Below are 56,005 nucleotides of genomic sequence, written 5' to 3'. Positions count from 1 at the left end.
CATGGAATGTGCTTCTCGCGTGCACGTTCGGTGCACTGTTCTACCCGCTCACGCTGGCAACACGATCACTGTGGCCGTCGATTGTCGGGCATCTGGTGTGGAATCTGGATGCGTGGGGGATCGTGAACTGGCTCCAATGATCGGTCGGTGAGGTCAGAGGGCACCGCTACGGTTCCAGATATGGATCCGTCAACGATTCCGAACCTCCCCGCCACCACTTCGGCTAGAGGACAGCTCTCGCCCTGGGGCAGAGGGGGCGACGAAGCGAAGGCCCGTGTCGTCGAAGCGGTCAGTCAATCGCAGGCCTCGACGACAACCCGCGCGTATCGCTCGGATTGGCATCGGTTCGCTCGTTGGTGCGCAGCGAACGAACTCGATGCCTTGCCGGCGGCCGCGGAGACGGTGGCGTCGTACCTGGCAGAAGCCGCCTCCGAACCCCGGGAGGGCATGGGTCCGTACTCGCCGACGACTCTGCGCAGGTGGGTGGCGTCGATCAATTTCTTCCACAGGGCCGCGGAGTTGCCGCCGCCGGGCACGAGTCAGTTGGTGGCGTCCACGCTGGCCGGTTTGCAACGCAAAGCTGCGCGCGATCCGAACCGACGTAGCCGACAGCGAGAAGCGTTGCTGCTCGACGACATCGAACACATCCTGGTGACTGCTCGTGAGGGGTGCAGTAGTTGGGTTGACCGGGTTCGTGAACGCCGTGACTCTGCGCTGTTGCTTCTTGGCTTTGCTGGTGCGTTCCGGCGATCGGAGCTCGCGAACCTGGTCCTCGCCGATGGCCGGATGCACCGTGAGGACGGACTGCATCTGCGCGTGCGGGTGTCGAAGTCGGACCAGAGCGGTGTCGGACAGACCAAGGTGGCGCCGTTCGGGCGGGGTCATCATCACCGGTGCCCGGTCTGCGCGTACCGGCGATGGCATCAGGTGGTGTGTGCGTTCGATTCGGGAGGCCGGCCCGCGGTGATCGCGGAGCTGGCGCGGACCGAACCGTTCACTCATCATGTGTGCCGCGATCGCGGTGTCTCCCCGGTTGATGGGTTGGCGCCGTTGTTCCGGAAGATCGACCGGCACGGGAACATCAGCGAATCCGGGTTGTCAGGGGCGGCGATTCACAGCGTGATTCGGATGCGGGCCAGTGCATCCGGGTTCAGCGATGAGGAGGTGATGATGTTGGGTGGGCATTCGCCTCGCGCAGGGTTCGTCACACAATCGCTGTCGAATGGCGCAAGTACACATTCGATCATGCGTCAGACCGGGCACAAGTCCCCGGCCACGGTTGAAATCTATGCGCGCGAACGCAATCCGGCACAAAACAACGCAGTCATGGATCTCGGGTTCTGACCACTGGACGCCAGGGCGACCTACGCCCGCCAATTCCCCTCGCGTGGTGCATCTACGAGGGGAATTGGTTGTGCCCACACCGGCATATGTGAATCAGATTTGAATCAGGTCCATGATCATGTGGATGCCGAACGGAGCGCTGAGTAACAGCGCTATCCCGATGAGAGCGGCGACGATAAGTTGTTTGCTCTGGTGGATCTTGAATTTGTTGTAGGCCGCCAAGGACTCTGCATCTCGTCGCGTGTATTCGTCGAGGAGCACTGCATCGGCAGTGTTTGAGGGTCCGCCGTCTCGGAAGATCCGGACCAAGTTGTAGCGGTCCGCCCCGGTGAACCCGAGTGCCACGATGTTTGCGTCCTGGCCGTGCGTTGCGTGATTTGGGACATTCATTGCGCTATTGCCTTTCTGGTCGTGCATCTTCCGAAACGGAGGTTCCGGCGTGGCTGCCTCCTCACGATGCGGGGCCCTGGAGGAGGGCGCGGCACGTGTCCCTCGTAGGAATTGACTCGGCCTTCGAACGATTGACGTCGCACATACATTGTCGAGCACGCTCGGCGCACTCGATCATCGTGAGACCGGAGACTCCCTGGTTAATTGACGAGACGAGGGCTCCCCGGGCTCCAGACATGAGACGAGCGTTCGGCTGGATACCTACTGATTGAGAGCGGAGCTGTGTAGCCGCTCGAAGAGGAGCGCCTGATTGGATGCGGCCAATGCCAGTGTCGCGTAAGCATTCGCGAGCTGGACATGTTGGGTCGCAACGCCATCTGGGTCACCACTCTTGATCGCCGTGTCTGCGTCGTCAATTTGTTCCGTGGCTAGCACCGCGAATTCCTTCGCGCCTTTGCCAACGAGGGTTGCCTGGCCCGCAGCGAGATCTAGGATTTCGTTTCGCACGCGGTTTTTCGCTTCTTCGTCCATCGAATATCTCCTCGGTTCTGGTGGGCTGCTGAGTCCGTCACGTGAACCATAGCGATTTCGGCGGCCGCTGTGGCACATCGTGTTACCACAGCGTGAAGGGCAGTCCGGCCTGTTCTGCGAGATAGATTCGACGGTCGATTTCGGTGCTGTCTTCGTTTCGTTCGAGGCCTGCTCGGACAGCGTCAGCGATGGCCCGGGTGCGGCCGGCCGGTCCGCGTACGTCTGCGAGAGGGCTGGCGATGTTGCGGCGGCGCAGTTCGTATTCGCCGCGGTTTGTGCGACGGGTGCCCAGTCGCAGATGAGTCGGATTTGTACAGCCAGCGAAGTCACACTGATGGCACAGCACGGCGTCGTCGGCATTGGACCAGCCCAACCGTGGAATTACCCCGTATTCGAGCTGAAATGCGAACAGGTGGGCCGGGACTGTTCCCCGACGCGAGGGGCCTGGCAGGCTTGCTGCGCGGAAGGATCCATAGCCTGTTGATGACACCCCGGAAGTCCATGGCCAGCATTGGTCGTCCAGCCGCCGGTATCTTTTGGACTCGAAGCGAGCCACGATCGCGGGGTTCTCGAACCAGGATCGCCATATCCGTTCCGGGATCCGGACTGGTTGAGGTTCGCCGATCAAAGTCAGTTGGAATGCATGAGGTTCCGGCGCGGGTTCAGGCATCGAGGGAAGTGGCTGTGGTGCGTCGTTTCCGAATGTCATCAGCGGTGCACCTCCCGCGGTTTTGGACTGCTACCGGTACCAGCGTAGGCGGCTGGACAGTAATCGCAGACAACCGGGAGCGTTCGCGTACTCGGAACGTGAAGTGACATTGCGAGCGTCGGCGCCGTTCGGGTACGAGCTGGTGTGACGGTGTGCCGCAGCCAATAGGCACGTAGGGAAGAGTTGTATGTGAAATCACCGGCAGAACTCGGTCGGTTCGTACCAACATCATCGGAGGCTCCATGTCCACTTCCCCTGCCCTGACACAGATCCCGCAACTCTCGCCGGAAGCACCCCCGGGCGTCGCTGAACTCGTGGGCAAGTTCGACGGGTTCTGGTGGTTCGCCCTCGTCGTCGGGATCGCTGCCTTTGCGATCGGCTTCGCGTCCTATCAGGGGCGGATACGCATGACGGTGAGTCAGGAGTTCCCGTTGCTCTTCGGCGGTGCAATTGCCGCTGTCGTCGCAGGCGCGGCACTGATTTGGGGCGCGTAGCAGCGACACAGCCGACCCACAAAAAGCCTAAGCGGTGCCCCGAATAGCTATTCGAGGCACCGCTTTCGTACTGGTCGCTGCACGTTGTTGTCGTGTCCGTCGACTTCGCCGAGGCAGGCTCGGATATGGGAAATGGTTGGACAGCCAGCCCCAGGGCCGGCAGGGATGGGCTGGTGTCCACCACGCGGAACTATCAGTCACTGGCGGGTTCTGTCGCACACAGAAATGCCGCAGCCGGAACGCATCACCCGGGGGGAGGGCTGACGTTCCGGCTGCGGGGGAGACCTGCACCCGCTCGGGGGGTTGCGGGTGCAGGTGGCTTTCAGGCCGCGATCTCACGGCGGTAGCGGTCTACGGCGGCGTGCCAGTCAGTGCCCGCGTCGGCGATCCAACCGGCCACGACAGCACCGTCGAAGGTGCGGGCGACTTCCTGGGTCGACACCTCGAGGAATCCCTCAACCAGGACACGAGGACCGGAAGTGGTGGAACCGTCGGCGAACACGACGAGCATGGCGCCCTCGCCCGCTGCGTTGTGCAACGCGGTCGAGATCATGTTGTCGTCGGTGAATGTCGTCAGTGGCGTTCATCGTGTGCTCCTCGGCTCGGCGTTTGCTGTTGGGACAACTCTCTCTGGCGGGGTTCCGGTGTGCGGCACCGTCGAACAGCGCAGCCGTCGGGCTCACCTCCGCGTAGGCCACGGCATTTCCACCGGTGAACGGGGCATTCGACGAACGATTCGTAGGTCCGCGTCGACGGACAGGGTTCAGAGCTTCGGCAAGGAAGCGCCGCGCACGATTTGCGGCGGGACCGTGGCGGATACCGTAGGGCCATGCACGATCACGATGAACTCGAACGCGTGGGCATGCTGCTGCCTGCACGCCATCGAGCGCGGTGGTCACTGTTCACGGATTGGTGCATCGGTGTCGGCGCCACCCCTATACCGGCAGACCGTGAGACGCTGATCGGATTCGTGCGCGCCAATCCGGCGGCGTTGTCGACACAACGGGAACGACTGGCGGCTGTGCGGGCAGCTCATATGCACGCTCAGGTCCCAGTGCCTGCCAAGGCCGATGCGAGGGCCGTGAGAGGCGGTGGCGGTCACGAGTGGCCGTCGAGCGAGGCCGCACAGGTGGTAGCAGCGCTGCCGTCAGCAGGATGGCCGTCGGGATTGTTCGGCCGCCGGGATGCGCTGCTGTTGGTGTTGTCGAAGGCCGCTGGAATGTCCTACGGGCAGATCGAACGGCTGCAACGAAGCCAGGTGCGGGTAGTCAACTCGACGTTGCAGGTTCAGGTTGGCCAGGTGTGGATTCAGGTGCCGGCCAACGATGATCCGCGCATGTGCCCGGCTGCGGTGTTTCTGCGCTGGGCGCGGTTGTTGGCGTATGTGGACAGGTGGCCTTCGACGGCGGCGGTCGCGGCCGCGCTCGCGAAAGCTCAGCCGATGACCGCGCAGTCGCAAGAGTCGTACGCAGCTTTGCCTCAGGTGGTCCGAGACGGCCCGCTAGTGGTGCCAATCGATCGCTGGGGCGGCCTGGGGATGGGGCGGTGGCGGCAGAGTGCGCGCGCTCGGTGGGGGTTGAGCGCGACGGCGATTGGGGAGATCGTGGCCGCGCACCTATCTGGCAATGGTGGCCGGCACGTGGGGTCGGGCTGGGATGGTTTGCCCCGGATGCCCGAGCTAGAGGACGAGCCGGACAGCCCACCGGTGTCGACGCTCAGTGATGTGGATCCGGCAGTGGGTTGGCACGCGCGGGCGCGGGCGCAAGAACAGTTGGCGAATGTGCGGGAGACGCTGAACGACGTGGAGCGGGAGGCTGAGGCGTTGGCGGCGAGGATCGCAGCGATCCTCGCCGATGACAACGAATAGCGTTCACGCCCTTCGTCGATCAGATCCGCGCTTCGGAGATCAACGTGTTCGAAGTCGATGGGCTCTGGTGAAGCTGTAGGCAGAGGCCGTGAGGGCGAGGACTCCCGCGACGAACATGGTCCGGGTGCCAATGACGAAGTCCAGGGCCGCGACAGCAAGGGCTGCGACCCCGAAGACGTTGTGGCGGATCACTCCCGCCCTGGTTCGGTGTTCCGTTTCCGGATTCGCGGGCCGCTTGTTCGCTGGATCGGTCACAGTTGGCCGTCACGGATTTGCGATGTCGTCAACTGTTTTTGGCTGCGAATGACTGCCAGAGCTGCGCGCAGACTGCGGGCTGCGGCGTCGAGGTGGGTGGTGATGTCCTGGTTGGAGGCTTCGCCTGCGAGGAATGTTTCGACTTCGTCCGACGCGGTTGGACCTGAGTACAGGTCTCGGAGGGCTTCGCGAGCATCGCTGATTCCGGCGAGGGAATCGTCGAGGGCGGCGAGCATGGCTCGCAGTTTCTTTTCGACGGTATCAACATCCGCGCCGAGGTTCCGGTTCGGAATGCCCGAGACGGAGTGCAGTGCGGCGCTCATGATGCATCCTCCAGCCGATTGGCGGTGGACGCTGTTCGATCGACTGGTGGAGTGTCGGTATTCCAACCGTGCACTATTCGTTTACGCAGGTCCGCTTGGGTTTTCACTGATGAATCCATATCGCCGCTTCTCATCGGTGGTCCGGGCACAGGAGGGTGGGCGTCAAATTCCACCCACTGGCAGTCAGCCATTGTTGAACAGGAACCGGGAGGCCTTCGACTGTCGCGGCGTGTGCGAAGGTGTCGGCAAGAATTGGACCGTCACCGCATACGGCGCACGCGACGTCGAAAGCGGGTGGCTCGGGTTCGCAATGGCGACAGTGCGAACGGATGACGACCGCATTCGGATCGTCGACATCCGGGTGGAGCCATGCAACGGCCAGGTCGCCGCGTTGATGAGTGGCTTCCGCTCGTGTACTCGGCTCGTAACCACACGTCGGGCAGGTGCGTGGCACTCGCATGGGCACAACAGAATTCACAGGAACGTCCCCGCGAGGATGCGCTGTGGGGGTCGAAGCTGACTTGTTCTTGTTGAGATGGCCGTACACAGTTGTGCGGGGCACGTTCAACATCGCCGCAATCTGCGCGACCGTATTCTCTCCGGCGTCGTACAGCCGTTGAGCAAGTGCGATTTGATCGTCGGTGAGCTTCGAGGGGCGCCCGCCCTTTCTGCCGCGCGCCCGCGCAGCAGCCAAGCCGTCCCGAGTGTTCGCCGTTATCTATACGACGGCAGGAAGGATTCTCCTCTTCAGCTGGGGAATCAGGATATTCGGCGACATCGCTCTGGTGAGTTACATGGGTGACGAGCGGTGGATGCCAGCATGAGGCGATCGGCGGTGTCGCCGATCATGGGCGAGGTTTCGAAAAATGAGGGCCGAGCCCGACACCCTGACATGAATGAAATCCGAGTCGGCGGGTGTCCCTCCGATGCGAGCGAAAGAGGTGTCGAAAACACCGTCGAAAATCAATGTCGACTAACCACCGTCGGGGTATTGTCGACGGATGCTGCTCGGATATGCCCGGGTCTCGACCGCAGATCAGAACCCTGCCCACCAGATCGACGCGCTGCGCCGGGCGGGGGTTACCACTGAAAACATTCACGTCGATCACGTCAGCGGCGCGAAGGCCTCCCGCCCTCAGTTGGATGTGGTGCTCGCCCTGTTGGACGACGGCGACATCCTGGTCATCACGCACCTGGATCGGCTCAGTCGTTCGGTGCTGCACCTGATCACGCTCGGCGCCGACCTGCGCAAGCGCGGGGTAGGTTTGAAGGTTCTCGAGCAGGGCATCGACACCGCCACCGCCGAGGGCCGGGCGATGTTCGAAATGCTGTCGGTTTTGGCCGAACTCCAGCGTGAGCTCGCCGTGAACAATGTCCGGGAAGGTGTGGCGGCGGCCAGGACTCGCGGCCGCAAGGGCGGACGCCCACCGAAACTCACCGACGATCAGGTCCAGCTCGCGCAGCAACTCTACGACGGCGGTGAACACACCGTTGTCCAGATCGCCGACATGTTGGGCGTGCCTCGCACTACCGTCTACGGGCATCTGAACAAAGCCGCAGCAGCAAAAACTACTGGAACAGTCTCTCTCGCAACAACTCCCGAGCCCGCGGCTCCGGAGTCCGGTTCGGTATCCGGCACTGTCCCCCGGCCGAGCCGGACACGCAGGACAACCCGCGCCTGCCCCACTTGCAGGCACGAACCGACCACCCGAGCCGAGGCGGCGCATCAGCGCGACGATCTCGCGGTGAGCTGGCTTCGTCCCGACAAAGACCGGCGTGGCGAGCTGGTAGCCCAACATCATTGTCGCCAGTGCGAACCCGACCTGCCGGTCTTCGACGTTGCCTGCGCCCTGTGCGGAGATGGCCCCATCCTCACCGGAGAGCTCGCCACCGCGGCAAGAACAGTGTTACCCGTACCGGTGCAACGGTGGCTCGCCGACGCCGGCTGGTGCACCTCGCCAACACTTCTGTGCCCCGACCATTCTCTCCAAAGCCGATAGCCACGCGGCCGGTGTAGGTGTTTCGCCGATCATGGGTGCGAGCGGCTGGCTTCTTTCATGTACCGGCGGAGCAGGATGTTCGCGGTCTCGAGGTCGTCGCGTTGCTGGTCGGTCAGCTCGACCAACCGAGTATTGGTTTCGCGTAGCTGCGCGTTGTCGACACGCAGGTTGGCGACGAGGGCCTCGAGGTCGGCGATGCGAGCGGCCAGCTGGGAGTGGTCGATCTGTTCGATTTCGTTGCCGAGGGTGCGTTGCAGCCGCTCACGGAGCTTGCGTTCGGAGGTGCGGAGCGCGGCGATCTCGTGCCGGGCGAGTTCGAGGTCGGTGCGCAGGCTGTCCCCGGACGTGAGGGGGCCTGGCGGGTGTCGGGGTGGGCTCTGTTGGGCCATCGCGTCCCGGATTGCGGTCGTCAGCTCCGGCTGGTTGTAGAGCAGCCACGTCGACACGCCGGCCTCGCGGGCGACCCGCGCGTAGGTGATCCGGGTACCGGATCGCACCAGCTGGTCGAGTGCGCGGAGGGCGTGGGCGTGTTTGTCGCGGCTGGCTTGTCGGCGGGCCGTGAGGAGCCTGTCGGTGCGGGTGTCAGTCATCGACAGCGCCTCTGCGGTGGGCGACGCTCAGCGGCAGAAAGTGCCGTTGGTGTTCGCGGGCTTGGCGGATGGTGCCGATTGCGGCATCGAGGGCGGCGCGTTCGTCGGGGTCGAGTCGGTGCAGGTGGGTGGTCATTTTGGTCAGGATGCCCTCGAACATGGCGAGGTTGTAGCGCAGGTTGTCCACCACTTGCGGTGCGGCGCACAATTCGGCCTCTTTCACGTCGGCCTTGATCTTGCGGATTTCCTGCTCGATTTCGGGGATGTAGGAGGGGTCGGGCCGGTAGTGGTCGCAGCCACCGCATTGAAACCTGATCGGGCAGGATTTGCCGCCGGAGTTGACGTTCGACGGTTCGACGCATCCGCCGAGAAGCGTGGAGACGGTTCGCCGTTCATATTCGATGAGCTCGGGTGTGGGACGCAGCGCACCTCGCCGGTCCATCACCATGTTGCCGACGCGTTCGATCGCCTCGCGCTTGCGGTGGTGTCCGATGCGGTAGTAGCCCTGGGTGACGGCGAGGTCGCGGTGGTCCATCAAAGCGGCGAGCACATCGACGGGAGTGCCCGCGTCGGCATGATTTTGTGCGTAGGTGTGGCGCAGCGAGTAGGCGACCAGATCCCGCCGATCGATGAGGCCACCGGGGTGGGGAACCGTCCGGATCAAGGGCGCCAGTTCGTCGATCGAGTCCACCCACTGGCGGAAGATGACGCCGAACGCGGACGCCTTGAAGTGCTTGTCCGAGCACGGGTCCGACAGATCCAGTTGCGGAAACAGGTGGGCGGTGCGGCGATCGGGCCGCAGGGTCGTCACCCGCGCCAACCAGGCGCTGACCGCCGCCGCGGCAGCGGTGGTGATGTGCAGTCGGCGCCCGAGTCGGTTGGCCTTGGCGTTGGTGTAGATCAGCACCGGGCCGCCACCGGGATCGGTGTCGAGACAGTCACGGCGCAGGGCGGTGATTTCTCCCGGTCGCCGGCCGGTGTCGCGCAGCAGCTGATAGATCGTCTGCCGCATCACTGCGTAGTCGTCGTTCGACCATCCCTCGACGCGGTGTCCGGCAGTGAACGTGGGCCGCAACAACGTCATGTTCCGGTCGAGGACCTCGACGATCTCGGTGGGCAGGGCCCGCCCCGGTTCGTCGTCGTCGCGGTGAGGAGGGACCGGTCGTTGTTTCAGGTGCGCGGCGGTGAGCGCGAATGCCCCGGGAATCTCGTCCATGTGTCCGGCGGACCGGCAATACCCGAGGACAGCCTTGATGTTCCCCAGTCTGTCGTCGGCGTAGCTGCCCGCGAAAGGCGCACCGGTGGCGGCGGTCTTGCGGCGGCAATGGTCGATGATGGCGGCGATGTCGCCGCGCCCCGCAGCACGACGATCGGTGAAGGCGGGGCCGAACTCGAGGGCCTCGGACGCCCACGTCAGTGCCCGCAGCGACGGCCTCAGGTGCTCGTATCGGGGCAGGGTTTCCTTGGCCCATGTCTTGCCGAGCATGCGTAGCCAGCCGCAGCCGACGGCGGACCAGTCGATGACGAGGTTGCGGCTGCGGGTGCCCGCGGCGCTGGGGAACCGGTCGAGGACCTCGGGGCCCCACCGGTCCGGCTCGGTGAGATCGATTCCCTCGAATGCGCCCCGCTGCTGCCGCAGCAGCGGCAACGTCATCCGCAGGAAGCTCACGACGTGCGCGTCCGAGGCGGTGGCCTCGAACAGGGTGCGCGCGCCGTGGGCGGCTTTGACGAGATTACGCATCCGCAAGAGGGAGATTCCGAATCCCCGGCGGTCGCGTTCTTGCAGGATCCACAGCAGCTCCGCTCGCACCAGATCCGTGCACCCGGCCAGGGTGAATTCGTGCGAGCGGATCAGCGGCAGCGCCTGGGCCGCGAACTCGTGCGCGTCGATCGGCGGCTCGCCGCGGTCCTGACGGCCCCGATACTGGCTGCGGTGGGATTGGCATAGTGGTGTCGAGGGGTGGAAAACCTGGTGACTGCAGCCCCCGACCGCGCAGGTTGCCAGCGCACCGAGTGGTTGCGCGTCGGCCATGAACTCGGTGATGCCGATGCCGCGGGTCTTCGCCGCGTGCGCGAACCGGCTCTGGTGTGTGAAACACAAACCGGCGGTGGAGTATCGGGGACGTGCGCAACGGACGTCGGCGGCGGCGACCGTACAAGGTTCGACGATGGTGTCGTGAAAGCGGCGCGTGAGGGTTTTGCTGTGCGGCTTGGCTTCGGTGAGGCAGAACGAGCATATGGTGTTGCGAACCCCGGTCGGGTGCACACAATTCGGATGGGCGCACAAATACACAAAGGTTTTCTGATTGTGTGGATCGCCGGTGAAGATCAGCGTCTGCGGGTCCCATTCGTTCGGGCGCCACCGCTCATCGAGCCGTTCCGTCAGAAACGTGTGCCACCGGTCGCCGTCGCCCGGCGTGATCGCATGGCCGGCGGCGGCCACCGCGCTCATCGGATGGTCTTCGCGTGCGCGTTCCGCCGGTGTGCGACGGCGTCCACGGCGGCCCGCATCTGCTCGTCGGACGGGTGCAGGTATTTCGCCGTCGACACCGGACTCTGATGTCCCATCAACTTTTGCACCACGTCGATCGGGGTGCCCGCGCGGGCCCATGACGTACCCGCCGTGTGCCGCAACATGTGCAGCCGCGCCTCCACCCCCGCACGGCGAGCCACTCGGGTCAGGCAGTTTCGGGTGTTCTGATATCTCATGGCGGTATCGGGCGCCGACGTCGAGTACAGGTTGATGAACACGAAATCGCATCCACTGTCGGGTACAAGCCGATCACGTTCGTACTGGTAGTCGCGGTAGGCCGTGGTCGTCTGCGGGCCGACCGGGACACTGCGCGGGTAGTGACTCTTCGCGAGCGCGTGGTTCTCGTTGGCCCGGCGTCGCACATGCAGATGGGCGCCGGGCAGGGCGCAGCCCAAGGCCTTCGAGTCCGGAAGGAAATGCAGGTCTTCCCGGCGTAACCCCAGGGTCTCGCCGACACGCAATCCGGTCTCGACCATCAACTGGATCAGTAGGAAGTCCCTGACGTTCGCCGTCGCTACGAGGAGCGCGGTCACCTCGTCGTCGCTGAGGGATTCCGGTGGCCGCGTCACTTCCTTGGCCTTGATGACCTTCGCGGTGATGTATCGATGCGCGCCGTTTTCGCGCTGCGGCATCGTCTCCGGAGCAAAGCGCAGATGTTTGGCCTCGACGAACTTGTCGACGACCGCGTCGTCGATCACGCCCATCCGGGCGCAGTACCTGAGAAACTCGACGATCGCCGTGATGTGTGCGTTCACCGTCTTGCCGGCACGCACCCGACCGGAGGGTCCCGGTTCCGCTTCCAGTGACCGCTTGTACAAAATCAGTTGCGGCAGAGATATTTTGGTCCACTCCACTACCTGGAAATGGCACCAATTCAGGAACCGGGCAAGCCGGGGAATGTAGGCCCGCAACGTGTTGACGCTCGCGCCGCCGCCGTCGAGATACAACGCGAACTGGGTGACCTCATCGACCGGATCGAGCCGATCATCGAGCACCAGCCACGTCACCTTGCCGGCGACAGGCCCGATCGCCTTCTCGGCAACAAACGGACCATTCACACTTCGAAGCTAATCCCCGTCACTCACTGGGTGTGGGATATCCGCGAGGGACGTCAGCAGGCGTGTCGTAACCCCATGTCCCTCACAGGAAACCGACGCGTATAGATAATCGCCACAATCAGCTCACGCTGAAGTTCCGCGAGTACCGACAGCATCCCGAACATCGCCCGACCTTCGGCGGTGGCGGTATCGATTCCCTGCTCGAGGACTTTCAACCCGATCCCCCGCCCACGCAGATCGGCACCGAGCGTGATCAGATGCAGAACCGACCGGCCCAGCCTGTCGAGGCGGGTGATCACCAGCGTGTCACCGTCGCGCATTCGCTGCAGAACAGCATCCAACTGTGGCCGTGACGCCTTCGCGCCGCCGGTGTGATCGACATGAATGTTCTCGACCTCGACGCCCGCCCGCGCCAACGCGTCGACTTGGTGAGCGGGATTCTGATCTGCACTGGAGACTCGTGCGTAACCGAACAACATCTGTCGAAAATACCCGACGTCAGGGTTATTCGACATAGTTTTACGACACGAGTTTCAGACAGGGATGAGCTGGGCGTACGTCGACTGTGGAGTTTGCCGCTCTTTGGCGGTTTTCTTTGATCGCTCCGTGTCGTTAGTTGCCGATGACGAGGATGCTGGCCGCAGCCTCAATGACGTCGTCCGTGATGGTGTCGAGCTGGTTGATCTTCAATACCCGGTTGATCTGAGGGAAAAGTCGCTCGAGAAGGCGGAAATTGCCGCGGGTGATGCGCTCGATGGCGGCAATCGCTTGCGCGTCGGTGAAGTCTTCCGGGTCGAGAGTCTTGCCGAGTCGTTTCCAGTGGCGATCGAGGACGAAGAGGAGTTCGTCGCGTCCGAGAGCGCGGTAATGGTGTGAGAATCCGAGGCGGCTGTAGAGCTGCGGGTAGTGGCGGAATCGCTCGTCGATGCCCGGCATGCCGATCAAGATCATCGCGAGGTGGGTGCGATCGTGCTGGTCGCGGAGCAGCTCGAGGGCGGTGGGGGTGAGCCGTTCCGCTTCGTCAACGATGAGGAGTTCCACAAGGCGGGTGACATCGTTCTGCCTGACCCTTTCCGACTCCGGCATGAGGGAGCGGAGGTGCTCGTCGGCGCAAATCCCAACTTTCACCTGCCAATGATCGATGTCGTGCATAAGGTCTTTAGGGCGGCAGAGCACTTCCGGTGTGTAGAAGACGGTGCGGGATCGGTTCGCGAGGGCGTAATGCTTCGCATCGTGATCACCCCTGGGACCCCATTCGTTGATGTAGGGCTCGAGCGCTTCCCAGTTCGCGTACCGACGGGCGGAGTTCGTCTTCCCGACGCCGGCAGCGCCGTGACAGATGCCGATGGTCTTTTCTTTCCGCACGGCGTTGGCGAACTCGGTGAAGCGTCGGTGTTCTTTGGTGACGATGAATGCCTGGTTCATCACTCGTCCTCTTCGTAGGTGCGCAGCTTCGGCCGCCGCTTTGTCGGTTCAGGGGCGCGAGGTTCCTCGCGGGTGGCAACGGTCGGGATGCGATCGTTGATCGCGCGGCGCAGTTGCTTGCGGCGGGCGCGACGAGCGGTTTCGATGTCGCGGAGACTGAGACGCAGGTTGGGGTGGGCCTCGTCGATTGCGGTGCAGATAAAATTGTCCCGGTCGTACACGCGGATCTCGGAGATGTCGCGGGGGTCGTACCGGATCGTGATGGTGTGCCCCACAAACGGAGCGAGCGTTGGGGCCAGGTAGCGCTGGCCTTGGAAGTGGATGCCGTCACGTTGCACCACTCGGTTCTTCGGAACAGTAAGGAGCAGTCCGTCGAGTTCTTGAAGACTGTCGGGCATTCGCGGCAGCCAACCGTCAGCGACCCAGGCGTCACGCGGTGAGATCCCCAACTCGCGATGGGTCCGGTCGTTATAGGTGCCGATGAATTCGCCGATCGCACGGTCGAGCCCGGCAAGGTCGAGGACGGGAGTTGGTGCCCGGCTACCCGGCCCGAGGTGGCCGGGGAGCGCGCTCACGAGTTCCGTGTTGACGGTGCCGAAGAACCGCTCGATCTTGCCGCGACCCTGTGGCCTGCCGACGGTCGAGTGGATGATCCTGATGTGCAGAGCTATAGCTGTTCGTTCGAGGTGGTGGCTGATGAAGTCGGAGCCGTGGTCGACGTGCAGGATGTCGGGGATGCCGCACATTGCCCATGTCGGGTCGGTTTTCCGCCAGATCGCCTGCCGGAGGGCGAGGGCGGTGTTAATAGCTGACGGGGCTCCGCTGAACACCATGTATCCGCAGATCGCACGGGAGTAGTCGTCCATCACGGTCGTCAGCCACGGTCGGTCAGGTTTTCCGTCAGCGCCGACGATGAGGATGTCGAGTTCAGTGTGGTCGGACTGCCACGTCTGGTTGGGGTGTTCCGCGCGGCGCCGGAAGACGAGCTCGTGCTTGTCTCGGTACGAGACTGGCCCCTCCAGCGCCAAAGTGACAAGTGCCGGATCGAGGGCCTGGACGATTTGCCTCACTGTCGCATAGCTCGGCGGCGGCAGCTCACGCGCCTGAGCATCGGTGATGGCGAGACGATGCAGCGTGGCGAGACTCGGGCGCGGCCGACTGAGCGCCAGTCGTTCGATGAACGCGACCGTCTCTGCTGAGGTTCGTCGGGCACCTTTGTCTATACGCGCATGAGCGTCAAGTGATGCGATGCCGCCTGCGCGGTAGAGCTGGTGCCAGCGCTGCAGAGTTCGAGCGGAGATCCCGGTTTCCCGGGCAAGGACCGCGAGCGGAATCTGGTCTTCGACATGCAGCCGAAGAACACGCCACCGCTCGGCCGCGTCCACAAGTCACCTACACAGTGGAGCTTTCGCGGGCCGCTAAGGCCTGCTGATGCCGGTACAAAGTGGCACGACTCCACCCGACGAGCTTTGCCGCATCCTCCGCGGTCCGGCCCTTCGCCCGGGCCTCGGTTACGAGCTTGAGTTTGTCGGCTACGACCGCGGGATCGGACAAGGGCCTACCAAACTTGGTGCCGCTATTTCGGGCGGCGGTGATTCCTGCGTTCACACGCTCGGTGATCAGCTCGCGTTCGTACTCGGCCAAGGTGGCGAGCATGTTCAGCATCAGCCGGCCCGACGTTGTCGACGGGTCGATCCCGTCCGAGATGCTCTTCACTTGGATGTCCTGCTCTCGGAGCAGCTTCACCGTGTTGAGTACATCGATGAGGGACCGGCCGAGGCGATCGACCCTCCACACCACGACGGTGTCTCCGGGCTGGGCGTACTCGAGCAGCTTCTTTATCCCAGGACGTGAAATAGCGGTCCGACTGCCCGAGGTGACGTCAGCAAAAATGTCCCGCTCCTGCACGCCCGACTTGACCAGGGCGTCGACCTGCAACTTCGCGTCTTGGCTTCTTGTGCTGACCCGCGTATACCCGAGATATCTCACCCGGCCATTCTGCCTCAGAAACTGCTAGAAGTGGCGCGTGAAAGACATTTCACGGTAAGACATCTTTCCAAGACAAATGGCGCCCCGGAAATCCGCCACCTCCTACAGAGGCGCGCAAGAGGTAACTCGTGTCTCGAAAAGCTTTAGATTCCCGAGGCAGAGTGTCGGCCGGAAAAGTCGCCTTGCGCTTAGCGTGGCTGAAGGCGACCAATTTCGACGCTGAGTCAGGGTTCGCATCACGGAAGTTGTGCACCCTGACATTTAGGGCTTCCACACGTACGCCCATACGGTCAGACGCGCGGAGATCGCTACGATCACGGCGACGTCGGTAAGGGCCAGCCAGATATCGCTCGCGAACTTGCCGTCGTGATCATGCGACCGACCGCGCTGACTTTGACGAAACCGCTCAACCAACTGTGCAGCGTGTCGATCAGCACAAAGGTGTTTAGAAGGAACGTCAGCTGGAAGAGGATCAAGAATGAAATGCCCTGGGCGCTCGGTTCCGGGGTCTCGGTGTGTTGGGCGTGGCTGCGTTTTCGGAGCCCAGGACGGCTGCCTGGCCCCTCGGTACGGTGATCTTCACGGCCGGGTGACCAAAGATTTTGAATGTTCCTGCGCGACTACTGGCAACTCTGCGTTGGGATGATCAGAGGGGTGTCTCTGGAGTTTCTGGCTCTTCACGAACGAGGGTGTAGTTGGGGTCTGAAGCCTCCGGCTTCGAGTAGTGATCTGGCGACATAGTTCGTGAGGTTGCGGAAGCCGAGTGCGGAGCCGCGGAGGTGCTCGAGCCGCCCGTTGATGGCCTCGGTCGGGCCGTTGCTGGTGCCGGGGCGGTCGAAGAACGCGAGCACGTCCGCGGCGCGCTGTTTGAGGGTGCGGCCGAGTCGGCGGATCTCGACCAGCGCTGCGGGAACGCCGGTGGTGACGGAGTCGATCACGGCCTGCATCATGTGCTTGCCTTTGTTCCTGTCGGGCTCGCGGTATGCGGCGATCATGCGCTGATAGATGCCCCAGGTCGCTTCGACCTCGACGTGCTCTTCGACCGCGAACAGCGCCGCCAGTCGGCTCCTCTGCCGGTCGGTGAGCAGCTTGTCGCCGGTGTGGAGGGTGCGGCGGGCCTGGTAGAGCGGGTCGCCCTTCATCCCGCGTCTGCCGAACAGGTCCTGCTGGACGCGGCGGCGGCAGACATCCAGCGCGTCGCCGGCGAGACGGACGACATGGAACGGGTCCATCACGGGGACCGCGTCGGGCAGTTCTTCGGCGGTGGCGGTCTTGAACCCGGTGAACCCGTCCATCGCGACCACCTCGATCCGCTTCGACCACTCGGCTGGGCGCTCAGCGAGCCACTGCTTGAACACGGCCTTCGAGCGGCCCTCCACCATGTCCAGCAGCCTCGCCGGCCCGGTCTTGTTGCGGGCCGGGGTCAGGTCGATGATCACGGTGACGTACTTGTCGCCGAACCGGGTGTGGCGCCAGACATGCTCGTCGACCCCGAGCGTGGTGACACCATCGAACCGTGCCGGGTCGTCGATCAGTCGCCGCCTGCCTTCGCCGAGCACGGCATCGTTCGCGGCGCTCCAGGACACGCCGAGCCCGCCCGCGACCCGGGTCACGGTGAGGTGGTCGACGACGATGCCCTTCAGCGCCCACGCCAGGCCGCCACGGGAGATCTTCGCTCGCGGCGCCGCCGCCCGTGTCATGTCCTGCCGCCAGGTCCGCCGGCAGTGATCGCACCGGTAGCGACGCACCCGCACCAGCAGCGTGGTGGGCCGGTGTCCGAACGGTTCATGCGCGAGTCGACGGGTGACGCTGTCACGGGCGACGCCTTCAGCACCGCACTTGCGACACCACGGATCCGGCTCCGTCAGACGGCACTCGATCGTCGCCAGGTTCGGCTCGATCAGCTGGCCGACGGCCACGAGCCCGAGCTCGTCGAGACGGCAGAACGTGGTCAAGTCGGGGGTCGCAAAAGTAGGGTGGAGCACGTCGAGGTCTTTCGGGATGGTGAGCGTGAAGAACTTCCATCCTCCGGGAGACCTCGACCCCTACCCAGCCAGCGACGCGCTCAACCCACTACACCCTCGTTCGTGAAGAGCCGAGTTTCTTTCCATGAACAGCGAGTATCTGGAAAGTTCATCCGCCGTTTGATTGGGTGTCACTGACCGGTCACGCGCGATTCTTAGCGTGAGCACCATGAATAGACAGCCTGAGACAGTGTCGAGGCTCTGGCGCTCTGATGAGCAGCCGATCCTCGAGCAGATCCGTCGCGATTCGGCTGCGTTTTCGCCATCCGAGGCGCAGATCGCGCGAGTGGTGCGTGCTGACCCTCATTCGGTTATGACCTATTCGGTGACCGAACTGGCTCAGGTCTCTAGCACGTCCGTCGGCTCGGTAGTGCGGTTCTGCCAGCGCTTCGGCCTGCACGGATTTCAGGAATTCAAGCTGCTTCTCTCCCGCGAGACCGTCCTTCCCCAGCGCCCGGCCGCGACACACGACGACGATCCGGTTACCGCGACCGTGTTGGGGACCTTGCGCGAGAGTAGTGCTGCGCTTGAGGATGCTGCGGCGCATCTTGACCCGAGCACAGTCGTAGCTATTGTCACTGCGCTGGTGAAGGCACGTCGCGTGCGCTTCGCCGCGGTGGGCACTTCGGCCCCGCTCGCTTCAGACGCTGCCTACCGTTTCACGACACTTGGGCTCGACGCCGCGTTCACCCCTGACTTCATTGCCCAAGAGGTGATCGCCCGCGGCCTTGATGAGCGCGACGTCTGTTTCGTGATCAGCCACACGGGGTCAACGACGTCGACGCTGGACGTCGCCCGCACGGCCGTCAGGTCAAAGGCGGTCGTTGTCGGAATCACCAGCTTCCTCAGCTCACCGTTGGCTGAGTTCGCTGACCTCTTGCTCGTCGCGGGTAGCTCGGAGACACGCTATCGGGTCGAGGCCATGACTAGTCGAATCGTCCACCTGTCACTGATCGACGCCATTTACAGCGTCCTGGCTATGCAGCTCGAAGGCGCGCCCGAAGCGCGCGCCGCATCCGAGGCAGTCGTTAACTCTCACCGCATCTAACGGCCGAGAGACGCAGAGAGGGAAATTATGCAAGGCACCGTACTAAGTGATGCAGGCTCACCGATGCCAGGAGTCGTCGTCAGCGACGGCTTACGGGTCACTCGCACCGACGAGGATGGGCGATTTCGGATTGACCAGGTCCGCGGACCCGTGTTCATTACCCGGCCGGCTGGATGGCGGGTCGACCGATGGTACGTCGGCGCAAGCGCGATCGACCCGGTATTCACCCTCAGCCCAGCTCCGGTGCAGCTGCCCGTCCGTTTTGCACATCTCACAGACACCCACCTCGGCACGGGAGCCGGCTATCCCCAACCGGCCGAAATCGGGACCGGCGAACGCCTGTCGCAGGCCTTCCGCGAGATCGCCGCGGCTCATCCGGGACTCGAGGCCTTCGTCGTCACGGGAGACCTGACCGACCGTGGTCTGCCCGAAGAATTCGCAGCTTTCGTCGCTGCGACCGCAACGACCGAGTTGGCTGTCTACGCGATCCCGGGAAACCACGACCATCTCGTTCCGGATCCGACGGATCTGGTTAGCCGCAACGGCTATGCCATCCATTCCGGGGAGCCCAGGCATTACGAAGACTACCTGGGGCCCAGGTGGTATTCGTTTGATCTACCTGGCCTCCACGTCGTTGCCGTGGACTGGTTCACGCATGAACTCGGTCTAGACCACGAGACCCAGGACACCTGGCTACGCGCCGACCTTGAGATGCTCGCGACCGGGACTCCGTGGATCATGCTCTGTCACGACCAGCCGTGGCGCTCCATTCTCGACGGGCTGCCCAGTGCCCCGATCGCGACGTTCTCCGGCCACCGGCACACCTCCCGGGTCGTCGCGAGCGGCCCCACGCTGCACGTGAACACCCCTCCGGCCATGTTCGGCGGTGTAGACAACTCTCCGGCCACATATCGCATCGTTGTGTGGGACGGCGAGCGGATCACCACAGGGTCACACCAAACCTATCCTCCACAATCCGACACCCGTTCAGGTTGGGCCCGCACCACACAGGCACTCTGGAGCACATCGACCCCGGCGATTGGACAGCGCACACCTTTCATCGTTGCTGACGGTCGGGTGCTCGTACCGCTCGCGCTCGATGATGAGGCCCGCGGCGCGCTGGCCGCATACGACGCCTGCTCGGGAAAGCCCCTGTGGCAGGCCAGTCTTGACGCTCCGCTGCGTAGCGCGCCCGCGGGTGCCGGGACCGCGGCTATCATCAGCTCGACTGTGTCTGGAACGACGTGGGCGCACGACCCGAGCACGGGTGAGATGTTGTGGCAGCGGCCGACATCGGACCCGCTTCGGCGCTTTGGCTTCTACCCACCGACACTCGTCGACGGACTCGTTTTGGTTGGCGACCAGGCTGCACTCCGAGCCCTCGACCAGAGCACAGGCGAGATCGTGTGGGAGCGATCGGACATCGCCGCGTATCAGATCTGCATCACCCTCAGCGCCCCGGTAGTCGACCGATCGGGAGCGAACGGCAGCCTGACGACGGTGCTCTGGGCGGGGTTTCCCGAGCCGAGCACGCCCGTACGACTTGACCCGAAAACGGGCGAGACGATCGCGAACTCTAACGAGGTGGTGGCTGAAGGCTTGTTCGATGTCTTGACGAGCGGCGCCGGCCTGCCGATACGCACCCCCAGCGTTGACCCTGCAACGGGCGACCTGATCGCCACTGGACTGACGAATGTCTTCCGGCGTTCGGCGTCCGGTTCCGCAATACGCTGGTCGTACCCGACCTCAGTGCCGTGGAACCCTGTCGGGGTCAATCTCGGCAGCCACGGCGTGTTAGTCGTCGACGCCGGCGGCGCTGTCGCGATGCTCGACCCCGTCTCGGGCGAGCAGCTTTGGCGCACGGAAATTGCGGCCGACTCCGACGAGTGCTTCCTGACCTACCGGCGCAGTCCTCATCCGCTCTTCGCCCAGGCGACCACGGTGGGCGACCGGCTGCTGATCCCGGCGCTCGACGGTGACATCGTCACGCTAGACGCGCGCACGGGTGACGAGCTGGGCCGCTTCGCCACCGGAGTTCCGATCCTGGCTCCGCTGGTCGTGCACGACGGCACGGCCGTCGCGCTGCATCGTGACGGTCTTCTCGCGGCCTACCCGCTCGCCACGCTCGCGGGGGAACGCTTGTGAGGGGCATACGAATCGGCGGCTGGGCGCTTGCCCTGCCAGCGCTGATCCTGATCGGGCTCTTTCTGCTACTGCCCGGCGTTCTTGCGCTCGTGGGAAGCCTGTTCCAAATCGACCTCGGCGACCGAACTGTGTGGCGCTGGGCTGGGCTGCAGAACTACACGGCTCTCTTCTCCGACCCCGCGGTTGTCGAGTCGATCTGGAATACCGTGCTGTATTCAGCGATGACGATCATCCCGAGCCTGGTCCTCGGACTGGGCCTGGCCCTTCTGGTTGCCTCGTTTCGGCGGGCCAGGCCACTTCTTCAGGTGCTCCTATTCCTGCCCTTCGCCACCAACATGGTCGCGATGGCCGTGGTGTTCCGCTGGATTTTCGCTAACCGTGGCGGTTTTGTAAACGAGGCACTTGCGCTGGTCGGCCTAGCCCCGATCAACTTTCTTGGTGACTCCAGGTACGCGTTGATCACCGTGGCACTGGTTGGAATCTGGCGGCTGACGTCGTTTGTCATGATTTTCTATTTGGCAGGCTTGACGAGCATCCCGACGGCGCTCTACGAGGCATCCGCCGCCGATGGCCTCGGCCCGTGGTCGACGTTTCGTCGCGTAACACTGCCCCTGCTTCGACCGACGACCGTGTTTGCAACAGTCATGGCCGTTCTGCAGGCGGTGCAGGTGTTCGACACAGTCAACGTCCTCACCGGCGGGGGACCGCTCGGGGCTACGGAAACCATCCTGACCATGACCTGGCGACTCGGCTTTGTCTACTTCGACCTCGGTCAAGCGGCTGCAGTGTCAACACTGCTACTGGTCGTTCTCGTGCTCATTGGCGTGCTTCGCCGTCGAGCCTTCCTCGGAGACAAGGAACTCTAATGCGCACCACACACCGCACCCGACGTTTGATAGGCAGGAGCATTCAGATTGTGGCGGTCACCGTATTCGCCGCGATCTCGGTATTTCCCGTCGTCTGGATGTTTCGCATGTCGGTCTCTCCTGCCGACGAGGCCGTGCTCGATGGCTTGCAGCTGCTTCCCGAATCCCTAGACCTCGGCAACTTCACCCGCGCTTGGGACCAAGCGAACCTGGGCCAAGCCATGCTCAACGGCGCACTCGTCACCCTTGGCATCCTGGCCGCACAGCTCGTGACGGTCATACCCGCGGCATACGCCTTTGCCAAGCTGCGCTTCCGTGGCCGCGATGCTGCCTTCGCGATCGTGCTCGCGTGCCTCCTGATCCCCACCCAGGCCATCGCGCTTCCGCTCTATCTCGGAATCGGCTCGGTGGGGCTCGCAAACACCTTCGCCGCCCTCGTCCTGCCCTTCACAACGAGCGCCATCGGGATCTTCATGCTCAGGCAATACATGGTCACGATCCCCGACGCACTGCTCGAGGCCGCGAAGGCCGACGGCCTCGGCGTGTTCTCCACCCTGCTGCGTGTCGTCGTCCCGACGTCGATGCCATCGATCGCGGCCTTCTCGGTGCTGTCGATTTTTACGCACTGGAACGACTATCTGTGGCCCTTGTTGGTAGCGCGCGACAGCTCGCTCTACACACCTCCTCTCGCACTATCAGTGTTCCAACAGGCCGAGACAGGCACCTCCTACGGCGAACTTGCCGCGGCAGCCCTGCTCGTGACCCTGCCGATAGTGGTGCTGTTCATCGTGGCCCAACGCAAGTTCGTCAGCGGCATAGCCGGCGGCGAACTCCCGGGCTGACGTCCAACGCCTCGCAAATACCTCCCGTTATCCACCTCCTCACCACCTCTTCATTCCTCCGCACAGATTGTGAGTATCCCCATGCCCGTACCCAGAAGAGCTCTCGCCTTTGGCGCTGGCCTCATTGCCTCCACACTCGCCCTGACCGGCTGCTCGGCCGCCCAGGAGACCGCTCCGAGCGCGCAGGTCGACGTCAGCTCCTGCGATCCGAGCGGCGTCACCATTTCCGCCCAATACGCCAGCCAAGGTCAAGTCGCCGCCGAGCTTGGCAAGGAGACGCTGGAGAAGAAGTACTCAGGCCTAACCGTCAACCTCAAGGCTGCTCCCGAGGGCACCAGCTACGACGAACTCACGCAGCAGGTCGTCGCTGACATCGCCGCTGGATCCCGTCCCGACGTGATCATGCTTGGCCTGGACCAACTCAAATTCTGGGTGGAGAAATACAGCCCACAGGCGATTGACACTGATTCGCTCCGCGACAGTTACGACCGGGACTATCTCAGCGTCGGCACGGTCGACGGTACGACTTACCTCGCTCCTTTCCAGATCTCGGTGCCCGTGCTCTACACGAACACCACCCTCGCCGAGTCCGCTGGCATCGACGCACTGCCGACCACCCACTCTGAAGTCCTCGAGGACGCGCGTGCCATCCAGGAAAAGACGGACGTCTCCACCCCGATCCAGATCCCTCGTGACAACATCGCCGGGTGGTTTGTCCAGGCCTTCGTCGGCAGTGGTGGCGGCACGTTCGTAAACAAGGACGGCACCGCGGGCTTCGACAGCGAGGAAGGGCGGGCAGCGCTCAAGATTTATCAGACCATCGGCGACGAAAAGCTCGAAGACCAGGTGAGCTGGCAAGACTCGATCGCCCAGTTCACGCAGGGAAACGTGGCCTACTTCTTTGCCACGCCCGCCGTGGGCGCGAGCGTGGCTGCCAGCATCGGCGACTCGTTCGACTGGACTATCTCGGACATGCCGATCCCTGACGGCGGCACCGCGAAGCTCCCCGCGGGTGGTAACGGCTGGATGGTGCTCTCCGACGATGCCTGCCGGGCTGCGTTCAGCAACGAGCTGATCGGCGCCATGCTCGACCCTGAGGTCATCCTGACGAGCTCGCTGGCCAATAGCTACATCCCGGTCGACACCGAGGCCAAAGCCGAACTGCTCCAGCGCCCCGAGGCCGACGGCCCGCTCGGCTACGCCTGGCGATACGAGGGCACCCCGGTTGCCGGATCTGGCTGGGCTGGCGAAAACATTGGACGCACCAACCAGTACCTGCAGGACATGGTGCAGTCGATGGTCGACCAGGGCGAAGACGTCAACGACGTCGTTCCCAGCACCGCCGATCGCATCAGCGCACTCACGAAGTAAACAAACAAAGGAGCACGAACATGTCTGCTGAGGTTTCCCTTCGCCATCTAGTCAAACAATTCGGCGGCGTAACCGCGGTCAACGACGTCTCAATCGAGGTCGCCGCCGGTGAATCCCTCGTCATCCTCGGGCCCTCTGGATCGGGGAAGTCCACCCTGCTTCGCATTGTGGCTGGACTCGAGGCGCTTGACTCCGGCGACGTGCTAATCGGAGGGAAACCCCAGCAGAATCTCCCGCCCCACGAACGCGATGTAGCCATCGTCTTCCAGCACTTCGCGCTCTACCCCCACATGAGCGCGCTCGAGAACATCACCCTCGGCCTTCGGCACGGCCTGGGTCTGGATCGTGCCGCGGCGCGTCAGCGAGGTCTGGAGTTCGCGAAGCGGATGGATATCGAGGATCTACTCGACCGTAAACCCCGGCAAATGTCGGGGGGCCAGCGGCAGCGAGTCGCCCTCGCCCGAGCTCTCGCCCGGCAGGCTCGCTTGGTGCTACTCGACGAGCCCCTGTCCGGGCTCGATGCCCAGCTGCACATCGCGCTGCGCCAGGAAATCGCCGATCTGATGCGGACGACGGGGGCGACGTCGATCCACGTCACGCATGACCAGAGCGATGCCATGGCCTTGGCCGACCGGATTGCCGTGATCAACAAGGGATGCTTCGAGCAGATTGGCACGCCCGATGAAATCTATAACGAGCCGGCGACGGTGTTCGTTGCGGGCTTCATAGGGTCTCCTCCGATGAATCTTCTCCCTGGAACGGCAGTCGATGGCGGCTACCGCACTATCTTCGGTGACGTTGAGGAGCGCACCACCGCCCGAGAGGTGAGGGTCGGAGTGCGTCCGGAGCACGTGCGAATCGACAGCACGGGCCGGTACCATGCGACTGCCATTGTGCACACCACTATCTTCGAAGGTTCCACCCGGATCCTGGAGGTCACGGTCGGCGATGTCAGACTCGCAGTCCGTACCGACCAGAGCGTGCGCGTGCGTCGAGGCGACTCCGTGTCGCTGAGCTTCGGCGACGAGGACGCGCAGCTCTTCGACGCTGAGACCGGCCGCCGCATCGAGCGATCGCTATCGCGTGTCCGCTGAGTCCGGAGGCGGCCTGCTCTGGGACCTCGACGGGACCCTGATCGACAGCGAGCAACGATGGGCGGCCGTCTGCTGGGAGATCGCTGAGGAATCGGGTATTAAAGAGTGGAGGCCGTCACCGGTGGATATCTCCGGTCGTGCTATCCCGATGCTGGCAGGCATGCTGAGGGAACGCGGAGCGGCAGGCACGCTAGGCTCGCTCACCTCGGCACTTACTGAACGGATGCGAACCCTGAATCGCCAGGACGGAGTCCTGTGGCGGCCTGGGGCTCTAGAAATGCTCGAGACTGCGCACCAGAATGGCGTCCGGCAGGCTCTGGTGACGATGTCGCTCGAGATGAATGTCATCGACATCCTGGAACAGCTACCACGACCCTATTTCGCTCAAATCGTGACGGCGAACATGGTGACCAGGCACAAGCCAGCCCCCGATCCGTACGTGCTCGCCCTCAAACGGCTGGATCTGCCCACATCCGGCTCGGTCGCCATCGAGGATTCTCCCGCCGGGCTGCGCAGCGCCTGCGATGCGGGTTTGAACGTGATAGCTGTACCCTGCTCTGGCGCGATCGCGCCGAGTGACGACTACCAAATCTGGGAAACGCTTGCCGCGCGCGGCCTGCCCGACCTCGTGGCCGCGGGACTCGCCGTAGGCTGAGTAGCCACAGCGGAAGCAGATTCCAACATCGGCCCTGCTTTGCTCCACCAGTTCCCGTCGTGCTGAAGAGATGCCTGCTCGTAAATCGACCTTCGGTCGTTCATGTCGTTCGAATTCCAAAAGCAGTGTCAGCGTTCGTCTCGAACTAATTTATCAAGATAGATGATTCTCGGCGCTCGACGCGCTCGCCCGCGAATCATCACCGAAAGCCCAATACGCAATGCCCGAAGCCTCATGCACAGCGGACAGACAGCGGCCGAGGTCTTACGCAGCCTCGGAAGATTCAGAGCGACGTTCTATCGCCCGGCGCCTTGGCTGGGACTTCTGCCGGGTTCAGTCGCGGTTGATGACTCCCTGGTAGCCGATGACGCCAAATAGCGATCACAGAACGCCGCCAATTATTGTTCAAGTCCACATACGTCGACTCAGGACGGTGTCGAAAAACGATCTTGGTCTCAATAGGTCAACGCATCACCGAGGATAACGGATCAACCCCAGAAGATCGGATCCCCACCGCTTTCGATGTGATCGAGCAAATCCTGAACGTGAGGGCTCGGATCCAAGAACTGGTAGCGGTGAAATTTGAGGTTCCGGTCCCGCCAATACAGAGTCCACAGCCCGGTTTTCTTCGTGTAATACAGGCGGGCGATCGGGAATCGCGTCCATTCCGGGCCGAAGTCCTCACGCCACGGCGGCCGGCATTCGCAGATCGTGACATGGCGCGGCGCGATGTCGCATTCGACCCGAATCTCATGACGCAGACGATCGGGAACTCTACTGGCGCAGTACTTCACGATACGGGCGACATCGAGTTCGGGGAGTCCGGTGGCAGCCATGACCATCATCATGCCAACCGCCGTTATGGCCAGCTTTGCTATCCAACTGCGGAGGAACCGAGCACCTGGTCTTCTCGTTGTCGTGGACTGTCCCAGTCGAGCACCCGACGAGGCCGATCGTTGAGTCTCGCCGCGATCGAATTCAGGCCCTCCTGGCTGAAAGTGCGCAGGTCAGCGTTCTTGCGCAGGTACTGGCGCAGGAGCCCGTTCGTATTTTCGTTCGTCCCTCGTTGCCACGGATGATGCGGGGCGCAAAAGTAGACGGGCAGGTCGAGTGCTGCGGTGATGCGCTCGTGCGCGGCCATTTCCAGTCCCCGATCCCACGTCAACGACCGACGCAGATGCGCAGGCAACCGGCCCAGATAGGCAATCAAGGCGTCCGCAACCGTCTCGGCCCGGTACCCGTCCGGCAATGCCACCACATGGGTGACGCGTGATTGCCGATCCACCAAAGTCGCGACCGCCGACGGGCGGGTGCCGAACACGAGATCACCTTCCAGATGTCCGGGCTCGCTACGAGCATCCGCTGCTGGGCTGCGGTGATCGATGGGGACCCTGTTCCGTATCTGCCCGCGCCCGTGGGAGCGTTTCTTCCCACGAGGCCGGCGGATCCGCCGATCAGTACGCAGTTCGTGAAATTTTGTGTCGTCGAATACTTGTCGCGACGGTATATACAGGCAACGGTAAATCGTCTCGTGCGAAACCCACATCTGCGGATCGGACGGATACTCGCGCCGGAGCCAGGCGGAGATCTGCTGCGGTGACCACTGCTCACTCAGCTTCCCTGTGACAACCTCCCGCAGAAAATGCCTGGTAGAGAGAGTCGAGATTTGAGGGCGGCGTGCGCGGACATACGCTGCGGCATCCGCCGGGGTCGCCCGATAGTGTTCGCGGCCGCCGTTGCGGGCGATCTCCCGTGCGATCGTGGACGGGGATCTTCCGAGTTTGTCGGCGATCGTCCGAGCGCTGTCACCGGCGGCGATCCCACGGGAAATCTCTTCACGCTCCCCGGCCGTGAGATGCGATGCTCGCCGACGACGTGGGAGCGGCCGGATACCGCCGGATTTACGCAGGAACCGGCCGATCTGAGGGACACTCTCCCCGAGGACCCGCCCGGTCGCACTCAGCGAATCACCGCGACGCCACATCTCCCAGATCGTGTTCTCTTGATCCATAGTGAACCCGAGCGCCTTGTTGCCCATCCATGCCTCCACGATCACGCATCATGTCACCAGTAGTGATGCGTTGACGTGTTGAGACCAAGTCCGGCTTCGCGGCGGGTGAGACGGCCGCCGGCGCGGGCAAAGGCATCTTTGAAGAACGCGGCAATATAGTGCGGCTGGAGTTTGCGGGCGCGGGCCTCGTCCATCTCGCGGCGTAACCGTTCGAGCTCGTGCGGGTCGAGGCTCTCGCGGGCGAGGGCACGCTCGTCGAGGAGGTCGGAGAGTCCGCGGGCGACCTCGGCGTCGATGATCTGGTTGAGTTTGTCGAGCTGGGCGGGGTCGTCGCCGTAGCGGACGGCATCCATCAACAACCCGCGTAGCGGCTGGTCGGCGAACGCGTCTCCGAGGACATCGAAGAGTCGTCCACCGTAGGCGCGGCGCTGGGTTTCCATTTTCTCGAGGAGTCGGGTGAATACCTGGCCCTCGCGGGTGCCTGCGGCGACGAGGTTCCACAGTCGACAGGTGTGCTTTTGCCCGATGCGGTGAATGCGGCCGAAGCGTTGCTCGATACGGTTCGGGTTCCACGGCAGGTCGTAGTTGATCATCAGGTGCGCAGCCTGCAAGTTCAAGCCTTCACCGGCAGCGTCGGTGGCGACAAGAACCTGGGTGGTGGGGTTGTGGGTGAACTGCTCACGGATACCGCGGCGCTCCTCACGGCGGGTACCGCCATGGATGGTCACCACCGCGTCGGGCCGGCCGAGGATGTTGCGGATCTGCTCGGTCAGGTAGAAGAGGGTGTCCTTGTGTTCGGTGAACACGATCAGCTTCCGCGGTGCGCCTTGTGGGTCGCGCAACAGGTCTGCGTCCAAGAGCAGAGATCGCAGTTCCGCCCATTTCCGGTCCTCACCGGAGTCGCGAACCTGCTCTGCGAGTGCGACGAGTTTCTGAAGTTGGGCGATTTCGACGTCGAGTTCGGCAACAGTGCGGGCAGCAGTCGCCGCATCGACGACCTGTTCCTCGAGGTCCTCGAGTTCGTGGGAGTCGAGTTCGTCGGGGTCGGCGAGCCTGGCCCCGAGTGTGGTGTCATCGAGCAGCCGCGGTTGCGGGGTGAGCATGTCACGACGTTTGCTCTCGAGTCGGTCGCGGCGTCGCTGCAGTGATCGCACGATCGCATGAGTCGAGGACGCAAGGCGACGCTGGAGCACGGTGAGGGCGAATCCGACTGTGCGGGCCCGGGGGTTGTCGTTGCCGAGTTGGCCGGCCTTGTTCATTTCTTCCCGCACATACCGCGTCACTTCTTCGTAGAGGTGCTGTTCCCCGTCGGAGAGGGTGTAAGGAACGGTTTCGGCGATCCGCTCGGGGAACAACGGTTTGCCTTCGAAAGTGAGCAGTTCTTCCTTGACCACCCGCCGCATCAACCCGGAAGTGTCGGTTGTGTGCGCCCCTTCCCGGTATTCGCCCTCGAACCTGTCCGGGTCCACCAAGGCCATGAAAGCCTGAAAGCTGGCTTCGTTGCCCGAGTGTGGGGTGGCGGTCATCAGCAGGAGATGGCGGGTGATCTCACCGAGCTTTTGACCGAGTTGGTAGCGGCGGGTCGTGTCGAGCTGTCCGCCCCACCAACTCGCCGACATCCGGTGCGCCTCGTCGACGACGATAAGATCCCATTCGCTCGAGTCGAGCAACACGAGTAGGTCATCGTTGCGGGCGAGTTGATCCATCCGGGCAATCAGGATCGGGTGCCGGTCGAACGGATTGGTATCCACGCAGGAAGCGATCAACTCCCGAGACAGCAACTCGGCCGCGATTCCGAACTTCGTCGCAAGCTCGTCCTGCCATTGCTCGACCAGTGAGCCGGGTGCGACGATCAGCATTCGGGACAGGTCTCCGCGGAGCATCAGCTCTTTCGCATACAGCCCGGCCATCACGGTCTTTCCTGCGCCGGGATCATCGGCCAGGACAAACCGCAGAGGTGTTCGTGGCAGCAGTTCCCCGTAGACCGCTCGGATCTGATGCGGCAACGGATCCACAGCGCTCGATGCGACGGCGACCATCGGATCGTGCAGACCGGCCATCCGGATCCGCAGGGCCTCGGTGGCAACCCGGAAGTCGGCAGGGTCGGCGTCGAAACCCCACCGCGCTTGGGGGGTCGCGATCCGCAGGCGCTCCTCGTCGAGCCGGTACAGCACCTGCTGTCCGAGGCCGCCCGAGGCGTCTTTGAAGGTCACGGTCACTGCCTCGGTGCCGTACCGATCCACGGCCACGATCGTCACCGGCTCCGAAGCAACGCCGATCAACATCACACCTGACTGGAGGTCCTCCAGACGAGCCGGAACACCGTCAGAAGAACTATCTGCCACGCACCTCACCTTTCGTCAACGAGCAATCGGTTCATCGTGTCACCCTGAACCGACACGTCGACAACGAAATAGTCAATCCGGCTTGCGCGGTATTTGTGTCGGCGACGCCGGCGATGCCCGGTCCGCACCGCCCAACATGCGCCTTTGCTATTGACCAGGGGTGTCCACTCTGTACTTAATCAAGCTGCGAAGGACGACGGAATCGACTACTCGAGAACGATCTTTACCGACGGTTCCCAGGGAGTCCGCCACGTGAGACTCCGCGGAAGGCGCTCTGACGCTGCTTCGATATGTCACTGACGACCTCCTGGCCGAACTTCACCATTGCGTCGTTTCCCACGAACCCCTGGCTTGCCAACTCCGCGCGCAGCGCTTCGGCAATCGACCTCGGCAGATTCTTCATATACCGATCCACGATCCCGGGGATCCACTGCCGCATTTCACGGATTGATGCGCGAGTGGCTGCTTCGCCGAGTCCTGCAAGAACGACGTTGCGCAGCACAGCGACATTCGCGCTTGGCCCCTGAGAACTGGTCTTTCGGGCGTCCCGGGAAACGTTTGCCTCCCTGCCTGAATCGTTGTTCCTCGATGCACGTTTTTGAGATCTGCGACGTTCGAGGGCGAGCGCCTCTTCCATTTTCTTCGCCTCAGCCAGACGAGCGGGACGCGTCGCGTTCCACTCCCTCCGTGCGGACTTATAGCAGGACCGGCACAGTTCCAAGACCCAGTCGGAGACTCCCCCGCAACGGACACAAGTACGTAGAACTGCCATGACTAAATCCTAGGTTGCGGGTTGGAATCAGATTTCAAGGGCGCAGCTAGCCTGCGCTGGGCGATTACGTTCACCGTCCGGCGTGGCCCGGTCGGAAATCTATGGAAATGGCCGAAACACAGTTAGTCCAGTCTCACAATTAATGGGTCGTTCGAGCTGACATAAGGGCGGTTCTCGGACGCCTGCCGTCGACAAGCCGGCTGGTATTTTTTCGGGCTGGTCGTCGACCAAGGTGGAGAAGACCCCACAACCCAAGCAGGCTCCGGCGATGTCGTCGTCTGATCGCGTCGCAACATTCAAATTGCAGGAAGCCCAGGCGTTGCCGCCTCAGACACGCCAAAGGTCCCGGTCAGCAGTGCCTACTCAAGATTGGAGAACCTGAGGCAACGGATGCTGCTACCCGGTCAGTAACACCGACGCTTGCGCTGGCAGTCGACCCTCGTCTTTCCTGCGGAACATCTCAGCAGGCCGACCGTTACCCGGGTTCGACATCTCCCCCGTGCTCTCGAGCGCCTCGATGACATGGCGCCGGAACGCGTCCTTCTGTAACTCACGATCGAAGATCACCTCGTAGAGTTGACGCAGTTCCAGCACGGTGAACGAGTCCCCCAGCAGACCAGCGGGGTCGACCTGCGCCGCATACCGCGTTCGCAAGTCCTCAACCGCCAGCCGCACCATATCGGCATGGTCGAACGCCAACTCCTGATCCACCGTCCCACCCGACACGATCACCAGGATCGCGTCGGCAGGAAGGTCCGCGGCAGGCACGACGGCGGTGTGGGCCATCGATAGGACCCAGCCCCGGTCGTCGCGGGCGAGATCATCGAACATCGCCAGCTGGTGAAACTGTGTACCGACCAGGCCCGCTTTGGTGCGCAGCGCCCGTTCCGCTGCGTCGGTGAGTAGTTCGCCCTCGTGCAAGAAAGTTCCGGGCAACGCCAAACCCCGACGGCGATGCTCGACCACCAACACCTGTAGTGCGCCGCCGGAGTACGTCAACACTGCAACATCCACCGCCACCGAGGGGCGCGCGTAGTCCTCAAGAGTCTTGCCTTTCGTGTCTGTCCATTCATTCACTCTTGCATATTATCTCAAATCTGATCTATGCTTAGCGCAAAATTGATCAAAGGAGACGTAGTGGAGCTGAACACACAGCAGTCCGATCGCGCAGCAGGAGTTCTGCTTGCTACCGCCGCCGGTGACGCACTCGGTGCCGGCTACGAATTCGCCCACCTGAGCGCGGACACTGCCATCGGGATGACCGGCGGCGGGTCGTTGAATTGGGCACCGGGTGAATGGACCGATGACACGGCCATGGCAATAGCCATTGCCGAAGTCGCCGCCACCGGCACGGATATCGGTCACGGCGCCGGTCTGGATGGCGTTGCAGCACAGTTCGTTCGGTGGTTCGAATCGAACCCGGCGGGCATCGGCAAGCAGACCCGCGCAGTGCTCTCACAGCGTCCCGGCAGCGCCGACGCCATGACTGCCCGCGCCCAGGCAATTACCGGACGCAAAGGCGGAAACGGCTCACTGATGCGCACCGCACCCGTAGCGCTCGCCTACCTCGACAATCCAGAGCAATGCATCGACGCTGCCGCTCGAATCGCATCGCTCACCCACGACGACGAACGCGCCGTCCAGGCCTGCCAGCTGTGGACGTACGCGATCCGCCACGCTGTTCTGCACGGCACCTTCGACGGGGTCCGCGGCTACCTGTCCATCGCCCCGGCCGACGTCGCCGAGTTCTGGGGACCGCTGCTCGATCAGGCCGAACACGGCTCCCCCGAAGATTTCGCGAACAACGGCTGGGTGGTACACGCCCTGCAGACTGCCTGGTGGGCGATCACCACCACCGACGCCGGCGACGCCCGCCACCTCCAACTCGCACTCGAAGCCGCGGTCCGCGCCGGCGGCGACACCGACACCACCGCCGCGATCGCCGGTGGCCTGCTCGGTGCCCGGTGGGGCTCATCCGCAGTGCCGGCGCGCTGGCGCCGAATCCTGCACGGCTGGCCCGGATACACCGCGACCGATCTGGTGCGCCTGGCCGTCAAGACCGTCAACGGCGGCGCCGATGTCGACGGCATTGACAGGCGACCTGATGAAGAGGGGCAGAACAGCTCGGATGCTCTGGAGATCGCATCATCCACAACCCTTGTCGAGGTGACACCTGGTGTCGCAGTGGTGTTCGGTGAAGTCCCCGAAGGCCTTGAACTCATCAGCCTTGATCTGGTGCCGTCATTCGACCGAACGCAACTCTTTACTGCTCTGTGCTCGCTCGGCAACGTGGGCACGGTAGTTGGAAACATTGCGGAGGCTGCATCAAGCGTGCAGGGCCTATTTCGGGTCAACGATGCGACGTTGTCTCTGCTGAAGGGCGGCGGGCAGATGGCCGGAAAAGACGGCGCCAAACTCGGAGCGATCCTCCAGAATGGCAAGGTGGTCGCACAGGCACGCTTTATCCCCGTGTCGATGACGGCCGCAACGGCCATCGCAGCGATCGGCCCGGCCGTGGCCATGATCGCGCTCCAGATGCAGCTCGGCGAGATTTCGGGTCTCGCCCGCACCAACATCGCGCTCACCACACAGACACTCAAGACCATCCGAAACGAGCAGTGGGCCAAACTCGAGGGACTCGCGGAGGCCGTCGATGAGGCACTCCAGGAGGCTCACGAACTCGACACCATCACGGACTCTGTCTGGGAGCCCATCGCTCCCAGCGGTCCACTGATCCGCAAAGAGATGAACCAATACCGAAAGAACGTGGACGGACACATTCAGGAAATCCGGAAACTGGACGGGCGTGCGCTCCGCCACTACCTCGAATCCAACGCCGAGGCGATCGTCTTCGACACTCATGCGCTATTCAGTTCCCTGAAGACATACGCCGATTACCAGGCGATCCGTGCTGCGCTCGCCCGAACCCGAAGCACCAACAACGAGAGCGAAGCGCAGCTCGCCGACCTGATCGCGCGGGACTTACCCGCCGAGATCGACGAGTCTCTCCGCGAGATCAGGCAACTCACGGCATCACTCGTGCGTGAGTTGCGGATCATCGCCGAACTCCCTGACCGAGCTACGGCTCCGCTCACGCGAAAGCGCAAGGATACGAAGGCATCCCAACTTACGTGCAAGCAACTCCTCGACGCCATCGAACCCCTGGCCAACAAGCTCCATCCGGCAATCGAGATACCTGCCGTACCAGAGACCGTATGCGCGCCCGAGGGCCTTGATCTTGACCCGTACCTGCGTGTCCTTCGGTGGTTCCTCGAGGACGGCGAGACGCTTCGCAGCGTCGCGTTCCCCTACGAGGCAGGACCTCACAACCTCACTGGAGTCGTACCAGCAATCCTTGCCAAACGAGTTGACGCCACCTGGGACGCACTGGCTCCAGGCAAGGCTGGCGCAGTGGTCGAGAAACTCACTTCGAGCACCTTCATGGCTGTAACTAACCGCCGGATCGTCACCGCCACCCCGAAAACCCTTCTGCGGCGCGGCGAACTCGGCTCGATCTATTCGCTGGATGAGGTTAGGTACGTGCGCCCACGTTCGAATCATGTTGCGGGCGTACGCCCAACCATCGGCATAGCCACGGACCGTCGCGACGTCCAGTGGATGTTCCCGACCGAGGCCGACCCCGAGCACATAGACAACCTGGCTGCGGTGATCTCAGACGGAGCATCAGTCACAACCCGGACTCCAGCAGCGATCGACGAGTCTGCCGCACGAGGCACCACCGTCGGTTCCTGAACTCGGCGACACAGCGGAAACCTTCTGGCCGACGAGGAGTCGGGTCGCACAGGAGGTTTGGACCGCTGCTCGGTTTCTGATCATTGCTCGACATTGACCAAAGGACACCACATGCACTACATCAGCAAGCTCTCTCTCACCATCGCGACCGTCGGCATCGCGGTTAGCGGTCTCGTCGGCTGCAGCTCGGCAGGATCGACTGCCGCACCGCAGGCGGGCTCGACAGCCGCCGTCAACGCGCCGGCCGCAGCTCCCGCCGAGGCGTCGTTCGAGGACAACGTCCTCACCACGAAGGACGTCACGATCAAGATCACCGACGTGAAGACGATTCCAGTAGGTGAGAAGGGCAACGAGCACGGCAAGGAGCCCGTCATCGCATTCTGGTACGACACGACGAACGTCTCCGGCAAGGAGACGGATCCTATGACGGCATGGATATTCCTCTTCGCCGCGTACCAGGACAACGACCCCAACGCTGAGAACAAGCTTGGTGTCGGTTCACTGCCGGACGCTGCTTTCCTCGATTCGCAGACAAGCAAGATCAAGAAGGGCGGCACTGTCACTAACGCGGTCGCATACGAGCTGTCCGACACGACAACCCCTGTGAAGTTGGTTGCCTCCACGATCCTTCAGGACGAGATCGGATCGATGACCTTCGAGCTCAAGTAGGCACCAAGAGACCCGCACGAGGAAGAGCTGCCAGGATGATTGCCTGGCAGCTCTTCACTATTGATGAGCCCGGAAAGCTCTACGACGCGAACGCGCTGTACCTGAACGTGCTTCGCAATGTACTGATTCGCCTTGTTCAAGCGGACTGGTGCATGCCCGGTGGACCGACCGGATTCTTCTACGAGATGTTCCGCAATCTCGCAGGGTTGCCTGCAAAATGCAGTCTTTGACCCGATATATGGGGCGGTTATCGGACTTGACGGGACTACGAAAGAGTCCCCTTGACATCGCCCCGCCAACGACGTTGCTGCTAGTGATCATCTAGTTGTCGTTGATTCGTGGGTTGCTTCGGGCATCGAGGTAGTGCGCCCAGTCGCGGCGAGCGTAGTCGGCCCACCGACTGACGGAATGGATATGCAACCCGAGCAGGTCGGCGACCACCGGTGCAGGTAGATCTTCGGTGAGAGTACGGAGAGCGGAGTTGCGGCTGATCCTGACCGGGATATCGAGGTCGGTCATCGCGACCCCCACCGGGCGGGCATGACGAGCCGTCCCGGGCACGGTGCGGCTGGGAAACAAGAACGGCGAACCAGTCTTTGTAGCCAGAGGATGGGCGATGGCGGTTTCTACCAGTTCGTTGACCAATGTTGCGACCGGCGGTGGCAACCTGACCGGGTTGCGAGCGAAGACGATGTTGGTTTCATCATCTTGTTGCTCGACGGCGCTGGCGGTGAGTGCGAGGATTCGGATGAGAGGGATCCCGTACAGCAGCACCAGAAGTCCGGCGACACGCAGCGGCAGTTCGATAGTGGCGTCGGTGAGAAGTCGTCGGATTCTTCGTGCGTGTTCGTGTGCTTCCGCGACGTCGGTGGGGAATGCCGATTGCCTCCTCGACACGGCGGCGTCACCGATGATGTCTCGTTGTCGTAGCCAGAGGACGAAACCGGTGATCCTATAGGTTCGGTGCCCGTTGATGGAGGTCCAGCGGTCGAGTTGGTGCTGGTTCAGATCGGCTATCGCGAGGTCGTTCTCATCGAGCCATTCCAGTAGGTGAACTGCTCCCCAGATGATGGCTCGGTCACTTTGCGCGCTGGAGTCGGTGTAGCTGCGGCGGACGGCGCGGCGGCGAGCACGGCGCAGCACACTCCATTGTGCGTACGGCCGGATCAGCGCCGCGTGTTCTGCGGTCAGCGTTCCCGTCAGATGGTGGAGCCATTGTTCGAGTCGGCCCAACGGCTCGATTCGAGGCGGGAGGACATCAGCGTGGACGAGGACCGCACGAAGGTAATGCAACGCAGTGGACGGGGGGTGGGCGTCGAGGTCGGCATGCACGATCGGGTGCTCTACTCGTGCGATGTGTTGCAGCAGTGCAATGGTTTTCGGGTGGTCGAGCCATCGCAGAGTCGAGTCGGGACGTCGCTCCTCGGCAGCGAGGTACACGATGAACGGCAGTATCTGGGAGCAGATGTATCCGTGTTCATCCGCCAGCAGTGTTGCTGCCCGGCGCCGCACCGAGCACCGTAAGCAGGTTCGGGCGTAGTGCTGTAGGCCGGGCTGATCGCACGTCGTGCAGCGATAGTCGATCGAGGAGCCTGCGCACGGTCCGCAGACCGCGCGGCCTGTGAGGTCATTTGCGGTGAGGACCCCGATGCGTGAACACGTGGCGCACGGATCCGGGTGAATGAGAGCCTGGCGGTAGCAGGCCCGGCACACCGGCCCTTTCGGCCATATCGCCTTGGCGGATCGCACTCGCGAGCACACTACACAGCGGTGCGTCCGTTCGGGTCGGCACCGTTTACACAGGTCCGGGTGTTCTCCCCCGCTTCGATGTGCGATCGCCACGATGCGGCCGCATCGTCCGCATGGCCGGCGCGGCGGCTCGTAGCAGCGCGCACAGAGTGGCCCCGTGTCGCTGAACTTCTTGGCGATCGCTGTCCGTCCGCACTGCGTGCAGATGTGCTGTGGGCGTGCGCAGGTCCCGCACATCGGATCGCCCGAGTCGTCTCTCGTGGACGGGGCACGGACTCGTCCGCAGCGGATGCTTTTCTCGGTGCGTTGTGGTTCGTGTTGATAACAGGTGCGGCAGATCGTTCCGTCCGGGCGCACCGCAGTCGGATGCCCGGCCTTGCCGCAGCGGTCGCAGGTCACGGTGTTCGCTTTGGTGACGCACCATTCGCAGCATCGTCCTTCGGGAGCGAGGCGGATCAGTCTGGGCCATCGTTTACCGCATCGCGCACACGCGGGAAGTTCAACGCGGCATCCGGCCGCGTGCAAGCCGTACGCCAGGCGCACAGCGGTGATCGGGGCGTGAGGATCCGGTGAGGACAAGCATCCGGGGTGACTCATCAGATACCGGTGCAGGGTCCGTACCCCACGGGGTTGCCATGCCGCCGCGTCCTGGAGTAGTTGTCGTGCATGATCTTCGGTGATCTTTCCGGGCGCGACGGACTGGGTCGCCGCGATCATCCGTGCGCGTATCTCGTCGAGTGGTGTGCTCGGCGGCGTTCCTCGTGGTGGCATCGATCAGTGCTGCGGCCGGCGAATCGTGGTGCGTCGCAGCGGCGTGGGCGCGGAGCGGTCGCTTGCGGCTTTTCGGATCGTTTCGTTGACGATTTTCGGTTCGATGAGATCGTTGGGTGTGCATTCGAGTATGTCGCAGAGCGCAACCAGGGTGTCCATGCTCAATCGTTGCGGAGGTGAGGTGACCAGGCGGTAGACCTGCTCACGGGAGAGCGCGATTCCGCGTTCGGCGAGTAACGGGACAAGGTCCGAGGTGTGGAAGATGTCGCGTTCGGCCATCTTGTGCCGCAAGTGCCAGGCGTAGCCCATTTTCTTGTTCATGATTCGCTCCACAGTTCGCCGTGTCGGTTTCGCATCGCGCGGGTCAACAGTTGATTTCGGTACTCGTTCGAGACGCCGGTGTAGATCGACGTCGTCGATGCATGCGTGTGCCCGACCTGTTCTTGGACGAAGCGCACCGGGTAGTCGAATTCGATCAGATGGGTCACGTAGGAATGTCGCAGGCAGTGCAAGTCCAGGATCGGGTCGAGATTCGCGTCGTCACGGGCAGCAGTAAGCGCGGCGTTGACCGATCGCGGGGAGATGCGACCTGCGCGTTCGGTCACCCACAATGCCGGATGCGCGCCGGGCGCAAACGCTGGTCGGATTTCGGCCAGATAGTGCTCGAGGACGTCGACGATCCAATCGAATTCGGGAACAGTGAGCACAGTCCGGCGTTTCGTCGGCCCGCCGCGCGACGCCTTACCGAATCGAACCGCGACCGAACCCGACGAACCATACTGCGGGGCTTGGGAATTGCGCCGAAGATCTACCAGGTCGATATTGCACACCTCCGAGCGGCGTAGCCCGAAGGCGTAGCAGAACTTGAGCATCGCGGAATCGCGCATCGCCGCGAGGGCGCCTTTGCGGCCATTCTCCCGAATCTTCTCGGCTCGTCCGTCAGCGGCATCGAACAAGGCTTGGATCTCGTCGTACGTCAGCGGACGCCGACGCGGACTGCCTTCGTAGTCCCCAATGTGCAGCACGGAGTTGCCCTCGTGGAACACCAACTGGGGTGTTGACCCGAACCTGTCGGCGCACACCTGCATCCAGCCGTATCGGTGGTCGGTGAGGTACTCGCAGAACAGTCTGACCGTGATTTCGTAGCTCCGGATCGTGGACAACGCGAGCGCCCGGTCGCCGGATCGCAGATCACTGATCCATGCCTCAGCTTCTGCTGGAGTCCACTGCCACGGATACAGATTCGTGAACTCACCGAATCGTCGAATCATCCGAATCCGCGCTGCAATGGTCTGGTCTTTGAGGAATCGGCTGCGTTGTTGTCGCGTCCAGCCCTCGATCATCGCTTCCGACATCGCCGGTGCCGGATCGAGATGGACGACATTCCCCGCGAGTATCAGATGTGCCGATCCCGGCGCCTCGTTCACCACATTAATGTTGTATCAGATGCAACATTGTTACATCCACTCGAAGCGCACGGTCCGGTTCCGTAAATCCAGGACTTACAACTCCCCTGCGGCGTCAAACAGCCAGTCCAGACAGGTCTTTCGAATTGACGCTATGTTGCATCTGCTGCAATACATCCCATTTCACCAGATTCTTGATTCGGTCGGGCCGGAACCCCGCCCAGTGGTCATCTCCGGCGACGACGACCGGCGCTTGCAGATACCCCAAGCTCATGACGTGCTCGCGGGCTCGAGCGTCTTCGGTGATGTCGACGACGGAGTATTCGACTCCAGCCTTGTCGAGAGCGCGGTAGGTGGCATTGCACTGAACGCACGCGGGCTTGGTGTACACGGTCACTGTCATGTCATCCCCCTGGGAAGTGAGTCGATCTTGCCACGATTGTATATCGAAATCTATTGTGCTGCAATAGCTTTCGAGATTCAACCATGATGTTTTGACTATAAAAGCTTTCCGTTTCACCTGCCTGATAGTTACAACGGTTGTACGGCAACAATTTTCAAGAGAATCTCTGCCTACATGGCAGACCTTGATTCGTCGGGCTGGGCGAGATCTGGCTGCCAGCCTCGGCCACCTCAGCGCGTTCGCCGTGGTCTGCATCCAAGTCGACACGACCAGCGAAGCGGCGATGCGGGTCTTTTGGACTCTTAAAATGGGGACAAAAACTAGCATGTATTAGCAGCTCAGAGATGCTGCATAGTATTGCATTCACAGCATGTCCAGACAGTGAATAGTCCACAGTGATATCAGGATGACCGCGCACCCTGAAGTATCCGCGGCCGCCGTGAGAATCGTGTAGACACGAACACCCGCTCAATCCGGAAAGCAGTGGGCGGAACCGCCGGACAGGACCGACGCGGAAATCGGCCGGCGACGGAGGTGGATCCGGTGGGCACAGGGGGCGGCGAGTCACCCCTGCGCCCACCGGCGCTCGCGCCACCGGATCAGACGGAGGCAGATCCTGGTGAAGCCTTGTAGACGGCTTCGGTGTGCCGGTCCTGGTAATCGCTGGAGGGGCGCAACCCAGCTGCGATCTCCGCGGTGACCAGACACGCACCGGCCGACTCGACCCACCACATCCGGCGGGCACGGCCCAACTCGTCGACGACCCGTCGCCGATAGTTCGGCCCGCAGACGGTGAACTGCTCCAACGCCGCCAGCCGATCCTCTGCGTTCGGCACGTTCTTCAATGCGTCTCCACGCTGGTTGATGCTTGACATGATGTCCTCCTGGTCGGGAACCGTTGGTATGTCCACTGTCTCGCCGCTCGGCAGGGTGCGCGGCACGTGGCGCGCTAGCGGGTCAGTGCTCGGCGCGAGCTCATTCGGGCGTTGCCGATATCGGCGCGACCTCCCGCGTTGGCGCCGTCCGCGTGGGCGCGGCCGTCCACATTTCGCCGCACCTTGAGTTGCCGGATATTGGGATACTCGAGCCGAAGCGCAGCGGCTGCACGGTCAGCGTCGTTGACGTGCACCAGATCGCTGCCAACGATGTCGTATGCGGCGTCCTTCTCCGCGACCTCGAGCCGGGTGGATACAGCGTGAATGAATCCGAGCATCCATGACCGACGAGCCCTGGACGTCGACGACGCGGAGACGCCCTTAACCTTGGCTGCACCGGCATTCATCTGCACCGAGAGAAGCGCGAACAGCAATTTGAGCCGCTCGATATTTGCGGCGGTGCCGAACACCTTGCGGCGGTCAGACTTACTCACTCGAATGGACGAGCAGTGCAGTGCCCCGGCAAGCGCGTTGAAAAGGAGACCGCGATCGACCTTGTAGGCGCCGGAGATCTCGATTTCGTAGACGATGATCTCGGCAGGGCCGGAACCGCTTACCCGTCGCACTTCGGCCTCGTCGACACCGTATTTGGCGATCAACTCGAACGCCTTCTGGTTGAAGACGTCCGCTTCGGGTGTGCCTGCAACGCTGTCTGCCTGCGCGAGCAGCTTACGAATCCGGTCAATCCTGTCGTCGCTCATTGCGACCTCCCTCGTCCCGTTCGGTTACCTTCTGCGACTACGTTCGCGAACGACCACGGCGACTGCGGCACCTCCGCAACCTCGGTACCGGCCGATCACCAGCAGCAACGACATGAATGCGGCGGACAGGACTCTCGACTGCGGGCGCCCCTGTTTCGGGCCGCATACACCGGAACCGGGCTCGATACGGTGGCCCTTCGATTCACTCGTCATCGAATGAGAGGACTTCCCATGACTGTTCGCCGAGGTTTGGCCCGGGCGACTGCTGTTGCCGCCTCCGCCGCGATCTGCGCTGCCGGGGTTGCCACGATCGCGGCTGGCACCGCGTCCGCCGCCCCTCCGGCCGCTGTTCTGCAGGTCACCGGCACCGACATCGTTCCTGTTCCTGCCGGTCCGTGCTTCGGCACGATTCACGTCGACTTCGAGGTGGTGCCGGGACATCCTGATCAGACAACGGTGAATCTCACACCGAACGGCACCTACGGCTCGATCCCGGGGTGTGAGGTGCCGGTAAACGTGTCGTGGCAGAACGGCATTGCGCCGTTCAATCACGTTGAGTCCACGCTGGCAGCCAACGGCCGGACCAGCACGACCATCACCGCCGGACAGGGTTTGAGTCTGGTCAGTGTCGGGGCCGGCGCGTATCTGGGTGGCCTTCCGAGTTGGGTGTCGAGCGGATACCTGTGGCTGTAGCTGTAGCCGACTCACATGGGAACGGCCGCAACACACCTAATCGTGTTGCGGCCGTTCCCATGTGTGGATGAAACGATACCGCCGGATCGAAGCGATACGTCTGGATCTGGCGTGGTCGCTCAGGCCGCTGCAATCGGCTCCGTGGGCTGCTCAACGGACACGGGGAAGGTGTTGCGTATGACGGCGTTGGTGAACAGGTGCCGAAGCACGATGTAGTCCGTTTGAACTCTGACGGCGGACTGCGCCAACGGCAACGTCAGGGTGTCGAGGCTTGGTAGCGCGATGGCGATCGGCTTCCTGTTCGATCGCGCCCGAGGAGCGCGCACCAGGGTGGGTGTGGTGACGGCGTCGGTGACGACGACAACCTGATGGGTACGCCGTTCGATGCTGTCGTACGGGCAGAGTACGTATTGCGGAGTCACAGTCTTCTGGAGCGCTTTCAGCCCAGGTAAGACGTTGCGGGAGAAGTCGGTCCAAGTCATGTGGGGGAGAGCGGTCAACGTCATTGAAGATCCTCTGCACTGGTCGGCGATTTGGTCGCCTTCACGATGCCGAAGCTAATTATGTTGTGCGGCAGCCTTTGTCCGTCACGCTATGGTGATGGACCTGGGGCTTGCCAAGCGGACGTCGAGTATTTCAAACACTGCTCGGACAGCTCACAACCGACCGGGAATCCTGTCGTCAGTCGGTTGTTTGTGTCAGGCCCGTTGATGCTAATGGTGCGTTCTAGTTGTCGTAGAACAGCGAAGAACTCGCCCACTTCTTCTTGGGGGTGGAGGTGACCTGCACTCCGCTGTCGAATTCGAGCGAATCAACCTCATTGCCGTTCACCAAGAATCGGAACGTCAATTCGACTTCTACCGACGTGGCTACCTCCATGTAGTGCTTGTTGAAGTCTGCGTCTTGCACGTCCCAATCAACATCGGAGATCGCGAAGTCAGCCTTATGGATCTGACCGCTGCATGTGACAGTAGCCAGGAAGCGAACTTCGCCGATTTGTGTGTCGCCTTCGTATTTCTCGTGCACATCGATGCCCACAGTGTCGAGACGTGGGTCAACTTCAGTGACGATGACGGGACCTTCGAGTTCCGGAATTGTCAGTTTGAAGGCAGACTCGTGAAAGAAGTCGTCGGAGATATAGTCGGGTAGTTCCATGCCCAGTATGTCGTCGCACGCGCCCGGGATCGCAGCCGTTATCAGCTGTGAGATGTCGTCATACAGCTCAAGGTCGTGATCGTCCTCGGACAGTTCTGCGTGAACGGAGTCCAGCTTGGTCAGAGTCATGGCTTCGGGAATGGTCTTCGCCAGGGCGACCGCATTCGGTGTCGCCGCCTTCAGGTCAGCGATCAGATTCTTGTGCAGCTTCCCCGAGTCATCTCCGCTCCCACAAAAATCGTTGTCATTGGTGATGAACACGATCTCGCTATGCGCCGGCGACGCCACGGCGATGGCCTTCACTGTCCCCCAGATCAGGGCGTCACGGTATCCCTTGTCGGTGGTGTCGAATGGTGGATGCGCGCTCAGGGACCACTCGACCAAAACATCGTGGTCAACAGGTGGGATCGGTGCGATCTTCACACCGTGGTCGGCGAGATTGGTCCTCAGCTCGGCAGTGTGATCCACCCGTGAGATTGTCGGGCGGTCACGCAGTTCGCGGACAGTCGGCACTTCAGGCGGCAATTCCACTCCCGCGGCTGCCAAATCTCGAAGGGCAGTGCTCCACGACTTGATTCCGGCTTTACGGAGTGATTCAGCGGCCGCGAATCTGCGGCGGCCGAACTCCCGAACGACCACCTCCGGGACCACGAGCGTGAATGAAGGCCCAAACTCCCTGACCAGGAACATCTTCTTCCAGGCCACATCGTCCAGTCGCGGCGTCCCGAGGACGATGTTGGTATCGAAAATGAAGATGGTGGACGACGTCGGAGTCATGGAATCAACTCTTCCACACGCGAACCGCCCGCCTCGACGGGCTGTCATGGCGGGCGGTCGCGTGGTCGCTACGGTCCGATGGTCACGTGCGATCGATCAGGAATCGCTGGTCTGTATCGGTGTGGTTGTGTCACACAGACGCGCGGAGGGGGTGCTTCTGGCAGACGGGCTGGCGAAGGGGTGCAGCTGGTTCCGACGCACCAGCGGGTGCGACTACGGGCGCTGGCTCAGCTGCCTGGTCGGGAGTAGCCACGGGTGCAGCACTGGGGTGGACGATTTCGAGTGCTGCCGCCGCGCGACTGGCCCAGCCCTTGCGGTCGTAGTGGGGAACCCCACTAGCCTTGGCCAGTGCGTTGAGAAGGATCTCCGTGTGCTCCGGGCTGAGCTCCACGATCTGCCCGTGCTCGTTGGATGTCCCGATCACCACCGGCCCGAAGTAGTAGCGGGTGAGCTGGGGGCGCAACACACGCACGATTGCAGATGCGAGCGGGTTCAGCTGCCCGTCAGCGGTTTCCCTACTGTCGGTCCACATCGCGAGGCTGGTGTTCTCGTCGCCAGCGAGGGCGACAACGTCGACCGCAGGGCATCCGATCTCGACGCGTAGGCCGACCTCGGCGGTCTGCCGCCCTACGGTCAAGTCGACTTTGTCCACGTTTGCATCTGTGCCGACCCGAATTGCGTACATAACGTCCTCCAAGATTTTTGGTGCGGTGCATTCTCCGATGGGATCAACATAGATCGACGGCCTCCGGTGCGTGGCACGTACGTCAAACACCGACGGGTTTGCGAGGGCACGTTTCCACTGGTGAGGCTGTGGAAGGGGCCGGACAGGCGGCCTCATGCGACGCACGCACAACTCAGCCCGCTCACCGGCCGTGGGCTGGTAGGCGGGCTGAGTTAGTTGGTCAGACCGACGCGCTGGCCGGCGCCGGGACGGTGAACCCCAATGCCGCTGCCCTGGTTGCGATCCACTGCACGCGGGCCGCCATGGGCACCCCGGCTACCTCCGCCAGACTTCCGAGAACCTTCGACACGTGCTCCGGGCGGAGGTCGACGGTCTCGCCTTCGTCGTTGGACGTCGCGAACAAGGCCGTACCGAAGTAGTACGCCTGCGCGTCTTCTTTGAGTTCACGGGCAATCCCGGAAGCGGCGAGGTTCGGAGTGCTGTTGTACATGCCCTCGTCGTCGACCCACATATCGAGGCTGGTGTCGTCATCGCCTGTAAGGCCGACGACGTCGAATACACGGCAGTCGATTTCCGCACGCAGCCCGTCACCGATGCTGCGCCCACCTGCGGTGAGGTCCACTCGGGATACGTTGAACTGGGTGTCGATCTTGATTGCGTCCACGGTGATCTCCTGATCGGTTCGGTTGGTTGCTGAAATCAGCTTGCGTGGAGGCACTTTGGGATGCGGCACCACAAAATCAGGCGATCTGGAGAAGCGTCGCCGGCGTTCGCGGCGCCGCAGGCTCTCGACCAGCAACGGGGCGCGGCGGCCAACCGGGCGCTCGGCCGGACAGGATGCAGTTCATCCACTCAACAACGACGCTCGCCGGACAGCGTCTTCACTTGGATCCGAAATCCCAGTACGGGATCTCGAATCCAACACGTTGACCTGCGCAACCTCTACCGATCTGGCATGAAGACACCGATCGTAGAGTCGTTTGGTCGTGTCAGCGTGGTCCCATCGCGGTACGTGATCGTTATCTGATCGGTGGTCGTTGATCCGGTGACCTGCTCAACGGCTCCCACGTTCAGGACATGAGGATTCAGTGCCACCCACATACCCGGAAACACCCTGTCGATACTCGTCAAAATCCATCGACCGTGGACGACGGGCCGAGCTGTGGCGTAGTAGCCCAAAACGCCAATCACCAGACTTAGACCCCAACCCGCGGCAATCAGCGCGCGGTCGACGACAGCGAGTTTGCCAATCGAAAAGACAATCAGAGCCAGTACAACAGCGGTAACGACTCCAACTGACAAGCCGAAGGCATCGAGATTCTTACGTGGGCGACCGAACACGCTGGGCGCCGGTACGCCAAGATTCAAACGCCAGGGCCCGTTTCGTACTACTGAACCCTTCCCCGGTATCGGCAACTCCATGGCGCCCAACGCCTCAACGATCTGCCCCTCCGTGACTGCTTGTTGCATTTCGCATTCGGGGCACACCCACACCAGCGAGGCCGCACTCACGGCCGACAACTCAATCCCGTCGCGAGGGCACGCCAACGGATCCACAGCGAACTCACTGTTCCACCGATTGAGCGCACCAACAGTGTCTGTGGCCGAGTCCTGATTTCCTGTAGCCATTTGGTTCCTCTTTCTCTGCATAGCTCAAATATGCAAAACCCCAGGGGAATACGCGGCGGCGGCGGTGTGCACTCATCGGTCATCGTCGATTCGTGGAGGTATCACTCGCCCCGGACGACCCTCAGCGCCGGCTTCGGCGGTGTCGCCTCCTTCGCACCATCCAACGGCTCCCGGACAGGACAAACGCGCTGCCAGAGCGCATCCCAATCACAGGTGAAATAGCGAGTCAGCACCCCGCCACGGTTGGGCGGCGGAACCGGCTTCCCGTGTTCGTTCCACAGCCGTTGTCGTTCATCGCGCAGTGCCTCCACCTCGGACGTGAGGTGTCGGCGGCAGTAGCCGATCCACACAGATTCTCCGGTAGCCGGTTCTCGGTCGATCCAGACGGTGACAGCGGGCTTGCTGCACTGCCCGCCTTTCCTGACCATCTCAGCGCAGCAACGCATAAGCCCCTGTGTACTTTCCGGGTCGTAGCGGGGAAGATCCCGTTCGACAGCTCGCCGGGCCCAGTAGAACGCCTTTCCTGGGTTGTCGCCGGTGGCTTGTTCCCCGACCTCGAGCAGGAGCCCGTCCAAGGTCTTCACTCGCACCCGTAGGCCGTCGTCGTCGCTCACTCGATCGAGAACGTGACGAAGGCACAGCGCGAACAGCAGGGTGTCGCCGACGAGGTCCGGATCGGAGAGCATCTGGGCAATGCCTCGGTCGCTGTCGGCGATCATGGTCTGGCCTGCCTTTTTGCCTTCGGCGCGGCGAGAACGTCGGCTTTGGACAGGCTCAGCCGCACTCCAGATTTCGGGTCGATCAGCTCTTCGACGATGTTCGCGAGGCTGCTCCTCAGATTGGTGGCAGCGCTGCGTACAGCGACGTGGTCAACTACCGCGTCCGCGATCGTCTCGAGCAACTCCTGATCCTCTGTGCGGGCCCATAACCACAATCGCTTCGCCACGATCTGCTCGTCGACCAAATTCAGTATCCGATGGATCCGCTCCGCCTCGAACTCTCTGGCACCGGTACCCACGGCTTTCACCCGAGCAAGCTCCCGCTGATCGCGCTCGTGCGTGCGTTGCGCTTCCTTCACTGAACGGGCAGCCTCGCGTTCGGCTTCCGAGGATTTCCACGCCTGCCAGCGAGCGAGTTTGCGCCAGGCGGCGCCAGTGTCGATCGGGGACAACTTCGGTGCGGGTCGCAGCACTGCCATCGACACCCCACCTCGCCGGACAGGTGGCGCCATGATGCCCCAGGATTCGGGAATCGTCAGGCCTTCGATGAGGGCGGGGTCGGAGATGACGAGCCACCACTGTGAGCAGTGCTTGGCCCAGTCGTCGTGTTTGGTCGGATTACGTAGTTCTGAGATCACGTCCTGCCTGCTGACTTTGATCTCGTGCCCGATGATGTGGTCGCCATTCGAGTGGGTCAATGGCGCCGCGATCAGGTCGGCCCGCCGATCCGATCCGGGGGCTGCGATCTCCGCCGCGAGTATGAATCCGGGTCGTTGAGCGCTCGGCGGGTTGTAGTGCCGGCGGAGCATCTGCTGCACCTCTGCAGCGGTGAGCGCAACGGCCTTTGTGGATGCATTTTTGGTGGTCATGTCAATGCTCCTGACTGCCAATGATTTCGGACAGCTCGGCTTCGGCCTGCGGATGTTCGTTGTGGCGTCATTCGTACTCCACCACGTCGCCGCACCGGGAGCAGTTCCAACCGAAAAACCGTTCCCCGATTTCGTTCCGTTCCCAATACGAGCCGGGCCTTACGAACCTGCCGCACGTGCATTGAATCCACTGCTGGCGTTTGGCCTCTTCGTATTTCCACTGCTCCGTGAACAGTTGATCGAAGGTCATCAGGTTCATGACTGTCTGACCTTCGGAAGCGTGATGTACGTGCACATTTCCTCGGTCTCTTAAACGACGGGGTGATCGCCAGCCGGCAGGTCGTCGGGATCGAAGTCGTAGTCGGTGTGACCTGTCAAGACGATGCACGTGTCGCCCTGTTGGCAGATCATGTCGCCGATCATCTGGTGTGGAAGGTCGTGGACCTGGCTCACTCCGTCGCGGTCGAGTTGGTTCTGGAGCTCGTTCCGTGGGTTGGTCGGGAGTTCCTTGCAGTCTTCGCATTCCCACCAGACTGTGCACGGTGCGCCGGGATGCTTGTACGGGCACACGATCTCGTATTCGGCGTCGTGCTCGTTGTCGGCGGCGCGCGTGATCCGCAGAATGTGATCACTCATCATTGTCCCTTTCGGAGCGCTTCGGGATCACCACGTCGAGGTGTTCTTGGTGGATTCGGCTGCCGACCCACGCGTTCGGGTGAGGGTTTTCGTTGTAGATGCGGGTCGCGTTCTCAAGGGTCGCTGGCCACACCCAGAGCGGGTCAGGCCAGCCAGGATGGCCACAGAACAGGTATCGCACCTGCACCTTCTCTTTCGGGACGACAACGCTGGTGGCCACGATTGCCTCGGCGACGTGGTGGCGCAGAAGGTAGGAGAGTGCGCCGGATGTGCTGTCGATCGGCGCGGACCGGAACTCGTCCCCCGTGCAGAAGACCTCAGCGCCGCAGGCGCAGTCGATCACCAAGCTGCGTTTGCCGAGATGTGTGACTGTCGCGGGACCGTGCTTGCCCAGCAGGTCCGCCAGTTCGGTCGTCGTGGACCTGGACATGGACTCCGCCTGTGTCTGGGCGTCGAGAGCTGCGATTGTTTCCGTTCGTGACCGTGACGAACGATTGTGATGCGGATCGTCGAGGGCGCCAGCTACTGCGGCCATCTGGTCTCCTCGGTCACCGGTCTCTGCGTAGTACATTCGCGATTCTCCTGACTTGATCGAAAACTGTTTGAGTGAACTGATTTCTGTGTGTCGCGGTCACGAGTTAGCCCCTACGAGGGCTCGTCGATCGACACTCACGGGTGCCGGACCCTCCAAGGCCACTCGTACGCGATCCCCGATCCACCGTGCAGCGTGGACGGATACCGCATTGCCGATCTGCTTCTTCACTTGCTTGGTGTTGCCCACGAACTCGTAGGCGTCCGGAAAACCCTGTCCCCTTGCGCATTCACGGTTCGACAGCATCCGGAAGCGAACACCCTCGTCGGTGACTGTCGCGATGCCGTGGTGATTACCGCCGGCAGTGATGGCAGCGAGCGGATGCGCATCAGCTCTGCGGGCCTGCGCGTTGCGCCGGTAGGTCACAAGGTGCGGGGTGTCGAATTCGGCGATCTGCTCGATCTGTTCCGACACGTACAGCTTGCGGGTGACGATCTTCCCGGGGTTCGGATCAAGGATCGTCGACGCGCTGACCTGCTCCGGTTCGGTCACGGTGAGATCCACGTTCCCGTCGCGGGTGAACACGGCGAAGTAGCGAACACGTCGCTGTGCTGCGCCAACGTCGGCGGCGTCCAGAAGCACGATTTGTTCGCGGTAGCCGAGCATTCGCATCCCGTCCAGCCACCACGGGTAGAGAGTCCAGGCCTGGAATTCGAGGACGTTCTCTACGATCACAGCGTCGTAGCGGTGCACTTCTGTTGCGGCGATGACAGCGAAGGCTGTAGCGCGGTCGATGGATCCCGCGTCGGCACGCAGTAGTTCCTGTTCCACCGGTGGTTTCTTGTGCCCGCCGGATCTGGCGTGCCAGACGCACGACGGGGAGAACCATGCGATGTTCGTTCTCGGGAAAGTGCGCCAGTCGACTTCGCTGAGATTCTCGTTCCGGTGTTCGGTGTTGGGATGGTTCCGTTGATGAGTGGCGATAGCCAGGTCCCAGTGGTTCGCGGCGGAAACGACCGAATACCCTGCCAATTCAAGACCTGTTGAGCTTCCACCAGCCCCCGCGAAGTTGTCGCTCGCAGTCAGTGCCATTCGGCCTCCGTTCAGAACCTGGGACATGTTGGCGGGCGCCTTCAAGTCCATCCAGTTCTACAGATGCGGGTTCCGGTGTGCGGCAAGGAATGCAGCGGTGAGGGCAGCTGGTGTTGGCAACCAGGATGAACAGATGACCACACGGCCCGCACAGGCGGACAGCCTTATCAGGCCCCTCGAAAACCCTTCAAGACCTGCTCAGTGAAGCCTGGCCACCACATTCGGCAGCGTCACGACGACACGTCACGGCGCTCGAGATTCGCGACGACAGTTCCATCGCGAACTCGTGGGCGTCACCTGGCGAGTCTGTGTATATGCCACTGCTATTCCGTCCAGGAAGATCGTGGCCTCAATCTCCCACTCGCCCGCACGGTCAAAGATGCTTCCGCTCAGGGCTTTATCTCCGAATTTGGTGCCCCAGAACATGCACGGTGGTGTGGTTCTGTGCGTCGATGTACGACTGAATTACCTCCGCAGCAGCTCTGATTGCCCACTGATCGGGTGGCTTCGACAGGTCGTCCTGCGCTATGTACGCGGCCTCGATCAACGCGGGTGACGGATTCTCCGGGTCCGGTAGTCGGACGTAGACGGCCACCTCGACCGATTCACTAGGTTCGCTTCCGCCGAAGCAGCCGTCGATATGCTCAGGCGCGTCACAGTCTCCGTCCATCGTGCATTCCTTTACCGGCTCGGGAACGTCGTGCCCGCGTCGCCTTAACTCGTCCCGGCCATGCCGAGCGAGTTTCGTCGCAAAAGGTTCAGTGCGGATCTCCACTGCCCGGGGCTTCGCATGGCCTCCAATGTCAGTCACGATGCACCCCTTGCATATCCTGCCTTGTCGACCATCCGCAACGTCAACTCCGCCAAGACAAGCACTTTGGTGCCATCGTCGGCACACAAGCTCATCGGCTGTGATGCGATCTCTTGGAGCCACATGTCCGCGATCTTGCGCCTGATTGACGTTCGATCCTCCGCGAGCGGCAGTGTGCTCTGTTGATCTGTGCTGCTTGTCACTGGTACGCCTCCGCTAAATCGAGCCGCCGAATAATGCTGTCGTCAGCGATGGTCCGAAGTCCCAGTGCGCCCTTGTACTCGATCGGGGATTCGAGTACTCGCGGATTTCGTAGGCGCAGATGGAAGTGACCCGGTTGCGCCCAGTCCGAGCAGTCACATTCGCAATCCCGGTCATGATGCACACTCGAGAGGTCGACGACACCGATGATCGCACCGTAGTAGTGGATCCGGAGGATACCACGGGGGTGCCTCATCGGAAGACCTCGCAGTGCTTCCATGTCGGGCTTGAGTGAAGCGTGGATAGCGACGGGGCCGCGGTATTTTCCTGCGATGTTCCTCGTCCGGTTCTCGATGTTCTTGTCTCCGTGAACGATTTGCCACGCGTAGGGCTGACGCACGGTCAGGATTCGCATGCTCTTCCCTCCTCCGCGGCTACCGACGGGGCGAGGAGCTTTGCTAGCTCGCGACTCTTTCCCGCGCCTGCAAGATCTGCGATTGACTGCCCCGAGACAAAATCCTTCGGCACCCGCACGGTTACGTAGGCGTGTTCTCCACCGGGGTTGCTGTCTGCTCCTGTGATAGCGCATAACATCTTCGATCCGGTTTCGGGGGGTACAGCAGTGAACGGCGCATGGTCGTTGAAGTCATTCCGCCCCGCTTTCGTGCTCTCCTCGGTGGGCACCATCTGCTCCGCGGTGAGAATGGGGTACCCATTCAAAGGCAGCCAGAAGAGGACTGCGTTGCCTGCCGCCAGGAAGAAGTCCTCGGGATCGGAACCATGGGCGACGCCCTCGCTCGCCTCCAGCGCTACTCTCCCGACATCGATTGCTACTTCATCTGAGTTGTTCAAGTTGTTCATGACATTGGCTCGATTCGTAAGTGGACGGGATGGGTGCGGCGATCGCTGGGCGACGACGTGCTGTCGGGCCGAAATGCTGCGTTGACGGTTATCGTTTCGCTCAGCCAAGTTCTACGAATAAAGGTTCTGTTGTGCGGCATCAGATGCGGCGCTGACGGTAGATGGCGCCGGCCGCCGCGCTGAGTGTGTAGGACAGTCCTGAGGATCCGCGAGCGCGCAGCGCGATCAGATCAGCGCTGATGCACGTCGGGAATCCGATGCAACCCGGTGGCGGGCTGTCACGGTTTCACGGTCACGATGTCGAGCTCGACGAACTTCGACGTTTTCTTCGAGACGGAGATGCTTCCGGCGACCAGCTCACTCAGTCGCGCATTGATGTCCTCGTCGGACTCGTAGCCGTTGCTGAAGATCCTGTCGTCGGGGCCACGTACACCGCGCCGGTTGTCGATGATCGTGTACTGCACTGTCTTTTTGAGATTGAACGGGCTGGTGAGGATCACGAAATTGTTGTCCTCGGACACGGCCCGCACGCGCCACCAGCGCTTGGATTCGGCGAACTGAACCTTCGTGCCTACAGCCAGGGATTGGGCAGTTGTCATGCACTCTCTCCAATGTTCTGAGGATCTGCCAACGAGCGATTATCGCGCTCTGCGCCTATGTCTACCGCTGGCACTTCCGGTCACTGCTGGGAGAAATCGGCAGTGTTTGTCACTCTTTGCTGACTGTGGACTCACCGAGCGGCCGGACTTCGTAGATCGCCCAGCCTTCACCGACCTCGTTCTTCCGCTGTTCGGCGTGCGCCATTTCTTGCCGAACCGCCTCGAGTGTTGTGTGTACAACGCCGTCCCACAGGTCGGCGGTGTTTTCGGGGTTGAGAACCATGTACCCGGTTACGTCTGAGACGTGCTCTGAGGGTGCAGGTACGACGAAGTAGCGCTCGATGTGTTCGGCGATCTCATCAGCGGTATAGGCGATTCCTGAGTTGATGTCGGTGATCACGTTCTGAGCGAATTCTCGGAGTTCCGCGGGTGAGGAGTGCACCACCGCGGGGCCGGCTGGTTTTGCCGGCGCGTCCACAGACAGTGCCTGGCGCAAGTTCGACGCGCGCTCGCGGACTTTGTTGGGGCACATGGTGTTGAGAATCCACGAGATCAGTGCCTGTGCGTCGCCGACTCGTTCTGCGGGCAAGGCTCGGCCTCCGGTGGCGATCAGGTCTGCGACGGTTGTCGCGCTACTGACGGTTGAGGTGGTGTCGGCCATGATCGTTCCTTCGGTCGGGTGAACAACTTGTGGAAGGAAACCTTGGCTGGTGTCTGGTCACGCTGGGGCACTGCCTGTTGGGGAGTTTTCTGGCAACGACTTGTCCGCTGCCGGACTGGGATGGCGTGCTGGCGGAGAGTTCGGACAGCACTCTCCCTGGGGGAGTGGGGGAGTGGGGGAGTCGCGTTTGCCTGCCCGGTCGGGGCAGCCGAACGCCCACCCGCCAGGCGTCGGCGGGTGGGCGCGAGTGGGCCTGTCGCGGGCTCAGCGCAACGGTGCGAGGGGAATCGAGTACTCCGTGGTGTTGTCGTAGGTTCCACGCTGCCCGGGCGGCAGAGCGTGCACCAGCGTCGTCATTTCGCTCAAGTCGACTCCATCGGCGTAGAAGTTGTCGAGGTCGTCGCTCGACGCGAGTACCCGCCCGCCGTCGACCGTGGTGACTTCGTAGACGTTGAATTCGATATCTGCCCGCAGCATCCCGGCCTCGGGCCACACATTGCGCACGAACTCGCTCAGGGCTGCCATAGCGATCTCGTCGATCTGGCGGTCGAGTGCCCTCTTGGCGTCGCACAGTTCGGTGAGCTTGTCCTGGAAAGGGGTGGGCGTCTTCGTTGTCAGCATCGCTGCATCCTTCTGTCGTGTGGTTGACGGTATGCCCCTACTCTCCGAGAACCGTTGTCCGAGTGCGGCATGACAGAAACAGCAGCCGCTCACGCATCGATGGGCCGGACAGCGCTCTCCCTGGGGGACTGAGCCGGACGCATTCACCCACCAGCGTCGGTGGGTGAATGTCGGCTTCTACGCGCCCTGGTACAGCCGGATAACGAAGTCCGGTTCGTGATGGTTGTAGTCCCCTCGCTGAGATGGCGGAAGGTGCGCGATCAACGTTCCGATGTCCTCGACGATGGGTGGCAAAGAATCGTCATTGTCGATCATCAAATACGGCTTGAAGAACTCCTCGTCGGCGAGCACCCGCCCGTCCACCGCGACTACCTTCTCGACGACCCATTCAGGACTGGAGTAGACGATCGCCGCATCCGGCCATAGGGCGCACACGTACTCCCTCATCGCCGGGAGCGCTAGCCTCTCGATCTTCTCGCCCAGATCGACATGCTCCGCGCTCAGACGGAGAAGCTCGTCCTTTAACGTGGCGTGCTGCTCGGGTGCAGTCATGATTGTTTTCCTTCCGTCAGGTGGGGGCCGGGCCGAGGTCAGCCGCCCCTGGGTGGTCAGATCGCGCGGGCGTAGTTGAAGCCCAGAAGGTCGTATCCGGCGTCGCTCAGGATGGCGCGCTCCTCTGCGAGCGTCGCCCATTCCCATCCGAGAATGAACGCGACTTCGGTGCCGTCAAGGGTGGTGACGCTGTAGCCGACTTTGTAGACCGTCATCTGGTCTTCGGCGACGTGGCGACCACTGCGGCGGATGAGGTGGGTGGCGTGTTTGCGCGCTGCAGCTCGGCGCTCGTCACTGATCTGTCGAGACTCGTATGCGGTGGTCGTCATCGTGCCCTCCCAAGGCCGTCGGCGTTCGTTGCCATCGATGACGATCCGCGCCGGCGCCTGACACTGCGGCACTGAGCCACACGCGAGATCCTTTGTCCCCCTGACAACATCGACTGGGTTTGCCGATACGCGACACCCCGAGCCGGACAGCTCTCTCCCCGGGGGAAGGGGGCCTGCCGGGATAGGCAGGAATCCAGCCCATCCCGGGAGGAGGGTCAGGAAGCATCACCACTCGGCAACTGGCCGACAGCGAACAGGACCGGGTGAACGCCGGGCGCGCAGCGACGAGATAGTCGCGCCACGCCCAACGCGACTATTGGCCGCCGCACTGGTCGACCGCGCCCGACCACGAATCGGCGTCAGCCGACCTCGTCGACTGGCCACGGACCTATTGCTGAGCTGAGCTGAGTTCAACTCGACCCGCCCACAACGGCCACGGAACTACATACCGGGTGAAATTCTTTGTCCCCCCGCTGCCCTCGCTGGAAACAGCACCCACACCATTCGAAAGCGGACAGCTCTCTCCCCGGGGGAGTGGGGGAACCGACGGTCAGGCGTCGCCGGGGAGGTACCCGGCGGCCGCGGTGAAGGCGATGCCGGCCGCGGCTTCATCCCGCACACCTTCCGGACCGGCACCAGTCTCGGCCGCCACAACAGCTTCCTTCGCTGCAGCCAACGCTGCGTGCCCGACCGCCCGGACTCGAGTCTGGATCTGACGTGGATCGGTCTCGTCGACCAGGTGCGCACGCCGAGCCGCAGCCGCCGCCAGATCAGCTCCGTTTGCGGCGGCCTGCCGGACGCTGGCGAGTCGCCATGCCCCGGTATGCCCTGCCCCAGGGGGTGTCTCGATTCGTGTCCCCTCCCACGAGGCGCTACGGCGGCTCTCCGAACGGGCCTCGAAACGCATGACCCGTTCAGTCAACGACTGCCGCGTAACCCCACCGAAGACGCCGCTGATCTCATCCCACGACACCCCGACCTCGCGGGCGTTGACGATCGCCGCCGCCGAACGATCCCGAGCTGTCTCCATCCGTTCCCGCAGCGCCGACTCCTGCTTGACCGCATCGGTCAGCGCGCCCACGGCCTTGCCTCGGGCCACATCCGACAGGTCGGTGCGAATCTCAACCACGCCAGCATCATCTCCTCGTAACCGGTGGGCCCTGGACATCACGCGACGGCGCAGGGTGCACATGCACAATCCCACCCCCGGTTCCGGTCACCCACGGACCGTAACGGACGCACCATCGTCGCAGCCCACGTTGATGATCGGCTCCTGTCACCACGATCTCTGCAGCTGTCGGACCTCACGCCACGCGCGCGTTCACATGACGCCGGCGACCGGGCACCCCCAACCTCACGCTCGGAGCGCGGCGCCCACCGACCACCCATCCGGACGAGCAACCTCAACCGCGAGAAACTCTGTCCCCCCACTGACCTCACAACATCACCCCACCCACCGACTCCCACCTATCGCACCCCCAAACGCCCCGATCCGGACAGCCTTCCCCCTGGGGG

58 protein-coding genes and 3 pseudogenes (1 of these 61 cut by a window edge) are annotated in these 56,005 nt (G+C 62.6%); 16 read left to right on the top strand and 45 right to left on the bottom strand.

Translation table 11 applies throughout. From position 1 onward, the window contains the following. Positions 1-140, top strand: the 3' portion of a protein-coding gene (locus AC1Q61_RS28470) for a CPBP family intramembrane glutamic endopeptidase (protein WP_075835645.1). Its footprint begins 130 nt before the window's first position; 140 of the gene's 270 nt are visible here — the last part of the coding sequence; its start codon lies beyond the left edge, outside the window; its stop codon occupies positions 138-140. Positions 141-180: 40 nt separating this feature from the next. Further along, positions 181-1,344: a site-specific integrase gene (locus AC1Q61_RS28465; protein ID WP_075835643.1), complete on the top strand. Its 1,164-nt coding sequence runs from the start codon at positions 181-183 to the stop codon at positions 1,342-1,344. Between the two features lie 93 nt (positions 1,345-1,437). Here the strand turns inward: AC1Q61_RS28465 and AC1Q61_RS28460 are convergent, their stop codons facing one another. From AC1Q61_RS28460 to AC1Q61_RS28450, 3 genes are all read right to left on the bottom strand, one after another. After that, on the bottom strand, positions 1,438-1,734 hold the full coding sequence (locus AC1Q61_RS28460) for a hypothetical protein (RefSeq protein ID WP_058228451.1): 297 nt from the start codon (positions 1,732-1,734) through the stop codon (positions 1,438-1,440). 261 nt (positions 1,735-1,995) lie between these two features. Continuing rightward, on the bottom strand, positions 1,996-2,265 hold the full coding sequence (locus AC1Q61_RS28455) for a hypothetical protein (protein WP_075835641.1): 270 nt from the start codon (positions 2,263-2,265) through the stop codon (positions 1,996-1,998). An 82-nt stretch (positions 2,266-2,347) separates the two neighbouring features. Continuing rightward, the gene (locus AC1Q61_RS28450) at positions 2,348-2,974 is read right to left on the bottom strand and encodes an HNH endonuclease family protein (protein ID WP_064112232.1); all 627 of its coding nucleotides are present in this window, start codon (positions 2,972-2,974) and stop codon (positions 2,348-2,350) included. 242 nt (positions 2,975-3,216) lie between these two features. Between AC1Q61_RS28450 and AC1Q61_RS28445 the strand changes: the two genes are divergently transcribed. Then, positions 3,217-3,468, top strand: a complete 252-nt coding sequence (locus AC1Q61_RS28445; protein ID WP_047269172.1) for a hypothetical protein — start codon at positions 3,217-3,219, stop codon at positions 3,466-3,468. Between the two features lie 322 nt (positions 3,469-3,790). Here the strand turns inward: AC1Q61_RS28445 and AC1Q61_RS28440 are convergent, their stop codons facing one another. Beyond that, the gene (locus AC1Q61_RS28440; protein ID WP_075835639.1) at positions 3,791-4,021 is read right to left on the bottom strand and encodes a hypothetical protein; all 231 of its coding nucleotides are present in this window, start codon (positions 4,019-4,021) and stop codon (positions 3,791-3,793) included. Between the two features lie 276 nt (positions 4,022-4,297). Here AC1Q61_RS28440 and AC1Q61_RS28435 point away from each other — a divergent pair, with 276 nt between their 5' ends. Continuing rightward, positions 4,298-5,335 carry a site-specific integrase gene (locus AC1Q61_RS28435; RefSeq protein ID WP_075835637.1) on the top strand — a complete coding sequence of 346 codons (1,038 nt, stop codon included), beginning with the start codon at positions 4,298-4,300 and terminating at the stop codon, positions 5,333-5,335. Between the two features lie 251 nt (positions 5,336-5,586). Here AC1Q61_RS28435 and AC1Q61_RS28430 read toward each other — a convergent pair whose 3' ends face one another. Both AC1Q61_RS28430 and AC1Q61_RS28425 read right to left on the bottom strand, forming a co-directional pair. Next, positions 5,587-5,913 (bottom strand): hypothetical protein, encoded by a 327-nt coding sequence (locus AC1Q61_RS28430; protein WP_052959781.1) that lies wholly within the window; start codon positions 5,911-5,913, stop codon positions 5,587-5,589. 130 nt (positions 5,914-6,043) lie between these two features. Next, a pseudogene (locus AC1Q61_RS28425) lies at positions 6,044-6,631 on the bottom strand (helix-turn-helix domain-containing protein); the annotation flags it as partial. 283 nt (positions 6,632-6,914) lie between these two features. On the opposite strand from AC1Q61_RS28425, the gene AC1Q61_RS28420 reads away from it, so the two are divergent. Next, positions 6,915-7,913: a recombinase family protein gene (locus AC1Q61_RS28420; protein WP_075835633.1), complete on the top strand. Its 999-nt coding sequence runs from the start codon at positions 6,915-6,917 to the stop codon at positions 7,911-7,913. Positions 7,914-7,942: 29 nt separating this feature from the next. Here the strand turns inward: AC1Q61_RS28420 and AC1Q61_RS28415 are convergent, their stop codons facing one another. The 8 genes from AC1Q61_RS28415 to AC1Q61_RS28380 all read right to left on the bottom strand — a co-directional run bounded on the left by AC1Q61_RS28415 (position 7,943) and on the right by AC1Q61_RS28380 (position 17,493). Then, entirely contained in the window at positions 7,943-8,503 is a 561-nt protein-coding gene (locus AC1Q61_RS28415) for a DUF6262 family protein (protein WP_064074903.1), read from the bottom strand. Then, the gene (locus AC1Q61_RS28410; RefSeq protein WP_064074904.1) at positions 8,496-10,955 is read right to left on the bottom strand and encodes a tyrosine-type recombinase/integrase; all 2,460 of its coding nucleotides are present in this window, start codon (positions 10,953-10,955) and stop codon (positions 8,496-8,498) included. The genes AC1Q61_RS28415 and AC1Q61_RS28410 overlap by 8 nt, the downstream gene beginning before the upstream one ends. Continuing rightward, entirely contained in the window at positions 10,952-12,094 is a 1,143-nt protein-coding gene (locus tag AC1Q61_RS28405; protein ID WP_082893248.1) for a tyrosine-type recombinase/integrase, read from the bottom strand. The genes AC1Q61_RS28410 and AC1Q61_RS28405 overlap by 4 nt, the downstream gene beginning before the upstream one ends. Positions 12,095-12,147: 53 nt before the next feature. After that, positions 12,148-12,609 carry a recombinase family protein gene (locus tag AC1Q61_RS28400; protein ID WP_223304383.1) on the bottom strand — a complete coding sequence of 154 codons (462 nt, stop codon included), beginning with the start codon at positions 12,607-12,609 and terminating at the stop codon, positions 12,148-12,150. A 97-nt stretch (positions 12,610-12,706) separates the two neighbouring features. Beyond that, the gene (locus AC1Q61_RS28395; RefSeq protein ID WP_214514730.1) at positions 12,707-13,519 is read right to left on the bottom strand and encodes an AAA family ATPase; all 813 of its coding nucleotides are present in this window, start codon (positions 13,517-13,519) and stop codon (positions 12,707-12,709) included. Then, complete coding sequence (locus AC1Q61_RS28390) at positions 13,519-14,904, bottom strand: TnsB C-terminal domain-containing protein (RefSeq protein ID WP_214514731.1); 1,386 nt, start codon at positions 14,902-14,904, stop codon at positions 13,519-13,521. Before AC1Q61_RS28390 ends, AC1Q61_RS28395 begins: the two co-directional genes overlap by 1 nt. Positions 14,905-14,911: 7 nt before the next feature. Next, positions 14,912-15,508, bottom strand: coding sequence for a recombinase family protein (locus tag AC1Q61_RS28385; protein ID WP_214514732.1), 597 nt, complete (start codon positions 15,506-15,508; stop codon positions 14,912-14,914). A 677-nt stretch (positions 15,509-16,185) separates the two neighbouring features. Continuing rightward, positions 16,186-17,493 carry an ISL3 family transposase gene (locus AC1Q61_RS28380; RefSeq protein ID WP_299092052.1) on the bottom strand — a complete coding sequence of 436 codons (1,308 nt, stop codon included), beginning with the start codon at positions 17,491-17,493 and terminating at the stop codon, positions 16,186-16,188. Between the two features lie 229 nt (positions 17,494-17,722). Between AC1Q61_RS28380 and AC1Q61_RS28375 the strand changes: the two genes are divergently transcribed. The 7 genes from AC1Q61_RS28375 to AC1Q61_RS28345 all read left to right on the top strand — a co-directional run bounded on the left by AC1Q61_RS28375 (position 17,723) and on the right by AC1Q61_RS28345 (position 25,553). Next, the gene (locus tag AC1Q61_RS28375) at positions 17,723-18,580 is read left to right on the top strand and encodes a MurR/RpiR family transcriptional regulator (protein ID WP_052671971.1); all 858 of its coding nucleotides are present in this window, start codon (positions 17,723-17,725) and stop codon (positions 18,578-18,580) included. Between the two features lie 27 nt (positions 18,581-18,607). Further along, positions 18,608-20,725, top strand: coding sequence for an outer membrane protein assembly factor BamB family protein (locus tag AC1Q61_RS28370; RefSeq protein ID WP_492651301.1), 2,118 nt, complete (start codon positions 18,608-18,610; stop codon positions 20,723-20,725). Beyond that, a complete protein-coding gene (locus AC1Q61_RS28365; RefSeq protein ID WP_045245719.1) occupies positions 20,722-21,591 on the top strand; it encodes a carbohydrate ABC transporter permease in 870 nt (289 codons plus the stop codon). The genes AC1Q61_RS28370 and AC1Q61_RS28365 overlap by 4 nt, the downstream gene beginning before the upstream one ends. A 50-nt stretch (positions 21,592-21,641) precedes the next feature. Next, positions 21,642-22,433 carry a carbohydrate ABC transporter permease gene (locus AC1Q61_RS28360; RefSeq protein ID WP_228179087.1) on the top strand — a complete coding sequence of 264 codons (792 nt, stop codon included), beginning with the start codon at positions 21,642-21,644 and terminating at the stop codon, positions 22,431-22,433. Between the two features lie 81 nt (positions 22,434-22,514). Further along, complete coding sequence (locus AC1Q61_RS28355) at positions 22,515-23,804, top strand: ABC transporter substrate-binding protein (RefSeq protein ID WP_492651302.1); 1,290 nt, start codon at positions 22,515-22,517, stop codon at positions 23,802-23,804. Positions 23,805-23,824: 20 nt separating this feature from the next. Then, positions 23,825-24,898 carry an ABC transporter ATP-binding protein gene (locus AC1Q61_RS28350; protein WP_045245710.1) on the top strand — a complete coding sequence of 358 codons (1,074 nt, stop codon included), beginning with the start codon at positions 23,825-23,827 and terminating at the stop codon, positions 24,896-24,898. Beyond that, on the top strand, positions 24,888-25,553 hold the full coding sequence (locus AC1Q61_RS28345; RefSeq protein ID WP_492651303.1) for an HAD family hydrolase: 666 nt from the start codon (positions 24,888-24,890) through the stop codon (positions 25,551-25,553). The genes AC1Q61_RS28350 and AC1Q61_RS28345 overlap by 11 nt, the downstream gene beginning before the upstream one ends. A gap of 488 nt (positions 25,554-26,041) precedes the next feature. Here AC1Q61_RS28345 and AC1Q61_RS28340 read toward each other — a convergent pair whose 3' ends face one another. The 5 genes and pseudogenes from AC1Q61_RS28340 to AC1Q61_RS28320 all read right to left on the bottom strand — a co-directional run bounded on the left by AC1Q61_RS28340 (position 26,042) and on the right by AC1Q61_RS28320 (position 31,758). Further along, positions 26,042-26,389, bottom strand: a complete 348-nt coding sequence (locus AC1Q61_RS28340) for a DUF3024 domain-containing protein (RefSeq protein ID WP_075835926.1) — start codon at positions 26,387-26,389, stop codon at positions 26,042-26,044. Between the two features lie 38 nt (positions 26,390-26,427). Continuing rightward, positions 26,428-27,591, bottom strand: a complete 1,164-nt coding sequence (locus tag AC1Q61_RS28335) for an IS30 family transposase (protein WP_075835631.1) — start codon at positions 27,589-27,591, stop codon at positions 26,428-26,430. A gap of 68 nt (positions 27,592-27,659) precedes the next feature. Continuing rightward, positions 27,660-29,873: pseudogene (locus tag AC1Q61_RS28330) on the bottom strand (DEAD/DEAH box helicase); the annotation flags it as partial. Positions 29,874-30,132: 259 nt separating this feature from the next. Next, entirely contained in the window at positions 30,133-30,312 is a 180-nt protein-coding gene (locus AC1Q61_RS28325) for a hypothetical protein (RefSeq protein WP_143542514.1), read from the bottom strand. 765 nt (positions 30,313-31,077) lie between these two features. Beyond that, positions 31,078-31,758 carry an NUDIX hydrolase gene (locus tag AC1Q61_RS28320; protein ID WP_075835619.1) on the bottom strand — a complete coding sequence of 227 codons (681 nt, stop codon included), beginning with the start codon at positions 31,756-31,758 and terminating at the stop codon, positions 31,078-31,080. Positions 31,759-31,818: 60 nt separating this feature from the next. Here AC1Q61_RS28320 and AC1Q61_RS28315 point away from each other — a divergent pair. From AC1Q61_RS28315 to AC1Q61_RS28305, 3 genes and pseudogenes are all read left to right on the top strand, one after another. Next, positions 31,819-32,766, top strand: a pseudogene (locus AC1Q61_RS28315) (ADP-ribosylglycohydrolase family protein); the annotation flags it as partial. Positions 32,767-34,545: 1,779 nt separating this feature from the next. Next, positions 34,546-35,103, top strand: coding sequence for a DUF5067 domain-containing protein (locus tag AC1Q61_RS28310; RefSeq protein ID WP_223304382.1), 558 nt, complete (start codon positions 34,546-34,548; stop codon positions 35,101-35,103). Positions 35,104-35,138: 35 nt separating this feature from the next. Beyond that, entirely contained in the window at positions 35,139-35,333 is a 195-nt protein-coding gene (locus AC1Q61_RS28305) for a hypothetical protein (RefSeq protein WP_075835615.1), read from the top strand. Between the two features lie 91 nt (positions 35,334-35,424). Here the strand turns inward: AC1Q61_RS28305 and AC1Q61_RS28300 are convergent, their stop codons facing one another. The 6 genes from AC1Q61_RS28300 to AC1Q61_RS28275 all read right to left on the bottom strand — a co-directional run bounded on the left by AC1Q61_RS28300 (position 35,425) and on the right by AC1Q61_RS28275 (position 41,068). Further along, positions 35,425-36,615 (bottom strand): hypothetical protein, encoded by a 1,191-nt coding sequence (locus AC1Q61_RS28300; protein ID WP_075835613.1) that lies wholly within the window; start codon positions 36,613-36,615, stop codon positions 35,425-35,427. A 1,011-nt stretch (positions 36,616-37,626) separates the two neighbouring features. Further along, positions 37,627-37,944, bottom strand: coding sequence for a helix-turn-helix domain-containing protein (locus AC1Q61_RS28295; protein WP_065353036.1), 318 nt, complete (start codon positions 37,942-37,944; stop codon positions 37,627-37,629). Next, on the bottom strand, positions 37,941-39,020 hold the full coding sequence (locus tag AC1Q61_RS28290) for a tyrosine-type recombinase/integrase (protein WP_075835920.1): 1,080 nt from the start codon (positions 39,018-39,020) through the stop codon (positions 37,941-37,943). Before AC1Q61_RS28290 ends, AC1Q61_RS28295 begins: the two co-directional genes overlap by 4 nt. A 124-nt stretch (positions 39,021-39,144) precedes the next feature. Beyond that, on the bottom strand, positions 39,145-39,432 hold the full coding sequence (nrdH, locus tag AC1Q61_RS28285) for a glutaredoxin-like protein NrdH (RefSeq protein ID WP_075835609.1): 288 nt from the start codon (positions 39,430-39,432) through the stop codon (positions 39,145-39,147). A 599-nt stretch (positions 39,433-40,031) separates the two neighbouring features. Next, entirely contained in the window at positions 40,032-40,307 is a 276-nt protein-coding gene (locus AC1Q61_RS28280; protein ID WP_125053106.1) for a hypothetical protein, read from the bottom strand. Between the two features lie 74 nt (positions 40,308-40,381). Then, complete coding sequence (locus tag AC1Q61_RS28275) at positions 40,382-41,068, bottom strand: DUF2786 domain-containing protein (protein ID WP_064112228.1); 687 nt, start codon at positions 41,066-41,068, stop codon at positions 40,382-40,384. Positions 41,069-41,299: 231 nt separating this feature from the next. Between AC1Q61_RS28275 and AC1Q61_RS28270 the strand changes: the two genes are divergently transcribed. Continuing rightward, entirely contained in the window at positions 41,300-41,761 is a 462-nt protein-coding gene (locus AC1Q61_RS28270; RefSeq protein WP_058228460.1) for a hypothetical protein, read from the top strand. Positions 41,762-41,880: 119 nt separating this feature from the next. Here AC1Q61_RS28270 and AC1Q61_RS28265 read toward each other — a convergent pair whose 3' ends face one another. From AC1Q61_RS28265 to AC1Q61_RS28170, 20 genes are all read right to left on the bottom strand, one after another. Continuing rightward, positions 41,881-42,267: a hypothetical protein gene (locus tag AC1Q61_RS28265; RefSeq protein WP_047269179.1), complete on the bottom strand. Its 387-nt coding sequence runs from the start codon at positions 42,265-42,267 to the stop codon at positions 41,881-41,883. A 220-nt stretch (positions 42,268-42,487) separates the two neighbouring features. Further along, positions 42,488-43,693, bottom strand: a complete 1,206-nt coding sequence (locus AC1Q61_RS28260; RefSeq protein ID WP_058228461.1) for a PIN domain-containing protein — start codon at positions 43,691-43,693, stop codon at positions 42,488-42,490. A gap of 130 nt (positions 43,694-43,823) precedes the next feature. After that, positions 43,824-44,345 carry a hypothetical protein gene (locus AC1Q61_RS28255; RefSeq protein WP_143542513.1) on the bottom strand — a complete coding sequence of 174 codons (522 nt, stop codon included), beginning with the start codon at positions 44,343-44,345 and terminating at the stop codon, positions 43,824-43,826. A gap of 253 nt (positions 44,346-44,598) precedes the next feature. Beyond that, positions 44,599-45,042, bottom strand: a complete 444-nt coding sequence (locus tag AC1Q61_RS28250) for a DUF3846 domain-containing protein (RefSeq protein WP_141695865.1) — start codon at positions 45,040-45,042, stop codon at positions 44,599-44,601. 278 nt (positions 45,043-45,320) lie between these two features. Continuing rightward, entirely contained in the window at positions 45,321-45,890 is a 570-nt protein-coding gene (locus AC1Q61_RS28245; RefSeq protein ID WP_143542512.1) for a hypothetical protein, read from the bottom strand. A gap of 218 nt (positions 45,891-46,108) precedes the next feature. Further along, complete coding sequence (locus AC1Q61_RS28240) at positions 46,109-46,726, bottom strand: hypothetical protein (RefSeq protein ID WP_047269183.1); 618 nt, start codon at positions 46,724-46,726, stop codon at positions 46,109-46,111. After that, positions 46,723-47,595, bottom strand: coding sequence for a hypothetical protein (locus AC1Q61_RS28235; RefSeq protein WP_075835601.1), 873 nt, complete (start codon positions 47,593-47,595; stop codon positions 46,723-46,725). Before AC1Q61_RS28235 ends, AC1Q61_RS28240 begins: the two co-directional genes overlap by 4 nt. A gap of 309 nt (positions 47,596-47,904) precedes the next feature. Then, complete coding sequence (locus AC1Q61_RS28230; protein WP_087503783.1) at positions 47,905-48,231, bottom strand: hypothetical protein; 327 nt, start codon at positions 48,229-48,231, stop codon at positions 47,905-47,907. After that, positions 48,224-48,766 (bottom strand): hypothetical protein, encoded by a 543-nt coding sequence (locus tag AC1Q61_RS28225; RefSeq protein WP_143542511.1) that lies wholly within the window; start codon positions 48,764-48,766, stop codon positions 48,224-48,226. The genes AC1Q61_RS28230 and AC1Q61_RS28225 overlap by 8 nt, the downstream gene beginning before the upstream one ends. A 96-nt stretch (positions 48,767-48,862) precedes the next feature. Next, positions 48,863-49,855: a DNA cytosine methyltransferase gene (locus AC1Q61_RS28220; protein ID WP_223304381.1), complete on the bottom strand. Its 993-nt coding sequence runs from the start codon at positions 49,853-49,855 to the stop codon at positions 48,863-48,865. A 397-nt stretch (positions 49,856-50,252) separates the two neighbouring features. Beyond that, positions 50,253-50,525, bottom strand: a complete 273-nt coding sequence (locus AC1Q61_RS28215; protein WP_143542510.1) for a hypothetical protein — start codon at positions 50,523-50,525, stop codon at positions 50,253-50,255. 137 nt (positions 50,526-50,662) lie between these two features. After that, positions 50,663-50,869 (bottom strand): hypothetical protein, encoded by a 207-nt coding sequence (locus AC1Q61_RS28210; RefSeq protein ID WP_075835591.1) that lies wholly within the window; start codon positions 50,867-50,869, stop codon positions 50,663-50,665. Next, positions 50,866-51,282, bottom strand: coding sequence for an ASCH domain-containing protein (locus AC1Q61_RS28205; protein WP_492651304.1), 417 nt, complete (start codon positions 51,280-51,282; stop codon positions 50,866-50,868). Before AC1Q61_RS28205 ends, AC1Q61_RS28210 begins: the two co-directional genes overlap by 4 nt. After that, entirely contained in the window at positions 51,270-51,728 is a 459-nt protein-coding gene (locus tag AC1Q61_RS28200; protein ID WP_075835587.1) for a hypothetical protein, read from the bottom strand. Before AC1Q61_RS28200 ends, AC1Q61_RS28205 begins: the two co-directional genes overlap by 13 nt. A 278-nt stretch (positions 51,729-52,006) precedes the next feature. After that, on the bottom strand, positions 52,007-52,327 hold the full coding sequence (locus AC1Q61_RS28195) for a hypothetical protein (RefSeq protein WP_058228469.1): 321 nt from the start codon (positions 52,325-52,327) through the stop codon (positions 52,007-52,009). Between the two features lie 109 nt (positions 52,328-52,436). Then, positions 52,437-52,988, bottom strand: a complete 552-nt coding sequence (locus AC1Q61_RS28190) for a hypothetical protein (RefSeq protein ID WP_492651305.1) — start codon at positions 52,986-52,988, stop codon at positions 52,437-52,439. A gap of 264 nt (positions 52,989-53,252) precedes the next feature. Further along, positions 53,253-53,609, bottom strand: coding sequence for a hypothetical protein (locus AC1Q61_RS28185; protein WP_047269191.1), 357 nt, complete (start codon positions 53,607-53,609; stop codon positions 53,253-53,255). 177 nt (positions 53,610-53,786) lie between these two features. Beyond that, on the bottom strand, positions 53,787-54,161 hold the full coding sequence (locus tag AC1Q61_RS28180; protein ID WP_047269192.1) for a hypothetical protein: 375 nt from the start codon (positions 54,159-54,161) through the stop codon (positions 53,787-53,789). Between the two features lie 56 nt (positions 54,162-54,217). Then, entirely contained in the window at positions 54,218-54,490 is a 273-nt protein-coding gene (locus AC1Q61_RS28175; protein ID WP_047269193.1) for a hypothetical protein, read from the bottom strand. A 550-nt stretch (positions 54,491-55,040) separates the two neighbouring features. After that, a complete protein-coding gene (locus tag AC1Q61_RS28170; protein WP_064112145.1) occupies positions 55,041-55,619 on the bottom strand; it encodes a hypothetical protein in 579 nt (192 codons plus the stop codon). Between the last annotated feature and the right edge of the window lie 386 nt (positions 55,620-56,005).

This window comes from Rhodococcus sp. MPR-R1B (genome assembly GCF_058793255.1).
The sequence above is the reverse complement of the archived record's forward strand: the minus strand, read 5'-3'. Positions and strand labels throughout refer to the sequence as shown.

What these genes read in the sequence shown, in the direction of transcription:
- AC1Q61_RS28450 (WP_064112232.1), bottom strand. Translation starts at nt 2,974, where the DNA reads ATGACATTCGGAAACGACGCACCACAGCCACTTCCCTCGATGCCTGAA.
- AC1Q61_RS28265 (WP_047269179.1), bottom strand. Translation starts at nt 42,267, where the DNA reads ATGACGTTGACCGCTCTCCCCCACATGACTTGGACCGACTTCTCCCGC.
- AC1Q61_RS28175 (WP_047269193.1), bottom strand. Translation starts at nt 54,490, where the DNA reads ATGACGACCACCGCATACGAGTCTCGACAGATCAGTGACGAGCGCCGA.
- AC1Q61_RS28400 (WP_223304383.1), bottom strand. Translation starts at nt 12,609, where the DNA reads ATGTCGAATAACCCTGACGTCGGGTATTTTCGACAGATGTTGTTCGGT.
- AC1Q61_RS28185 (WP_047269191.1), bottom strand. Translation starts at nt 53,609, where the DNA reads ATGCTGACAACGAAGACGCCCACCCCTTTCCAGGACAAGCTCACCGAA.
- AC1Q61_RS28260 (WP_058228461.1), bottom strand. Translation starts at nt 43,693, where the DNA reads ATGACTCCGACGTCGTCCACCATCTTCATTTTCGATACCAACATCGTC.
- AC1Q61_RS28235 (WP_075835601.1), bottom strand. Translation starts at nt 47,595, where the DNA reads ATGACCACCAAAAATGCATCCACAAAGGCCGTTGCGCTCACCGCTGCA.
- nrdH (WP_075835609.1), bottom strand. Translation starts at nt 39,432, where the DNA reads ATGACAGTGACCGTGTACACCAAGCCCGCGTGCGTTCAGTGCAATGCC.
- AC1Q61_RS28440 (WP_075835639.1), bottom strand. Translation starts at nt 4,021, where the DNA reads ATGATCTCGACCGCGTTGCACAACGCAGCGGGCGAGGGCGCCATGCTC.
- AC1Q61_RS28190 (WP_492651305.1), bottom strand. Translation starts at nt 52,988, where the DNA reads ATGGCCGACACCACCTCAACCGTCAGTAGCGCGACAACCGTCGCAGAC.
- AC1Q61_RS28410 (WP_064074904.1), bottom strand. Translation starts at nt 10,955, where the DNA reads ATGAGCGCGGTGGCCGCCGCCGGCCATGCGATCACGCCGGGCGACGGC.
- AC1Q61_RS28310 (WP_223304382.1), top strand. Translation starts at nt 34,546, where the DNA reads ATGCACTACATCAGCAAGCTCTCTCTCACCATCGCGACCGTCGGCATC.
- AC1Q61_RS28295 (WP_065353036.1), bottom strand. Translation starts at nt 37,944, where the DNA reads ATGAACAAGAAAATGGGCTACGCCTGGCACTTGCGGCACAAGATGGCC.
- AC1Q61_RS28225 (WP_143542511.1), bottom strand. Translation starts at nt 48,766, where the DNA reads ATGGCCGCAGTAGCTGGCGCCCTCGACGATCCGCATCACAATCGTTCG.
- AC1Q61_RS28395 (WP_214514730.1), bottom strand. Translation starts at nt 13,519, where the DNA reads ATGAACCAGGCATTCATCGTCACCAAAGAACACCGACGCTTCACCGAG.
- AC1Q61_RS28455 (WP_075835641.1), bottom strand. Translation starts at nt 2,265, where the DNA reads ATGGACGAAGAAGCGAAAAACCGCGTGCGAAACGAAATCCTAGATCTC.
- AC1Q61_RS28465 (WP_075835643.1), top strand. Translation starts at nt 181, where the DNA reads ATGGATCCGTCAACGATTCCGAACCTCCCCGCCACCACTTCGGCTAGA.
- AC1Q61_RS28445 (WP_047269172.1), top strand. Translation starts at nt 3,217, where the DNA reads ATGTCCACTTCCCCTGCCCTGACACAGATCCCGCAACTCTCGCCGGAA.
- AC1Q61_RS28420 (WP_075835633.1), top strand. Translation starts at nt 6,915, where the DNA reads ATGCTGCTCGGATATGCCCGGGTCTCGACCGCAGATCAGAACCCTGCC.
- AC1Q61_RS28230 (WP_087503783.1), bottom strand. Translation starts at nt 48,231, where the DNA reads ATGAGTGATCACATTCTGCGGATCACGCGCGCCGCCGACAACGAGCAC.
- AC1Q61_RS28200 (WP_075835587.1), bottom strand. Translation starts at nt 51,728, where the DNA reads ATGAACAACTTGAACAACTCAGATGAAGTAGCAATCGATGTCGGGAGA.
- AC1Q61_RS28340 (WP_075835926.1), bottom strand. Translation starts at nt 26,389, where the DNA reads ATGGCTGCCACCGGACTCCCCGAACTCGATGTCGCCCGTATCGTGAAG.
- AC1Q61_RS28275 (WP_064112228.1), bottom strand. Translation starts at nt 41,068, where the DNA reads ATGAGCGACGACAGGATTGACCGGATTCGTAAGCTGCTCGCGCAGGCA.
- AC1Q61_RS28305 (WP_075835615.1), top strand. Translation starts at nt 35,139, where the DNA reads ATGATTGCCTGGCAGCTCTTCACTATTGATGAGCCCGGAAAGCTCTAC.
- AC1Q61_RS28435 (WP_075835637.1), top strand. Translation starts at nt 4,298, where the DNA reads ATGCACGATCACGATGAACTCGAACGCGTGGGCATGCTGCTGCCTGCA.
- AC1Q61_RS28370 (WP_492651301.1), top strand. Translation starts at nt 18,608, where the DNA reads ATGCAAGGCACCGTACTAAGTGATGCAGGCTCACCGATGCCAGGAGTC.
- AC1Q61_RS28335 (WP_075835631.1), bottom strand. Translation starts at nt 27,591, where the DNA reads ATGGGCAACAAGGCGCTCGGGTTCACTATGGATCAAGAGAACACGATC.
- AC1Q61_RS28460 (WP_058228451.1), bottom strand. Translation starts at nt 1,734, where the DNA reads ATGAATGTCCCAAATCACGCAACGCACGGCCAGGACGCAAACATCGTG.
- AC1Q61_RS28215 (WP_143542510.1), bottom strand. Translation starts at nt 50,525, where the DNA reads ATGGACGGAGACTGTGACGCGCCTGAGCATATCGACGGCTGCTTCGGC.
- AC1Q61_RS28240 (WP_047269183.1), bottom strand. Translation starts at nt 46,726, where the DNA reads ATGATCGCCGACAGCGACCGAGGCATTGCCCAGATGCTCTCCGATCCG.
- AC1Q61_RS28355 (WP_492651302.1), top strand. Translation starts at nt 22,515, where the DNA reads ATGCCCGTACCCAGAAGAGCTCTCGCCTTTGGCGCTGGCCTCATTGCC.
- AC1Q61_RS28205 (WP_492651304.1), bottom strand. Translation starts at nt 51,282, where the DNA reads ATGCGAATCCTGACCGTGCGTCAGCCCTACGCGTGGCAAATCGTTCAC.
- AC1Q61_RS28195 (WP_058228469.1), bottom strand. Translation starts at nt 52,327, where the DNA reads ATGACAACTGCCCAATCCCTGGCTGTAGGCACGAAGGTTCAGTTCGCC.
- AC1Q61_RS28430 (WP_052959781.1), bottom strand. Translation starts at nt 5,913, where the DNA reads ATGAGCGCCGCACTGCACTCCGTCTCGGGCATTCCGAACCGGAACCTC.
- AC1Q61_RS28180 (WP_047269192.1), bottom strand. Translation starts at nt 54,161, where the DNA reads ATGACTGCACCCGAGCAGCACGCCACGTTAAAGGACGAGCTTCTCCGT.
- AC1Q61_RS28350 (WP_045245710.1), top strand. Translation starts at nt 23,825, where the DNA reads ATGTCTGCTGAGGTTTCCCTTCGCCATCTAGTCAAACAATTCGGCGGC.
- AC1Q61_RS28325 (WP_143542514.1), bottom strand. Translation starts at nt 30,312, where the DNA reads ATGAAGAATCTGCCGAGGTCGATTGCCGAAGCGCTGCGCGCGGAGTTG.
- AC1Q61_RS28415 (WP_064074903.1), bottom strand. Translation starts at nt 8,503, where the DNA reads ATGACTGACACCCGCACCGACAGGCTCCTCACGGCCCGCCGACAAGCC.
- AC1Q61_RS28220 (WP_223304381.1), bottom strand. Translation starts at nt 49,855, where the DNA reads ATGGCACTGACTGCGAGCGACAACTTCGCGGGGGCTGGTGGAAGCTCA.
- AC1Q61_RS28280 (WP_125053106.1), bottom strand. Translation starts at nt 40,307, where the DNA reads ATGTCAAGCATCAACCAGCGTGGAGACGCATTGAAGAACGTGCCGAAC.
- AC1Q61_RS28270 (WP_058228460.1), top strand. Translation starts at nt 41,300, where the DNA reads ATGACTGTTCGCCGAGGTTTGGCCCGGGCGACTGCTGTTGCCGCCTCC.